Genomic DNA, 53,403 nt, shown 5'->3' on the forward strand with positions numbered 1-53,403 from the left:
TGACCTGCTGGCGCGAGAGGTCCTGGCGCAGGGTCTCGGCCGACCAGGGGACCCACAGCTCGGTGAAGTCCCCCAGCAGGGTGGGCTGTCGGCAGCGCTTGTAGTAGGAGGTCTGGACCCGGATGTAGCTCTCCGGGCTGCCCAGGGGGTAGTGCTTGGTATCCATGGCAGGCAGATAATCTATTTTCGCTTCCTGCCGTTGTTACTTGCCTTTTGCACGGCCTCCTGCCGGATCTCGGAGACGGTTTTCCGGCGTCCCTGCCGGACCCATTCCTCCAGCTCGCTCTTGCGGAAGTAGAGGCGCTTGCCCCGCTTGCTGAAAGGCACCTCCCGGCAGCTGACCTTGGTGTAGAGGGTGGCCACGGAGAGGTGGAGGAAGGCGGCGGCCTGGGAGACGTTGAGGAGCATCTCCTTTTCCACCAGGGGCTGTTGCTCGGTGAGGAGCCGCTCGATGCGGTTTATTTTCTCGTGCAGCAGGCTCAGGGCCTGGGGCAGTTGCTCGAAGGTGAAGTGTTCCATGGCAGCGTGTGTTTTTGTGGATGTTGCTGCAATGGTAGGGGCTTGTTTGGATAGGGTGCAAGAGGGTAGTCTCGCTTCCTGCCTGTTTCCTACGGGATGGTATAGTTTTTTTGGGTGCGCAGGACGGGAAAGACGGCGTAGGTGCCGTCGGCCTGTTTGCGCACGTCCAGGATAGGGGACTGGCAGGGCTTGGCATTGGAGGAGATGAGGGCGGCCAGGTACCCCTGCGGCAGGGTCCGTTGCTGCCTGCGGTAGACGTAGGCGAAGTGCCGGGAGATCCAGGTCTCCAGCTCCCCTTTGAGGCAGCCCACGAGCAGGTTGGATTCGTAGAGTTGCTTGAAGGCATCGGCCAGCTGGTTGCCGTTCCCGTGGAAGAGCAGGGGAGAGGTGACTCCCTGGTTTTCCAGCAGGAGGGGCAGGAGTTGCTGCTGGTCCTCGGGGCTGAAGTAGCCCTTGAGGATCTCGAAGAGCCTCTCCGCTACCCCGTCCACGAAGCGGGGGTAGGCTGCCACCGCTTTGGCAGGGACATCCGAAATCGGCTGTTCCGGGGCGGGAAGCAGCGTTTGCAGGTGCAGGAGGAGGCTGGCCAGCATCGTTTCGCGCAGCTTGACCGACTCGCTCAGGTCATCGACCAGCTCCTCCCGAACGGCTATGCCAGCATCAAGCGGCTGCAGGTTGTGCACCAGGAAAAGGCCTGGCAGCTGGAGCTGGTGCAGGTAAGCAACGGGGTAGGGTACCCCTAAGTCCAGCGCGTTGTTGTGAAAGTGAATCCAGAAGGTCCGGAAGCGTTTTTCGATGTCGTTGAGTTGGTGCAGGACGAGCTGCAGCTGCGGGGGCTGGAGGGGCAGCAGGTCCAGGGCGGCCCTTTGGGAGAGGAGCCGGAGCTTGCTCCTGAAGACAGCGGCCTCATCGTAGTGCGTCTCGTGCCGCAGGTCGTAGATAGCCACTTGCTTATAGCCCAATGGTTCCGCAGGCACATTCCGTCGGACCAGGCGGAGCTCGAAGGTCTGTAGGCGGGTCAGGAACTTCTTCAGGTGCTTCATGGTGTAGGCTTTTTCAGGGTGGCCATCTGTTCGTAACGTCCTGCAGCTACTCCTCCTTCCCGGCTTAGAAGTGAGAAATTCAGGATGTTCTCTTATCAACAAATTTTCTCTTCCTCCTCTTGTCAAGTACTTGGAATAGGACCAGCTGAGGGGAGAGGTGATTGTTTAACTGGTTAATATAAATATCAAAAATCGGAAGTGCAAGCTAAGGAATTACAGAAGGCCGTCGCGTATACGCTTTAGGTGGGAGCGGCGGCCTTCCGGAATTCCTTATTCTCAAAGGTTCAAATGTTTCGTTAAAGAAGACCTGCCGTGCCAGGTTAGCTTAGTGACTATAATGTTAATAGAGCAGGAATAGACGTTAGGCTTTATGCTCTATGATGGGCAATTTGAACGAAGGGAATTCTCCTGTCTGCCTCGTTTACCTTTCAGGTTAGCTTTTCACTAAACCCGTTGCAAAGCAATTACATGAAAATTGATTTTATAAAAGGCATTTTTAAAAAGCAAAATCTTTGTTTCCAGCATGTTTATTATCCCGGAAACTGTTTTCATTTAAACGAAGGATTAAATGAAAACTGTAGACTAATCTCCATTTTTCATTCTTGGATTCAAGATTTATTTCATATGGCATTAGGACCTATTAATAATCTACTTTCCACGATAAAATCTGAAAAGACACTATACCCTTTTTCAATCCTGCTAAGGTATTATATCTTTCTTTGTACATGCAAGGACTTGAAAAACAAACTTCAGCGGAGTTGGAAAACGATCCGGTATCGTCATGGATTTACTCAAAAACAAAAAGAGCAGGGAGCTTATACTCCCTGCTCTAACAAACGCGCTAAACAGTATTCTTATCTGAAGACGTAATCAATGTTTGGCAGCTGCGAAAGGACTGGCGACTCGAGGTCAAGCACTTTGGCTCTTCCGTCTATTTTGGGTGAAACGGTGCCCTTCATTTTCAGGTACTCTTCCATAACGTCGTGCACCGTATAGTCTAGTACTTTAGGATCCTTAGCGTTTGGCATGCGACACAGTACGTGGTCTGGCTCACCGGTTCTGCGGCAGGCAGCCATGGTATATACCTTCCTCAGGTCTAGAGGCTGCCCTCCCACTGTGATAGACTGCACACGCTCTCCTTTAGGGGCATTGGCATTGAAGGTCAGTTCCATACCTGAGAAGCGGATCACCCAGCCACCGAAGCGCTCCAGGGGCTTCTCGGCAAATACGTTGTGCAGTTCCTGCTCCATCCAGTTTTTAATCTGCTGGCCGGTAGCCTTACCTGTTTTCACGTTCTCGTTCACAGGCAGCATGTTCCAGATGTCGCTGTAGGTAATAGGCGCCTTGCCTGAGGCATCCGGTACGATCGGGGTGCCGAATCGGAAACCGTTCGAGATGGCAATGTCAGCACCTGTCTTCCAGCGAACTGCATCGGTAATCATATTGTCCAGTGCATTCTCTACCACCAGGTAACGGTAGAGCGGTTCCGTGGTATAGCCGAGTACCCGATCCATCTGCTTCTTGTAGGGGGCCATTTGCTCGTCCACAATTTTATGCACCACTGGGTCAGCAGGGTATTTCTCAGGGTCTACATCAATCAGTTCGTAGCGCCGGTCCACTATTTCCCCATCTTTAATCTCCAGGTCCAGGCGACCGACAAATGAACCGAATCCGCCCGGTTCTACTACCTGCGCATACTTGCGCCTCAGCGGCTGCCTTATTCTTTCATGGGTATCATTTCCCAATACAAAGTCTACCCCTTCAATCTCAGGCTGATCAGCCAGGTAGATTTGCTTGGAGATCCCCAAGTGCGTTACCTGAAACAGGATATCTACACCATTTTCTTCTTTCAGCTCCCTGATGAGCGGTTGCAGGTTATCCTCAAGACCTTTAAAAATGAGCCCTTTGCTGAATACCGGGTTCTGGCGCACCGGTACTTCCGGGTCATTATAGGAGATGAAGCCCAGTTTTACACCTTTCATTTCTTTGATGATATAAGGCGGGTAGAGCAGCTCAGAGCTGGCTTCGTCATAAATGTTGGCACACACCACCGGCTTGCCGTACGATTCCAGTATGCTGCGCATTTTCTGGCTGCCGAAGATCACCTCCCAGTTACCGGGAATCAGGAAATCATAATCCATCGCTTTGATGACAGGGGCAATGGCGTCTCCCTCCGACATGGCAGCCACGGCGCTTCCCTGTATCAGGTCGCCACCGTCCACAATCACAGTTCCTTCGGGGTTCTCTGCTTTCACCTGTTTGAAGAGCGTCTGGATGTTGGCCACACCACCACGCTCTTTGAATACAAACTCTCCGTTCTCTACGAACATTTCCTGGTGGGGCATCAACTGCCCGTGAATGTCTGCAGTCTGTAGGATGGTGATGGTTTCGACGCCGTCTTCGCTGCCCCGGTTCTCTTCCTGATGGGGTGTCTGGCAGGAGCTCATCCATAGACCTGCAAGCGGAAGAGCAGTAAGTATTGTCTTTTTAAATAGCTTAGTCATTTTCATGTCGTTAAGGTTGGATAACAAGGTATTCTTTCGCCTGTAGCTGGTATAACCGGATATAGCCGTTAGAGATCACACCGGCGGCTTTTGGTAGGTCTTTCTTATTTATGTTGTGCCTATCCAGTGCAATCTGGCAAACTGTTACGCTAAAGGCCCCATCTGATTTTTCCTGGATGAACTTTCCTGACTCCTGTTCCGCAGTAATGCTTTTTACCGCATTCCCGATGGCAACCACTTCGAAATGCTGTACCGGAACGCCAGAGTTTTTAAGTTGCTGGTAGGTCTCCCAGGCACCTTTTATGTGCCTGTCTTCTTTGGCTAAAAAGGCATAGGCTCGGTGGTGTTGCAGGTCAGCCTTTTCTGATGCGGTAAGCGGGGGGAGGCTTTGAGCAAGGCTTGTTCCACTAATCAGCCACATAAGCAAAAGCATCATGGCCGGAAGTGCGGATAGTTGGTTCGACTTCATAATATTTGAGTTGATTAGATAATAGTGTTGTATTGCGAAAAGCCTGCTGTATAGCATCACAATAGAATAATCAAGGATGTGGACGGTTACTACATGGCAAAGCATGGCTTGCAAAGTCCCTCGTTAATACAATTAGCAAAAAGGGAATAGCCTGCTACAGCGGTGAGTCCCCTGTGGGGGCGATGCAGTAGTCCAAAAATGAAGAATCAGCTAAGCCGGGGCGGGTCAGGCTCTAAAAATTTACTGAGAGAGTAGTAGACTACTTGGTTGAACCCGGATTTTTGGTATTCCAGGTATAGGGGCACAAACACAAATGTATCAGCGGCTGCCGTACTAATCAGCTTTACAGAGCAGTGGATTTCAACGGTTCCCTCTTGCTGCTCACTTTGTGAATCAGGCTTTTTCTGCAGCAGCTGTCTGACAGGGCTGCTTTTCTCAGCAGAGGCCACCAATTGCTTTTTGGCTTCTTTTCTAAGGCAAACCTTCTTTATAGACACGCCCGCATGTTCTCCCGGCACAAGGCTGACGGCTGTCAGCGCCGCGAGATGTACACATAACATCATAAGGGCCCATATGTGCAGGTAGTGTCTCAAGTACTTCTTTTCTAGGTGCAGAACGATTAGGTGTGTAGCTCTATTTCACAAAACAAGCAAAACTTCTACTGGCATACGGTGACTTTTGTCACACTGGCTCACTTCATAATGTCTGTACTTGCGAACAGTACAATAATGGAGGCTTAAAAATTCAATAAGAACTATGAGGTGCTGGATAAATACAATCGCCTTTGTGCTGCTCCTTGCCTTTGCCGGCTGTCAGCAGGGTACAGGAAATAGAAAGGTAAACTTGACAGCAACAGAAGTAAAGCAGCTGATCGAGGCTGAAGAGGACCTTGTGATACTGGATGTACGAACGCCATATGAGTTTCAGGAAGGCCATTTGGAGGGCGCTGTTAACATAGACTACACTTCTCCTGATTTTGAGCAGGAAATCGTAAGCTTGGATACAGCGGCCACCTATTTGCTTTACTGTAAATCGGGCAACAGAAGCGGCAGAGCAACCGCTGTCATGAAAAACAACGATTTCAATAACCTTTATAACGCAACGGCAGGGTTTGATGCGCTTAAAGCGGCAGGCATACAAACGAAATAAAACAAGCTATGGGTATTACAAGTAAAAGACTCACTCACCTTGGCGTTTTCTGGCTGGTGCTGCTGCTTATTGTGGTAACTGAGTTCATCAGTGCCCCAATCGCTTTGTTTACGGGTATACTTTTAGGTCTTACCTTCGGAAATCCTTATCCGGCAAAGCTTGGCAAAGTCACCAAGTACTCTCTTCAGGCTTCGGTTGTTGGCTTGGGCTTTGGCATTAACCTGTATCAGGTGGCTGAGACCGGCCTGAAAGGATTTCTCTATACTGGCTTGTCCCTGATAGTTACAATTGTGGTTGGGCTACTCCTGGCGAAGTTACTGGGAGTAGGGAAGAAGCTGAATCACCTTATATCGGCGGGTACTGCCATCTGTGGGGGTAGCGCCATTGCTGCTGTGGCCCCGGCTATCAAGGCGTCTGAAAAAGAAATATCGGTGGCGCTTGGCGTCGTGTTCATCTTGAATGCGATGGCCTTGTTTATCTTCCCTTTCATCGGAAATCAACTGCAACTGTCGCAAGAGCAGTTCGGGATATGGGCAGCCATTGCCATACACGACACCAGCTCTGTAGTTGGGGCCGCAACGCATTTCGGTGAAAAGGCCCTTGAAATAGCCACCACGCTTAAGCTCACCCGTGCCCTGTGGATACTGCCGATAGTGCTCATCACCGGGTTTCTATTCAAGTCTGAAGGAAAGGCAAGCTTCCCTAAGTTCATACTGTTCTTTTTGGTGGCATCCCTTTTCAGCACTTTCCTGAGTGGCCTGAGTGACGCGTATAGCTGGCTGACTATGCTGGCCAGAAAAGGTCTTATCATCAGCTTGTTCCTGACCGGTGCAGGCATAAGCCTGCCTTTACTCAGGACTATCAGTATCAAGCCGTTTATGCAAGGTGTGGCGCTTTGGCTGATCATAGCTTCAGGCTCTTTGCTGGCGGTTTACTACGTAGTTTAACAGGATAGTTGGATTATCTGAACCTGCGTAGTATATAAAATCGGATACTTTCTTTTTGCGGTTACACAGCTATGAGACTTAGTTGCGCAGCCGCAACCTGTTCTAGCTCGACCATGAAAAACGAAACTAAGCTTACCATTCTCCAGCTCAACGATACACATGCCTATCTTGAGCCTCACCAGGAAGTATTTCTGGAAAGTGGTTCTACAGTATATCGCATTGCTGGAGGGTTTGCCCGCATAGCAGGTTACCTGAAGCAGCTCCGTCAGGAGCAGCAGGATGCAGTACTGGCATTGGACTGCGGCGACACCTTTCATGGTACCTATCCGGCTGTTGCTTCTAAGGGCGAGGCCATGGTAGCTGTGCTGAATGAACTAGGGCTGGAAGCCATGACAGCCCATTGGGAATTTGCCTACGGCCCGGAGCAGTTCAGAAAGCTGGTTTCCAGTCTCAATTATCCCATGCTGGCTATCAATGTGTATGACAAATACGCCGATAAGCTGGTCTTCGAGCCTTACATGCTGAAAGAGATGAATGGTGTAAAAGTTGGTGTGATCGGCATAGCCTGTAACATCGTGGATAAAACCATGCCGCCCCATTTCAGCGAAGGCATCTATTTTACAATGGGGAATAAGGAGCTTCCGGACTACATTCAAAGGCTAAAGCAAGAAGGAAAGGTTGACCTGATTATCCTAATCTCACATCTGGGCTTTCCGCAGAATATGAACTTGCTTTCCGAGGTGGAAGGCGTAGAGATGTCTGCCTGAGCAGCCACACCCATTACCGTACCTCTAAAGCCGTTCGACAGAGGCAGACAATTGTGATGGAGTCCGGTTGCCTCGGTTCCTTTCTGGGCCGGCTGGATCTGACCCTTGAGAATGGCAGGATTACCGGATATAGTCATGAACTGGTAGAGGTTTCAGATTCACTCCCTGTTGATGCCAGGATGCAGGAGCTGGTACAGCAGGCTGTTCAGCCTTACAGGGAAGAATTTAGTCAGAAGGCAGGGGAGACGGCTACGATCCTTGATCGGAATAACATCCTGGAATCCACGATGGATAATTTCCTGCTTCAGAGTATGCTGCACGCTACAGGGGCAGAGCTGGCTTTCTCGAATGGTTGGCGTTATGGAGCGCCAATAATTGCCGGGCCTGTTACACTCAACGACCTCTACAATATCATCCCTATGAACCCACCTGTTCAAACAGTTCAACTAAAGGGAGAGGAGTTGCTGAACATGCTGGAAGAGAACCTGGAGAAAACCTTCTCGCCGGACCCTTATTCGCAACAGGGAGGGTACGTAAAGCGGTGCATGGGATTAAAGGCCTTCATCAAGATTGAAGCGCCAAAAGGCAACCGCATTCAGAAGCTTTTTGTGAACAGCCAGGAACTGGAGCTACAGCGGACCTATAACGCTGCTTTTGTAACGGAGCAGGGTGTGCCTCAAAAGTATGGAGTTAGCCGGGCTGATGCAGGAGTGAAGGCAATAGAGGCCATGAGGCAGGACCTGGAAAAGCATTCTCCCGTGAGCATAGCCCTATTGGGTACATTCACTGCAGTATGAAACTAAAGCAATCAAACCCTGTTAACTTATGAATTTAAATAAACAACTAGGCGGTCTGTTTCTTCTGGCCCCCATTCTGCTCGCCGGTGCCTGTACAAACCTAAACCAGGAAGCAACGGAGACAAGCGATATGACAGAAAAGAAGCAGAGGTCTCTTTACATCCTGCACACCAATGACATGCATGGCACCTACATGTCCTTCTATACCACAACTGGTAATGCGACAGCACAGACCGGCGACCCGGGGCGTGATACACTCATCACCTTTAACCAGGAGGCCAGGATAGGGGGCTTTGCTTACCTGGCTAGCGCGGTAAAAAAGGCACGAAGCGATAGAGGGGCCAATAGTGTGTTGCTGGTAGACGGCGGCGATACGTTCAGTGATGACCAGCTGGGAAACATCACGAAGGGAGAGGCCATGATCCGCCTGATGAATGCCTTGGACTACGACCTGATGGCGCTCGGCAACCACGACTTTGACTATGGGCTCCAGCGGACCCGCGAGCTGGCGCAACTGGCTAACTTCCCCATGCGTGCAGCCAATATCACGGATGATGCCACGCAGCAGCCTGTGTTCGGCGACCCCTACCTTGTGAAGGAGTTAAATGGGATAAAAGTGGCTGTTCTGACGCTTGGCTATCGCAACACACCCAAAACAGGCAACCCGGATAATGTGAAGGGACTGAGTTTTCATGTAGGGCAGGAGGTGGCGCAAAAGTATGTGCCGGAACTGCGTCAGAAAGCGGACATCGTGGTGGTGCTCTCGCATGAAGGAACGGCTGTAGATTACAAAATGGCCCGCGAAGTCGAAGGTATAGACCTCATCATCGGGGCCCATAGCCACGACATACTGGAGCCGCGGAAGAAAATCGGTAAGACCTATGTGGTGCAGGCGATGTCTGACGCAGCTGTTCTGGGTGAAACAGAGCTGCTCATCGCAGACAATGAACTGGTCGATGTGAAAACGCATTACCACTGGCTTTGGAATGACCGGTTACAGCCAGACCGTGAGGCACAGGCACTCATAGATGAACTGCGCGAGCCATACCTGAGCAGGCTGCAGGAAAAAGTGGTGGAAAGCAAAGACGTGATTGGAAGGCAGTACAAGTCCGAAAGCCCATTCGACAGGCTGGTGGGTAATCTATTGTTGGAAGGGTATACAGGTGATGTAGCCATCATGCCGGGAGTGGGCTACGGTATCTCTATCAAAGCAGGCCCTGTGACAAGTGAAGACGTCTATAAGCTGTTGCCACACCCCTCCAGGATTGTAACCCTGACCATGACGGGTAAGCAACTAAAGCAAACACTGGAGCAGTCAGCTGAGAACCTGAAGCCTGACAACAAGTTGGGAGCCGTCGGGGGACTTATACAGACAACTGGTATGCGCTACGAATTGGACCTGGGCAGACCAATTGGACAGCGTATCACCAATGTCATCATCAAAAACAGGCCTGTAAATGACACCCAGAATTATAGGGTGGTAACACATAATGGCCTGCTTACCGGGCTGCATAACTACGATGAAATAGGCAGGGGGCAAAACATTAACAGAACCGAGCAACTACTTACTGACTTCATACTGCAGAAGCTAAAGGAAATGAAAGAAGTTGCCATGCCTGCCAATATGGGTGAGGTAACCATAAAGCGCTAAGTATAATTGTATATATAAGAAAGCCCCGTGGTTTAGTGACCACAGGGCTTTCTTTTGCCACCTATATGCGGTAGTTGCTTAAAACTTAATGTAGCTCCAGCCTTCTTCCTGCCTGGTCACGATTTCACCGATTCCCATGGGTACGGTAGGCACGTTAGGCAGCAGCTGATTCTTTTCAACTTTAAATCTCTTCATGGTGTTTTCGCAGGCGGCAAACACTACCCCTATGGCCTGCAGCTCTTTTATGGCGTTGGCTTGCGTTGAATTACTGTTAACCAACAGGTTGATTGCATTGCCGTGTACCACCACCTCGATTTGTGCCTCCGGCCAGCCGCGTTTGATGTTGTTTAACTGCCGCATCAAACCGGCGTGCATCGTCGTGTCTGCTACCTTTAAGTCGTAAATAATTTTGTGCTGCGTAGTTTGCTCAGTCTCTTCTGGGTACTTTGCCTGAGCATAGGAAAGCGGCGCTAAAAACGCTACAAACAAAACCATTGGAACTAGTTTCAATTTCATGGTTTTAAGTTGCAAGTTAAACATGATCTGGTGGACTGAGATTGTGAAGCAAGTGCAATACAAAGCTTCATCCGGCCCGAGGCGATCAATTCAGATGAAGCTCCGAATCATTATTCTGAAGCCAGTCTCTGAAGAAACGCTACTACCTCCGGGGTGTTGTAGTCGGCCATGCCTTCCTGCTTTGCCACAATCTTCCCATCCGGCGCGATGATGAAGGTGGTTGGAATAGCGTTGGAATGGAACTCCTGTGGGAACTGGCTGGCCGGCATGTACACCGGGAAAGTATAGCCTTTCCTGTCGATGAACTTCTTCACTTTATCCACCCCGCCTTCGTCTACTGACAGCAACACAAAAGCGATTTTGTCGGAGCCCACTTTCTCGTACAGTTTCTGGATGTTGGGCATCTCGGCGATGCAGGGTGGGCACCAGGTGGCCCAGATATTCAGGAATACCACCTTTCCCTTCAGGCTCTCAAAACGGACTTGCTTGCCTTGCATGTCTACCATCTTTAAGCCAGCGCCGGCCATTTCTGAATTGGCCATTGCCGCCGCATCCACTACTGCTGTAGCATCAGGGTTCCGTAGAGATTCCGGTACATCTGCATTTTTGATGCCTGTGGCCAGCAGCACACGCTGCACCTGCCCAATGGCTTCCGTGTGCAGGCCAGTTAAGTACAGCACCCCAAAAATGGCTAGCATCACAGCCCAGCCTGGTATCTCATATATAGAAAATTTCTGCTTCCTCATAAGGTTGATTTTTGTAATGAAGCTAAGGTAAATGAATCTTTTTAGCTGGTCTGTGACTAAAGTTCCACAGTAGTATATCCTTGTTGCTTCAGGTCAAACATATAGGTAAGGCCATTAGGCGTGACTTCTACACCATCAACCAAATCTGCAGCAGGTATCTTAAATTGCTGTAACGACATACCACATAGCATGTAGGTAACCCCGGCAGCTCTGCCTTTCTCTATCTCTGCAGCCATGGCACCGTCTCTTCTGAAGGCCTCCACGGACTTTCCGCAGGCCATTACCACAAACGATTCGCGGTTATACTTGCTGGATTTGGTAATTGTCTCGGCTGTGTTAACCGCCGCCTTCAGGTGGTTTGGCTGACTGATGAGCACGGCATACTTGGTAAATGCCCTGGCTGTGGCCTCTTGTGTAGTATGCCGTGCACTGGTTGTGGCGCAGGAACCGAGCAGTACCAGGAAGCCGACAGCCAATACTGCTGCATAGCTGCCATTGCGCATTGGAGCCAGGCTTGCTTTCTTTTTCTGCTTCAGCACCTGGTCCAGTCCATAGTGCCTGGCACCATTCACAATGAAGAAGATGAGCATGCCGATAAGTGCCACGTTCTTGAACAATGGTCCATAGTCGCCGCTGCCTACCTGTACGGTCAGTGTGATTGGAACCAGGATAGCCAGCAATCCGGCAGAAGCCAACCTTGTTTTAAAGCCAGCCAGCAGCATAAAGCCACCTATTAGCAGGCCTATACCTGAAAGTATGATCAGTGTTTCTGCCGGTGCTATCCAGGTGGCCAGGTGCGCGAAGGGCGCCTTTTCTAATCTGGCAGCTGCACCAGCTGTTTTCACAAGGTGGCTTATACCAGCCACAATAAAGATCAGGCTGCCCAAGCTGCGCAGTACCAGAAATGATATTTGTTGTTTTGGAGTAGTTTCCATAAAATTCGATTTTCTTAAAATACGTTATTTGATAAAGTCTAAGCATACCTATAGCAACTCGCCTGTTGGGCAAGTACAGGTATGAAGGCACCAGCTGTAACTGCAACCAGTTAAGCTCTTGCCTCCATTGTACAAATTGTATTTAAAGAAAGCCGGGGTGGCTCAGGGTCGTACTCGAGTACAGGAGAAAGGTATTTCCGGATGTGTGGAAGTATAAAATCTCGATTGGCTGTAAAAGAGATAAAAGGCTCTGAATGCTGCTCATTTACGACAGCATAAACCTGCTGGCTACAATCGGAGGCTATACCTGTGTCGTTGTTTTGCTGCTTGGAGTGGGTCTGGTGTTTCAGGCATTTTTTGGCGCATACCTTTTTACCAAGGCGCTTACCGTATTTACAGCCTTGTTTCAGCTCTGGCTGCTGCGCGGAGCTGCGCATACCGCTGCTCTTCGGAATTACGAAGAGCAATAGCGTAAGACATGCAAATAACAGCAGGTAGTATTTCATGTATTTTTATGCGCTATAGTATCTGTTTGAAAAGGAACGTATATAGAAGCCATAGTTGCTTAAACTTACCTTAAGGACTTACGATTAGGTAGCTTTAACAAAGTTAGTGCTACATTTTTTACTATGCCACAGCAGCTTTTTGGTGCAGCACATCCTGTACTCTGACAGCAGTCCAGCGCCGACGGTAAGTACAGCAGTTCCAAGTATAACAGCATTCAGCCCGAAAAGGTCGCCAAACACGCCAGCGGCAACGGCACCAGCAACGTAACCAAAATCGCGCCAGAACCGGAAAATGCCCAGACTCTGTGGTCGTTGGCTCGGGTGTGTGTTCTCGGCCACCACCGACAGGAAATTTGGATATACCAAGGCCGTGCCAGCACCAAGTATAACAAGCGCAGCCACCAGAACAGGATAGGAGCCGGCAAATAAGAGTAAGCCTATCGCCACTCCCTGTACCATCATGCCCATACTCAGTAATTGCTTTTTGCAAAGCACATCGCCAAGCTTGCCGGTTACCAGTTGGCCCAGTCCCCACACTACCGGGTAAATACCGGCGAGAAAACCTGTTTCGGTCAGGGAGTATCCTTTGGTACTTAACAGCACCGGCAGCAGCCCCCACAGGATACCGTCGTTCAGGTTATTGACAAAACCATTTAAGGTTACAGAACCTAAGTTGCCGTGGCGCCAGGTAGTGTCTTTCCAGATGTTGTGCAGCAGCGGTATATTGGTGTGCTTAGTCTCAGTTTGCACATGACTGGTCGTGTCACGCACCAGGAATACTGTCAGCAGCAACCCAATAATCGAGAAAGCAATACCCGGAATAAAAGCATATGTTACTTCGCCGGTTGTGGAAGCGATGTAGCCGGCCAGAAACGCCACCAGCCCAACCGCCAGGTAACCCGCGAACTCATTGATGCCCATGGCCAGGCCACGGTTCTTTTCTCCTACCAGGTCAATCTTCATCACCACAGTGGCCGACCATGCTAAGCCTTGGTTGATGCCCAGGAGCAGGTTGGCAAAGATCACCCACCACCAGGCATCGGCATACAGCAGCAGCCAGGGAACGGGCAGGGCAAACAGCCAACCGATCAGCAGCAGCTGTCGGCGCGTGTACCTCGTGGCCAGCCTGCCCATTGCCAGGTTAGCGACTGACTTGGCCAGACCGAAAGCCACAATAAACGAAAGAAGCGCTGTGTGCCCGTTGATACTGAACACTGATTCGGCGAATTCCGGAATCACGGAACGCTCCAGTCCTACCATAGCGCCCACAAAGCCGTTTACGAGCACCAGCAGCCAGAACTGCTTTGCGTTCTCCCGTAAACCGAGTTTTGTTCCTGTGGGTTGTGCCATGTTGCTTTTATTCTTTTGCCTTACTGCCTTTACACGGTAGAAGGCCACCGGCACTTACGCCGGCGACTTTCAAGTCATACTCTACTTTTTAGCCAAACCTTTTAATGCGGTAATCTGTCTTTTATAGCTCCGTACAGGTAAGTGCCGGCAATGGCACCAACTACCGCTATCAATATCGCCCAGTACTGGTACCCGATGTTTACGAACATGGGGCCCGGGCAAGCCCCAGTCAGCGCCCAGCCTAACCCGAAGATGGTGCCTCCGATCAGGTAACGCGGCACGGACATTTCCTTCGGCGTGAAAATGATCGGGTTGCCTTGGTCGTCACGCAGCTTGTATTTTTTGATAATGTAGGTAATAATCACACCCAGTATAACTGCCGTCCCGATAATACCATACATATGGAACGATTGGAAGCGGAACATCTCCTGGATACGGAACCACGAGATAGCTTCCGATTTACTCATCACGACACCGAAGATCAATCCGGCAATTATAAATTTCAGTCCTCTCACGGTAATAAATTTTTTTTGGTTAATAATAGCTGTATAGAAGCCGCTCTCTTTAGAAGATCAATGGTAACAGGATCCAGGTAGTGGCCAGACCACCGATAAAGAAGCCGATAACGGCGATAAGCGATGGCAACTGCAGGTTAGACAACCCGCTGATGGCGTGACCTGATGTACAGCCGCCTGCATAACGAGCCCCAAATCCGATGGCAAACCCGCCCAGCAGCAGGATCAGGAAGCCTTTGAGCGTGAAGGCTGCCTCCAGGCTAAAGATCTCTTCCGGCTGAATGCCATCCGGAGCTGAAATACCAAGGGCGCTCAGGTCCTGGATCGTTGCCTGGGATATCTGCACGGCCTCGCCGTTTGACAAAAACTCAGCAGCGATGAAGCCGCCGGTGACGGCACCTACCAGAAACAGCAGGTTCCAGGTCTGGGCGCGCCAGTCAAAATCGAAGAATTTGACATTTCTACCCGCACCGCAGGCTGAGCAGATAGTGCGCAGGTTGGCTGACACACCAAATGATTTCCCGAAGAACAGCAGCAGTACCATGACAAAGGCAATGACAATACCCGATGTGTACCACGGCCACGGTTGACTCAAAAATTCTAACATTTCTTACTCGTTTAGTTTGAGTTTGGAAGATAGGGCTGGGCTGGAACAGATAGCAGCCCAGCCTATTTTTATACTTTATTCCCTTGGCCAGGCACCGCTGCCGCCTGCCAGGTTATAGGCTTTGAATCCTTCTTTGCTCATCATATCGCAGGCTGATCCGCTGCGGCTGCCGCTGCGGCAGAACAGGAAATACTCCTTGTCTTTGTCCATGGTCTTCAGCGCCTGCTGAAACTGGGAAGATGTCACGTCCAGGTTTTTAGCGCCTTTGATAGAACCTCCGGCAAACTCACCGGCCGTTCTCACATCCAGCAGCGCTGCTTTTGGAGCGTTCTGATACCTGGCTCTAAAGTTATTTCCGTCCAGGTTATCGTAGTTTTTTGGTTTTGATCCGAATATGTTGAACATAGCTCTTATTCTTCTTAGATGATTACTGTTTTTCCATTACAGTACAAAGGTCGGTATAATAGCAGCCTGTGTCTGTGACTTTGGTCACGCAAGGAATTTTCATTAAAAAATCAGGTGTTTGCCCGCCTTTATACATGCTTAAGCAAGAACCGGGGTAAGCTTTTGCAAACCCCGGCCAATACTAAACATCTAAACTAAAACAAATTATGATTTCAATGTGGAAGGGCAGACGAAAGCCGTTTTAGGAACACTTGTCGCTGCAATAGCCTTGAAGCCACCCTCTACATTCACTAGATTCTCAAATCCTCTCGCTTTCAGAATGGAAGCTGCGATCATGGAGCGGTAGCCTCCGGCGCAGTGCAGGAACATGGTTTCTTCTTTCGGCAGCTCTGCCAAGTACTCGTTCAGGTAATCAAGCGGAGCGCTTTGGGCTGTCTCCACGTGCTCGGCCTGGAACTCGCCCGGTTTGCGCACGTCCACCACCTTGATGGCATTGTCCTGCTCAAAATGATTAGCGAAGGCTTCTGCTGAAATAGAAGTGATGGTATCTACTTCTTTGCCGCCCGCCTTCCAGGCATCCAAGCCGCCATTTAGGTAGCCGATCGTATAGTCGTAGCCTACGCGGGCCAGCCTCGTCACTACCTCCTCCTCACGGCCCTCGTCCGTCACCAGCAGTATCTGCTGCTTGATGTCCGGAATCAAGGTGCCTACCCAGGGAGCAAAGTTGCCATCGATGCCTATGTTGATCGAGTTAGGAATAAAACCGGCTGCAAATGTCTCCGGGCTGCGCGTATCCAGCACCAAGGCACCTTTTTCATTTGCTGCCGCCTCAAAAGCTTCCGGTGATAAGGCCTGCAGGCCTTGTTCCAGTACACTTTCAATGTTGTCGTAGCCTTCCTTGTTCATCTTCACGTTCAGCGGAAAATAACTTGGCGGCGGTGTGAGGCCATCTGTCACTTCTTTGATGAATTCATCCTTGGTCATGTCGGCACGAAGGGCGTAGTTCGTTTTTTTCTGGTTGCCCAGCGTATCGCTTGTCTCCTTGCTCATGTTCTTACCACAAGCGGATCCCGCCCCGTGTGCCGGGAAAATGATTACATCCTCTGCAAAGGTCATAATCTTGTTGCGCAGCGAGTCGTACAGGTGCCCGGCCAGTTGTTCTTGTGTCAGGTCAGATTTTGCGGCCAGGTCCGGACGTCCCACATCTCCTATGAACAACGTATCACCCGAGAACAATGCATAATCTTTACCGTCCTCATCTATGAGCAGATAAGTGGTGGACTCCATGGTATGCCCCGGCGTATGCAGCACTTTTATTCTTACATCACCCACCTTCAGCTCCTCACCATCTTTTGCAATGTAAGCGTCATAGGTCGTCTTGGCATTCGGCCCGAAGACAATGGTGGCGCCGGAAGCCTTAGCCAAATCCACGTGGCCAGATACGAAGTCGGCGTGGAAGTGCGTCTCCAGCACGTACTTTATATGGGCATTGTCTTTCTCTGCCTTTTCCAGGTATGGTCTAACCTCGCGCAGCGGGTCAATGATAGCGGCCTCGCCGTTGCTCTCGATATAGTAAGCGCCTTGTGCTAGGCAACCGGTATAGATCTGTTCTACTTTCATGGTAGCTGATATTTTTAGTTTTCGGTTTTTTAGTTTCTAAGTTTATTGTCACCCCCTTTAACCTTGATGACATTACAAATTTCGGAATAAGAGCAGCCTGTGTCTGTGACTTATATCACGCTACTATGCTTAGGCGAAAAATATCTCTTTGATGATAATATAGATGCCCATAATCAGCACGAACCATCCAAAAGAGATCTTCAATTTTTCGGCATGCACCTTAGTGGAAAGGAAGGTCCCGATGAAAATACCTGCAATGGAGATGATGGAGAATATAGCCAGAAACAGCCAGTCGATCTCGTAGTTATAGATGTCGCCGAGGAAGCCGAAGAGCGACTTGACCGCGATGATCAGCAGGGAGGTCCCCACCGCCATTTTCATGTCCAGCTTGCTGAAGAGCACCAGCGCCGGGATGATCAGAAAACCGCCGCCTGCCCCTACCAGTCCGGTAAGCGTACCGACCACCAACCCTTCGGCCAGGATGCCGCCATAGTTGAACGTTGGCTTTGGGTGCTTTTCAGCTGGGTCTATGCGCTCCACGTCCAGTTCTGTGTCCATATTCTCGTTTACCGTATCAGCTGGTTCTGCCGGTGCCTCTTTTTTGTTTTTGATCATGGAGATGGAGGCAAATACCATCAGGCCGGCAAACAGGAGCATCAGGAGCACCCCCTTGGTAACGATAAAGTCACCTACCGAGAAGATGTTCTCCGGGATGGCCGGCACGATGTAACGGCGTGTGGCATACACGGCTACAATAGATGGAAGGCCAAACACCACAGCCGTTTTAAGGCTCACCAAGCCTTTCTTATAGAACTTCCAGGAGCCAACCAGACTGGTCAGGCCCACGATAAAAAGGGAATAGGCCGTAGAGAGGATCGGGTTCAGGCCGATTAAGTAGACCAGTACCGGTACGGTAAGTATAGAGCCGCCGCCGCCAATCAGGCCCAGTGAAAGACCAATTAGCATCGCTGCAATGTATCCGAGTATTTCCATTTCCTATGTTGCTTTAAGTTAATGCTACAAAGGTATGGCAAGCTAAAAGCCCCCTCAGTGACTGTTGTCACAAAGAAGGGAACGCTTAAAAAATATTTAAATAGAAAGGCGGCTTGTTCCTTTCCAAGCCGCCTTTCTTATTTTTGCCCTTCTGTTTATACCAGGTCCAAATCATGCACCTCGATGTAGTTTCGGTGGAGTGTGACCGCTCCAGTTTGCTCTAGTTTTTTCAATAGCCTGGAGATCACTTCTCTGGAGCTGCTGAGCTCATGGGCAATTTGCTGGTGAGACAGTTTTACTTCCTTCCCGCTTACTTTTAAATGGCGCTTCAGGTAAAAAATCAGCCTTTCGTCTAATCCTTTGAACGCTATGCTATCCAGCGTTTGCAATAGTTCTTCAAACCGCTGCCGGTAAGAGGCAATCACGAAGTTGTGCCAGCTTTTATATTTGGCAAGCCATAGTTCTGAAAGGTGTGATGGTATTAGAATGATATCTGACTCATCCACCGCTTTCACCCTAATCTGGCTCTGTTCATCACGGGCGGTACACATCATGGAAAGCGCACAGGCATTCCCCGGTTCCAGGTAGTACATCAGGAATTCATTGCCTTCTTCATCCTCGCGGTAAACTTTCAGCAGACCTTTAGAAAGCAGCACAGTAGACTTGATGTACTGGCCGGTACGCAGGGCCTCTTCACCTTCTTCCAGTCTTTTGATGGTGCTTTGCGCCAGTATCTCATCCAGCAGGGGCTGCTCTAACTGCGAGAACTTTTGAAGGAGGTCATTTTTATTTTTGCTTTCCATATACTTTCTCTGTACGTTATTTTAAGTAGTAGGTCCGGTAGTACCTTTTATATCCTGTTTATTCTGAGGAACGCTGCAGCCTGAAGGTCCACAACAACCTGAGTTAGTAATAGCCTGAAATAACAGTACAAGGGAGAGAGCACCTACCAGCAGGTCACTTGTCGCTACAGCCTGTACCAGCAGTGCTATTCCCAGCACCAGGCGTATCCAGCGGGCCAGATGCCAGCCTGTGAGGTGTTGATACTTTAATATCTTTATCATGCCTTCTCAGAAAAGCTTAGTGTCGCATCCTGTTCCTGCTCAGTAGCAGTTTCAGACTCCAGCGAAGCAAGGTAGCGTTCCGCATCCAGGGCGGCCATACAGCCTGAACCAGCTGCTGTTACTGCCTGGCGGTACGTAAAGTCCTGCACGTCGCCACAGGCGAAGACGCCGTCTATATTCGTTTTGGATGTTCCCGCTATCGTACGGATATAGCCGTTTCCATCCAGGTTCAGGTAATCGGCAAAAATGTCGGAGTTAGGTTTATGGCCAATGGCTACAAAGAACCCTTTCACTGCTATTGCAAGTGTTTCGTTTGTGATCGTGTTCTTCACTCTAACGCCTTCCACCGTCTGATGGCCCAATATCTCGTCTGTCACTGTGTTCCAAAGGATCTCAATGTTCTGGGTTTTCTTTACCCGCTCCTGCATGATGGTAGAAGCACGCATCTCATCCCGGCGCACGATCATGTATACCTTGTTTGCCAGGTTAGCCAGATAAGTTGCTTCTTCGGCTGCCGTATCGCCGGCACCAACTATAGCCACATCCTGCCCGCGGTAGAAGAAGCCATCGCACACGGCACAAGCCGATACTCCACTACCGTTCAGGCGCGCTTCCGATTCCAGCCCCAGCCATTTAGCAGACGCACCTGTCGAGATGATAACAGCTTCGGCTTCTATTAGCTTTTGGTCGTCTATCATTACTCTGTGCGGCTTGGAAGAGAAATCCACAGCGGTGGCGATGCCGTAGCGCACATCGGTGCCAAAGCGCTCTGCCTGGCGTTTGAAGTCTTCCATCATCTGCGGGCCATTGATGCCATCCGGGTAGCCGGGGTAGTTCTCCACATCGTTTGTGATGGTGAGCTGGCCTCCGGGCTGCAAGCCCTGGTACAGCACCGGATTCAATCCTGCCCTGGACGCATAAATGGCAGCTGTGTAGCCTGCCGGACCGGAACCAATGATCAACACTTTTACCTTTTCTGTTTCCATGTTTATTTCGTACTGTTGCAAGGCGCTCACTGCTCTTTAATTTAAGTCTCAAATATACAGGTGATGACAGCCTGCGAACCCAGGCTGTCATACATTACAAAGGAAAGATTTTATGTTTCAGTCTTCTGTGATTTTTGTCACAAACAAGTCAGGTGAAGGATTGTTGATCGGGTCACCTGGCAACGACCTTTAAAGTAAAAGCTGCCTGCACTAATATGGCACAGGCAGCTTTTAAAGCTCATTTATTTCTTTGCTGCAAATCTTCTGGATAGTATGGCTCCTGCTGCGGTACCATACAGTGTGCTGTTCAGGGGGCTGGAACTGATCATGCAGCTGCCGTCACACCCATAAAAGGCGTAAAACAAATATCCTGAAATGGCCCCTATCAGCATGCTTAGCACCAGTTTAGTGCTGGCATTAAGGGACACATTATTCAGTTTCATAAGGCCAGTTGCCAATGCCGCCGCTCAGGTTATAAAGCTTTGTAAATCCTTGCCCCGCCATATAGTTGCAGGCTTGGGCACTTCTGTTGCCCGACCTACAGTAGAGCACATACGGTTTGTTTTTGTCCAGCGCTTCTACTTTTTGCGGAAACCGGGCATCCATCAGGTCTATTACCTGCGCGCCCGGTATTTTGCCCTGGCTTACTTCCAAAGGCGTGCGAACTTCCACCACAACAGCATCTGGTTGTTCCTCGCGAAGCTTTTTCAGCTCCTCTCCGGATATATCTTTATAGCTCATAATTATTTTAAGTTATGTTAGGCAATAGCCCCTGTTGCGGGGCTATTGCATGTTATTATTGTTGCTTCAGTTCCGTAACTGCTTCGCTCATGTCCAGCACCTTCACATCGGGCAGTGCAGACTCCACAATACTGCTACCTGCGGCGGAGCGGTAACCGCCGGCGCAATGCACCACCACTGGTTTGTCTTTAGGAATCTCGCTTGCCCGCTCTCTCAGTTCCGGTAACGGAATGTTGATGGCGTTCTCAAAGAACTTACCAGCCTTTACTTCTGAGGTGTTGCGGATGTCAACAATGGTGAAGCCATCTCTTTTGGATTCGAACGACTCTCTGTCAAAAACCTCGCTCTCCTCACCGGAGGCCTGGTCATAGATAAATGCACCTTTTATCAGGAGTTCGTAGCCAATTTTAGCAGCCTTGGATATCAGTTCCTTCAACTCCTCCTCGCTTTCAGCCACCAGGTAATAACTCTCCTCCGGGCCAACGATGCTGCCCAGCCAGGTTTCAAACTTGCCGCCGTTCTGGATGTTGATAGCCCCTTTGATGTGACCTTTCTTAAAGGTTTTCTCGGTTCGGGCGTCTACCACCATGGCACCATCCTCCGGCTTAAAGTTGTTTTCAAATCTTACCACTCCCTCTACACTTGGCCTGTGGCCCGGAGCACCCTGCTTGTTGAGAGTCACATCGTAGCCGAAGTATTTTGGAACGAAAGGCTGATCCTCTGTCAACACTTTCACGAACTCCTCCTCGCTCATGGGCTTGAGGGCATAGTTGCCCATCTTCTCGTCCCCGATAGTGCTGCTGTTGGCATCGCTCAGGCCCTTGCCGCACAACGAGCCAGCTCCGTGGGCAGGGTATACCACCACCTCGTCGGCCAGCTTCATCAGCTTTTCGCGTGTGCTGTGGTACATCTGGCGGGCCAGTTCCTCACGCTTGGCCGTGACGTTACCGGCACTCTCACGCAGGTCCGGGCGGCCCACGTCACCAATGAACAAGGTATCGCCCGTGAATACTGCTTTATCCTTTCCTTCGTGCTCGAGCACGATACTGATGCCGTCAGGGGAGTGGCCAGGTGTGTGCAGCGACTTTAATTTGATTTTACCAAGCTGCAGTTCAGCACCTTCGTCAAAGGCCTGGTGCGGGTAATCGGCTCCTACCATGCTGTGCGTGTAAATGGTGGCGCCGGTCTTCTGGTGTATCTCCAGGTGCGAGCTTACAAAGTCAGCGTGTGGATGTGTTTCGATGACACCAATAATTTTGGCATCGTGCTCATTGGCATAGTCATAGTATGGCTGGGGGTCACGCGCCGGGTCAACCAATACTACTTCTTGTGCGCACTCGCTTAAGATCGCGTATGAATAATGGGCTAAGCCATTGTCTTCAAACTGTTTAATTTTCATAGGTTTCTGATATATCTCGGTTTATTAAACTTTCTGACACAAAATTAAAGTATATGCGAGCCTGGTTCAGTGATGTTTGTCACACAACCGATTGTACTGCATTGATCAGGTGCAGCTATGGGGTTGGTGCAGACAACAGTGCCATCAGGATTCGGTCACAGACTAAAAGTTTAGCTGTGTTACAAAATTCAGGTTGTGAAAGTTGGTGTTGTAGTACATTGCTTCGAGCGGCAGGTCAGTACCCGGCGAAGTTTTGCCTACATAAAGCAACCGGAAGTTCAGACCTTTCAGGATAGGTTTTACCGGGCTATAGCTGATGTCAACTAGCCAGCCAATGTAGGGCACAGCTCCGTACTTGTTATGCCTATAGTTACCCAGGGCTGGCATCCACGCTTTGGACGCAGCCACTTCTACAGACAGCCTGTCCGACCATCGCCTCTTTACTTTGGCTACAAGCAAGTCTGATCTACCCGTGCCTTCCATTCTGCCCCTGGAGAGCGTGGCAAAGAACTGCTCACGACCCCATTCCCGAGGAAACAAAAAGCGACCGTTCCCATCTATATGCAGGTAGTTAAACGACATGCTCCAACTCCCTGGCTCGTAAGCCAGCTGACTGCCGACCAGCCATTGTTGCTGATCAGGGAAATAAGCCAGCGCTTCTTCCTGATCGCCCCCGTTGCCTGCCTGCTCCTGGTAAAGTCCTTCTAAACCCGCTTTTACTCGCGGTGCAATCTCTATCGTTGCCCGGCCGTAGCTGGTATTGGACACATTCTCGATCCAGTAGTTCCATACTTCAGCAGTGATGCTATGCTTGGCAAACCCTGTATTTACCTGTAACCCTGTTACGGCAACGCCCCTGGTTTCAGTATGGTGTGCATGACCTGATCGGTTGCCTTGCATATCAACCCCTGTGGGAAATATACCTATAGACTCCCCTGCTTTGAACCATTCCACTGTACTGCGCGGAGAGAAATGATCAAACCAGGCAAGTGTCAACAGTGCTTTGTCTTGTATCGGAAATTTAAGATTTATACCCTGAAAGGAGTAAGGCTTCATGCGGGTATCCTGCGGATTCATCAGGGGAGAAGTAAAGCTGAACCGGCCGGCTTTCGCGTGTAGCCACCCTGCTTTGTATTCCAGGTACAGTTCATCCAGGCGGTCCAGATCGGCTTTGTTTTGCGGGTCTTCCACATCAAAAAGCTCCAATTCAAGCTTAGGGTATTTGCCTGTAACGTGGTCACGGTGAGTCATGCCGGAAGAGAACAGGTTATAGGTAAACAACCCGGCAAAACCCATTCTGAAGCCATGGAACGTTGCTGTTTTGAAGGCTATCTCGGCGCCGATGGCATTGGCATAGTTATCGGAGAGCTGGTGGTGGTTCCAGGTAGCCATAAAGTAATTGCGGACATGCCCGTGCACCGTGCCTTTCGTAAAAAGCTCCTGCACGCTCTTTACCTGTACTGTGTCCGGTTCGTGCGCTTCATGGTGTTTCTGGGCTGAAGCCGTACCCCAACTGAACCCTGTGGCCAGCATAGCCAACAGTATGAATCTGATACGCATTGTATTTGGTGTAAATACTATGTGCAGCCTGAGCTGCACATAGAGGAGAGAGGGCATTAGTTAAGATGATAGGTCATCAAGGGGCGGATGCAGTGGTTTACCAGCGTTTCCGCGATACTGCCGTAGAACAGGTGGCTGATACCTTTACGGCCGTGCGTGCCAATCAGTACCAGGTCCATGGCCGAAACTTCGTTAAAGTTGCGCACACCAGCCGGCACTTTATAGTTATGGTGCAGGTGCAGCTCGTAATGCTGTAAGCCCAATTGCTCCGCAAAACGCTGCATCTTACCCTTCAGTTGTTGGGCCCGACCTTCATCTTCCTCGTTTATAATCTGCAGCAGGTGCAGCTTTGCGTTAAAGAGCTGTTGCAGCATTTTAATGGTTGCGATGCTTTGTTCCGGCTGTTTTTCGGCCTCAAAGTCTGCCACCCATAGCAAGTTCTCAATAGGGGAGATAGCGGCATCTTTATGAATGGTGACGACCGGAATGTCGGTGAACCTTACCACATGCTGCGCCTCGGATCCCGAGACTTTCTCGAGCCAGCCATCGGCACCTGCTGTTCCCATGATGATCAAGTCAATGCGATGTCGGTCAGCGTATGTTGCGAGCGATGTGGTTAATCCGCCGAAAACGACTTCCTTCGCGAAACTGAAGTCCACGTGCTGTTTCAGTGTTGCGAATTTCTGTTCTGCCAGCTGTGCTGCTTGCGTTAGTTCAGCTTTATTGAGTGTGTCTGATGCTGCTATAGAGCCTGCCCATTCAGCTGAGTTCACTTCGATGACATGCACCAGGTGGGTGTTGATGGGCGTCTTATCCATCAGGAAAGCCAGGAATTCAATTGCTCTGTAAGACACCGGAGTGAAATCTACCGGCACCATGACGTTCAGTTTATCTCTCATTTCAGAAATGGCTGCTAGCCTTTAAGTATTTGTTTTTTGCTGTACATATTCTCTTAAACGGCCCCCTGCTTCTGAGCCACCATTCTGGTTACATAGCCTGCTCCGCTGTGGTAAGCCCCTTCGTTCAGCTGTATTTCTACTTCTTCCAGTTGCTGAATTGTTAGGGGGCTGAAGTCAGCCTGCAGCATCCCGGCAGTATAGAGCATGCTTTTGTCTTTGGGGCCGCCGGAACTATAGCCCAACTGATTCGGGTGAAAAGCTTCCAAGATGACTGAGCCGCCGGGTTTGAGCCAGCATACTATGTTGTGGTGAAGCTGCTGGCGCAGCGCGGGGGGGAAATGCGCATAAATAAGTGCCACAGCATCCAGGCTCTCAGGCTCACAGGTGTATTGCGCGGCATCCGTAACCTGATAGGTAATGCTAATGCCACGCTGCTCTGCCAGTGCCAAGGCTTTTTGATGACCTGCGTCGCTGAAATCGAAAGCTGTTACCTGCCATCCTTTCAGGGCCGCATATACCGCATTCCTTCCTTCCCCTTCGGCAGGCAACAAGAGCTTCCCAGGCGTCAGGTGCTGTAGTTGCTCTCTGAAAAATGCATTAGGCTCAGCGCCGTAAACCATCTGCTGCTGGCTATAGCGGTCATTCCAGAAGTCTTCCATAGTGATGTTTTTTAAGTTAACTCATGCAAAGATGTGGCATGGTATTCCTTGGTTCAGTGACATTGGTTACACAAGCCTCTTAAAGTGAACATTAGGCAGTCAGGTAATTAAAAAAGGCTGCACTTTTCAGCACAGCCTTCCTATAATTCACGGTTGATCAATCCTTAGAGATTATTGATCGCAGTTTTAAGCTTTTGGCTTACCTCTTCTGCTAAGGAGGAAAGATTTGGGTTATTAACGGCAGCCATCGTCTCCATTGGGTTGATAGCGGTTACCTCCACTTCTCCATTTTCATGCTCCTGCAGCAACACATTGCAGGGCAGCATCACGCCGATGTTGGCTTCCTGCTGTATGGCCTGGTGTGCCAGCCTAGGGTTGCAGGCACCCAGTATCTTGTAGTTCCTGAAATCTACCTTCAGCTTTTCCTTGAACTTCTCCTTGAGATCTATTTCGCTGATCACGCCGAAACCTTCCTGTTGCAGGGCTTCCTTTACTTTGGTGGTGACGACGTCAAAAGAGCCGTTAATCTTCTTACTTAAGTGATAACTCATAGCTTGTTGTTTTTAGTGCTTAATTGCTTTTGGACTTATAGGGTGTTGATGTCGGCCACATCATAAGCAGGGCAATGTCCTACGGAGCCTGTAAGCGCAAAGATGGTTGCCAGGCCTCCTAAGACAATGGCAGCGGGCCCTTTAACTGACCTGGTGGCAATTAGGGCTGCTGTCCCCGCTGCCAGTGCTGACCTTACAATACGGTCTGTAGCTCCCATGTTCTTTGTCATAGCTTTCTAAGTTAAATGGTCTGATTGTCAACGATAGCAAATTAATTAACGCAGGTCTTTTAAGAGTGTTCCAGATCAATGGAACCTTTACCACTCTGATAAGGGCCTACCGAACTGGCTGCTTTTATACTGTGTGACAACCTAAAGGGGAGCTGAACAATACATTTTACCGCGCGTAGTACAGGAACAAGTATCGTTCCCTATAATTATGTAGATGAACCAGCAGGTAGCGCCACATACCAAACGAAGATCCATGCAGGCGGCGGCACTCGTAGGAGTAGGGGTGATGGCCGCTGTAGATGAGATCATCTTTCACCAGATTCTTGCCTGGCACCACTTCTACGACCGATCTACAACCGAAGTAGGTTTGATGACGGATGGTTTGCTGCACGCAGCCGAGCTGATCGCTGTTGTAGCCGGCTTCTTTATGCTGCTTGACCTGCGAAGGCAGGATGCGTTGGTGACTGGGAGAGCCTGGGCCTGGTTCTTCTTGGGGCTAGGTAGTTTTCAGCTTTTCGATGGCATTGTAGATCATAAGGTGCTGCGTTTACATCAGATACGCTACGTGGAGAACTTGTTGCCCTACGACATCAGCTGGAATGCTGCCGGCCTGCTGTTACTGCTAATCGGGCTTTACCTATGGAGAAAAGCCAAACTTAACGAGATGACCAACACAGGTATTTGATGCTTTAATCATCATGACGCACGATTCTCACCAACTTCATGACTCAACTTTCCCGGATTGGATTCCGCTGCTGCTCCTTGTAGTTGTTGCCGTATTATACTTGCTCGCTTACTACAGTATCCTAAATGAGAAGGGGGGATGGCAAAGATGGAGAGTGATATGCTTTACCGTTGGGTTGGTGTTGCTGGGTATAGCCCTGTTGCCATCGCTGATGCGGTGGGCGCACCAGGATCTGGTGGGGCATATGGTGCAGCACTTGCTTTTAGGGATGTATGGACCTTTGTTTTTGGTGTTGGGCGCACCTGTTATGTTAGCTTTAAAAGCGCTGCCAGTAAATTTAGCCAGGACCATTACTGCTATTCTTAGAAGCAGGGCGTTTTTCATGCTCAGCCACCCGGTAACGGCGCTGTTACTTAACATGGGTGGTATGTACCTGCTCTACCTGACTCCACTCTATGTTAAAAGTCTTACCAACTCTTTCCTGCACTACCTGATACACTTTCACTTTCTGGCGGCAGGCTTTTTGTTCACCTGGTCAATGATTGGGCAGGAACCAGTGGCGAAAAGACCAGCCTTTGGTATTCGGGTTTTTGTGCTGTTTATCAGCATGGCAGCCCATGCGTTCCTGAGCAAGTTTATGTATGCGTACCTGTACCCGCTCAACGCCCCACACAGCGCTGACCAGATAAGGGAGGCGGCAAAGCTGATGTATTACTGGGGCGACCTTTCAGAATTGCTTTTGGCTATAGTGCTATTTGCTAGCTGGTACAGAAAAAGAAGCATCGCTAAAATTCCAGCTCCTTCTGCATAGTAGATTTTCCAAAAAAGGAAGCGCTTCAAGGGCATAGACTTGCTTAGCGGCAACTAGTAATGCTTCCAGGGAATGGCAGGCACTTACCTTTAATTCATGTATAAGTATTTACCTTACCTGTTTGGTGGTCACGAGAATTAAAAAAACATAGTGATTTTACGATCTGACTATATTCAGAGCACCTTCGGGAGTAGTAACGCTGCGTACGTTGTTGAAATCACCGCGCAATGCTTTCAAGGCATACCGTTCTTCTCCTATTTCTTTACGGGTCCTAAGACCAAGCTTTCGCAGCAGCGGCAGCGGCGGACACCACCCCTGCAAGCCATGTTGCAGCAAAAATGTGGTAACTATACCCGGGAGTATGAACCAACGCTTGTCATGAAAAGCACCTAATAGCACACCTGACAATGCTAAGGTAGCTGCATTCGTTTCCAGAGCACGTTCTAAGTCCCATTCCCTGGCTAGTTCTTTTAATCGGGCCTCAATTTGTTCGGGGTCATCATAGCCATAAGCTCTAATGTTGTCTATTGTTTGCTGGTCTATCTCGTTGTTTGCAGCAACTGTAGAACTTCTTCTAACCCGATCTTCTGTTTCCTGACTATCCTTTTCCATAGCGAACAAGCATTATTTGATAAACTATACGACCCGATCAGGAAAATGTATATACTAAAAGCCTGTGTAGCTAAAAGGCAAATTCTAAAAAGCACCCTATCGGCTGTAGCATTGCCCCATGTTAGTTGTACTTCAGATGTACAAATTTTCGCACATTCAAAAAGCGAACTATACCAGAAAAGCCAGGCAGCAATTTGACTATGGACAGGATAGTGTATTTTAGAACTGGATTTCTATCAACAGAAACAGAGAGGCTGCCCGGTGGTACACCACTGCGTGCTCTAAAGACTACAGACCTTGTGATCAAAGCTGACCTTAGGAAATATTTTCCAACACTTGGAAAATTACAGAAATCAATGCTGCTGATTTTTTTTAAAAGGACCATACCGTAAGTTTCCACAAAAGCCAAATCAATATATATTGATTTACAATATGTTAAACAGAGTCCCTCTGAGACTGGCGCACCCTGAAAAACAAATACCAGTAATGCTATGCTTCATTGGTTTAACCTGCGACAGAAAGATGGCTTGACTTGCTCTTAGCACCCTGATGCAGGCTATGGAGCTCACGCACTGTCCAAGGTGAAGAAGCCCAGCACGGGGACTGGCATAAAGCAAGAGCTTTTAGAGCCCTTAATAAACAGGAATCATATTCCCTACCCAGCCTTTCTGTCTACAGCAGATTACTTATGTTCTCTGTTCCGGATAACTATTAGCCCATTCTACAAAAGGGGAAAAAGAGTAGCCAAGTCAATGAGAACAACAGTGGATGTAAAGCAGGGGAATTAGTTTAGTATTTTTCTTCTACTTGTTTAAGCCTTATATTTGCGCAACCGCCTGTTACGCAACTACTCTAGGCGTCACGTTAAGTATTCCTGCAAGGACCGATCAAGAACGTGTATAGCAGACTCCTTAATTTTGACAAAGGAAGAAATACAGAACGGTTCACTACTTGTAAATGAGGTGAAGCAACTCATCGCGCATAGCCGTGAGAAAGTGGCCTCTACAGTCAGTGCTGAAATCACGCAGCTTTACTGGCTGGTAGGCAAACACCTCAATGATGAGATACTAAAAAACAGCCCGGCTGAGTATGGCAAGCAAATAGTAAATGCACTTCCCCAACAGCTGACGCTGGAGTACGGTGCCGGGTGGAGCCGGAAGCAGTTGCTACACTGTATCCGCTGCGCCAGTATTTTCAAAGACGAGCAGATTGTCTCCGCACTGCGGAGACAATTGACATGGACGCACATCAAGACGATCATTTATCTGGACGATGAGTTGAAGCGCTACCAGGTCCCAACTAATGCTAATGGCAAAGGAGCCATTAGCATTAGTTGGGACAAGTTGAAAGTAACAGTACCCGTTGCTGTATAGGCATAGCCAAGTAACATGGTATTTACAAAGCCACTCCGACATCTGTTGGAGTGGCTTTAGATTTATAGGTGAACCTGAGTATAGGCATATAGGTATACCTGAACAAGAAGCAGTCTTGCCTACTTGAAGAAATTTCAAAAGCATAGGATTATACTCTAAAACTAAAATAATGGAAAAGGGAAATTATAAGAAGTTTTCGTTAATGCTCGGAGTGTCGTTTATAATCATGTACGGGGTGATGTATTTGAATGCCGATAAGTTTGATCATGTCTACCTGAACCTGAACCGCCTGTACATGGCCCTGTTAATGGTGTCGCCTATGGCACTGGTTATGTTAGGTTTTATGTCGGGGATGTATCAAAACAAAAAATTGAACAGTATCATTGTAGCTGTTAGTATAGTAGTTTTTGCCGGTACACTATTTATGCTAAGGAAACAGAGCATAGTTAATGATAAACAGTTTTTAAAGTCCATGATCCCGCATCACTCCTCAGCTATTTTGGTAAGTCAGGAAGCAAACATAAAAGACCCCGAAGTGAAGAAACTAACGGAGCAGATCATAGAATCTCAGGAAAAAGAAATAGCAGAAATGAAGGCAATTTTGGCCAGAATGAGGTAAATCCTATACTGTAACTAAGGCCACATCTTATTCTTGGTGATACATGTATAAGAACGAAGCTGGTCCTTTACTGGGAAGCGGCAAGGCTGTAATTTAAACTGTGTAGCCGTTGCACAATCTGGTGCTAACGGTTCCGTTCATATGAAGTAAAAGCGCGTGTTACTATGGAAATAATCAAGTTTAAAACTAACATAGATAATGAGGAATCCTTGTCCAGGGTAGCACCTTATCTGGATAAAGAAGAAAGTATCAGCAGGTGGAAACTAGATACTGGAAGCATAGAAAACATCTTAAGTGTCTCCGGCACAGATCTTGATCCCCAAAGGATTGAAAACGTGGTGAAGCAAGCAGGATTCAAGGCTGAAATCATCCGGGTTATAGGCATAGGTGGCAAGGACTTGTAAACCAATAGCAGAAGCTGTTAGGAGTTTTAGGCTTGCTCCAAATTAGGAGTGCCTGCCATTTAAAGCCAGGCAGACACCAAATGGATTTTACTAAAACCCCAGCTGATAAAGGTAGAAGCCAGCGCCAAGCAAATCCGAGAACTTAAATCTAGCTAAGCAGAGATAGATAATATGAAATAGTCAAGACTTGATCTGACGGTTGATTTAAATTTTTATTAACTTCAATCAAACAGATTAAGCCATGAGTATCGACGAAAAGATCATCAAACCTAAGCTTGGCCTGTTAGAGCTGGCCAGGCAGCTAGGCAATGTCAGTCAAGCCTGCAAGATCATGGGCTATAGCCGTGACAGCTTCTACCGCTTCAAGGAGTTGTATGAAACAGGAGGAGAAGCAGCTCTCCGAGATATGAGTCGCAGCAAGCCCTTACCTGCTAATCGTGTATCTGCTCAAGTAGAAGAGGTTGTGGTGGCCATCGCAACAGAGCAACCTGCCTATGGGCAGCTTCGAGTGAGCAATGAGCTAAAGAAGCGGGGCCTGTTCATCTCACCTGGTGGAGTAAGGAGTGTTTAGCTCCGGCATAACCTGGAGACGTTCAAAAAGCGCCTCAAAGCACTGGAGGCTAAAGTAGCTCAGGAAGGTTCAGTGCTAACAGAAGCACAGTTGGTGGCTTTGGAGAAGGCAAAGCAGGAGAAAGAAGCACACGGTGAGATTGAAACTTACCACCCTGGCTACCTGGGCGCACAGGACACCTATTATGTAGGCACCATCAAAGGGGTAGGCAGAATTTATCAGCAGACTTTTATTGACACCTACTCCAGGGTGGCCTTTGCTAAGCTCTATGACAGCAAGAATGCGTTGGTAGCCGCTGACACGCTCAATGACAAAGTGCTTCCTTTTTACCAGCAGCATGACATCCCGCTCTTGCGTATCCTCACTGACCGTGGCACCGAGTACTGCGGAGCCAGAGAGCACCACGAGTACCAGCTTTACCTGGCTATAGAGGATATAGACCACTCCAAAACAAAAGCCAGGAGCCCGCAAACCAACGGCATCTGTGAACGCTTCCACAAAACCATCCAGGAAGAGTTTTATGCGGTGGCTTTCCGCAAGAAAGTGTATGGCTCGATAGAGCAGCTGCAGAAAGACCTGGATGCGTGGCTGGTAGAATACAACCTGAGCAGGCCCCATTCTGGCAGGTACTGCTACGGGAAAACTCCCTGCCAGACCTGGCTGGATTCGCTGCACCTGGCAAGAATGAAGTTATTAGGTGCTGCGACAACAAGTATAATTACTTCTGAAGCCTATTCCTCTTAGATACCACTTCATGCCGAAAGGAGATGTTGTCAAGGGCGGCGAGGTACGAGCCGTTTATTTACCCTTGACAACTTCGAGTGTAGGCATATCTTGGCATGTAAGAGAAATAGGCTGGACCAGGCGTCTGAACAATGCCCGAAATCTCTAAACTGTCAGTTCAAGTTCTGACTACTACAGGTTTGTCTTTTATGATCACCTCTACTGTTCTGGTTACGGCTGAACCGGCAGAAAGTGCTTTTTCCGTGGAAGTAAATCTTGCCTGAAACAGTAACTCCGGTTTTTTAGGTTCTATCTTGCGCCTGGTACACCTCATGCCAAGACCAACCGTCTGCTTCCAGCAGTGCTGAAAGTAGCTTTCGCCGTTCCTGTATGCTCTTATTTAAAGTTCCTCTTGTTATTTCCTCTTGATTTTTCAGAGGGATTCCTGCTTCATACAGCTGTTGAAGATCAGGAGTCGGGGCCTTTATTTGTGGAGAAGCGTTTGTTACAAACTCGCCTCTTATCACTTCCAAGTATGAATCTAAGGTAGTCTGAAGCATGTTCATTTTAAGAACATCCAATTCTGTCTTATCCGATACCGCCTGTTTTAGCAGTAGGCATGTTTCATGCAGCAGTACGATAGCCGGAGCAATGGACTGCTTTAGCGTATTATTGTGAAAGTAGTGGATCACTGGATAGGAGTGGTGGTTCATAGAATGTTGCAGCAACATCTGGCACAGGTCAGATGTGTTATCGAAAAAAGAGGAAAAGCCTTTGCCGTTCCAGCTGTTAATAAGCATCAGTTGCGGGGTTCTGCCCATACTGTTGATATAGAGGCTCAGCTTGCTTTGCAGACCCACGGCAGAGAGTACTGGTAAAAAATAAGTGACGGAGGCGGTGATAAAAGCTAAGCCTGAAAAGGCTGCGATACTGGTTATTATGCGCCAAGTGTCGGTAGTTGCTTTGTAGTCGCCTACGCCAAGCGTGGAGAGGGAAAACCCCGCGTAATACAGTTTTTCTGAGACGCTGGCTCTTGCTAAAGTGCTACTGCTTACAATAGAGTCTGGATTGGATAACAACACTAGTAACAATCCCATCCAAAGCCCCAGGATCCATATAAGAAGAGTTGCTATCAAAACAGTCGGTCCTGCATAACCAGTAGCTTAGACCTTCCTTTCTTACCCGCAGCTACAAAGAAAATATTCCACACTGCCTTCGTCACAAAGTCTGCGATTTTCCCGCCTCCGTTGGAAGACAAAGTGGTCTTGATGATGTCCAGTGCGGTGATGACAAACAAAAAGATTCCAAAAAGTAAGTACAGGGCATGCATAATTGTCTGTTGTAATTTTAGTCCTGTCTGCTAAACGTAATTGTCTTGGGTGAGTTAAAAATCCATTTAACAGAGGGTTCAGGAGATATGCCTGCGGTATCCCGATATCGGTTGTTACAGATCCTAATCACGTTTATTGGCTTCTAACATAAGGCCCTTCCTACAAAAATGTATAAAAATTAACATTAAATATATAAAACAAAGGGAGAGGGGAGGGGTATAACCCAAAACATGTATCACATAAAACTAAAATATCATGAACAAAGACTTGATAAGAACACTAGCTGAATGTGCTGCGGCTTGTAACAGCTGCGCCGTTTCCTGTTTGCAAGAAGATGACATTAAGATGATGGTACCTTGCATACGATTGGATTTAGATTGCGCGGCCATTTGCAAAGCTGCCCTGGACTATGTATCCCGTGACTCCCGTTATGCAGGCGAGATTCTGCAGCAATGCGCTAAAATCTGCAGAGATTGTGGTGAGGAATGCAATAGACATGAGGCAGAGCACTGCAAAGCATGTGCAGAGTCTTGCTTCAGATGCGCAGAAGCCTGTGAGCAGTATCAACGTGTTTAACTGATTTTTATGTTGATACAAGAACCGGTTTATGCAAGGCATAAACCGGTTCTTGTATTTAATTCCAAGGGCAATGCTAACTAGCAAAACTATTACACTGCTTAATGCGCTGATTTTTTAGCGAGTCCTGGTTTACTAAAGTCGATGCTATTTCCTTAAAGGAAGCTTCTCTACATAAAGGCAGATGAAGCAAAGAGATAAAAACTAAAATAAACAAGTTACCTACGGAAGTATAGGACTGGGCTTTTAAGCAAAGTATCAATAAATGGAGCTACAAAGTTTTATTCAAAAGTTTATCTCCCATGCAAGGGAGTCCGAGCAGATAACCATTTTCAATAAGGCGGTGCTGCTTCATGAGTTGGCTTCCTTCTTAGAGCAGCACCTGCAGGAGGGCGATTACGATGTTCAAATTTCCAGGCAAGCCGAGCAAGTGGTTATGGGTGCAAAGGGCAAGGACTTTGCAAAAGAGACTATTGATTTGTACGTCTACCAAATAACTGGCAAAGGGCAATATGCGATTCAGCTATGTGTAATGGATGGTGAAGAAAATAGTCCTGCGGCCGCTGCACCTAAGGACGAGCTTTATTTTCTGAAGTCGCTGAAACATCATGGATTCAGGCAGGCGCACCTGCTGCTGATACGTAGTGAAAAAGTGGACGAAGCAAAGATAGTACTTCCCAAGACCTATTCTGTGGAGTGGCAGGAACTACAACGGCTGTCTCAAGGCGGCAACGGCATGTGGGTATGTGCGGTACTAACGGTGTAGTTATCCCTATTATAGTGAGTTAACCAAAACCAGGCAGCGCTGCTGTATGAGTTTGATTTCTCCGCATCAAACTCATACTAGACCAAGCGGCCTCTGTTGTATACGGAACTTGCGAAGGGGGGAATTTATGTGGATTATATAAATAATATATTGTTATGGAAGTAATGAACTTTAAAACAAATGTGGAAAGCCAGGAGGCTTTATCCAAGGTAGCGCCTTATTTAGATAAGGAAGAAAGTATAAGTAAGTGGAGCATTGATACAGAAAGCACCGATAAAATACTTAGTGTGTCCGGTACTAATTTAGACCCTCAGACAATTGAAAAAGTAATAGAGCAGGCAGGGTTTAGAGCTGAGATAAAAAGGGTAATCGGACTCAGCGGCGGAGACCTGTAAAGGTGCCCAAAATTTAAAACGAGTCCACTGGAATTAAAAGTGTGTAAGCGTGCATGGACTGTACTTTTTGCTGCTGTAGGCTTCCGCTAGTAACGCGAATGTAATGGATTCATAATTAAAATGTCATGAAGCTGATAGCAACTACCTGAGTAATATCCCTTTGTGGCTACTGCTCATGAATTATCAAGAACTAAATAAACTTAAAATCTATACCAACTTAAAATGTACAAGTTATTGTTACTAGTGCTACTTAGCTTTGGACAGCTTGCAATTGCACAGCACGAAAATCACAATATGCCTGCACAGCAGCAACCTGTTATCTACACTTGCCCCATGCACCCCGAAGTTCAAAGCACCAAGCCTGGTAATTGTCCGAAGTGTGGAATGACACTGGTAAAGCAAAAGCCTAAAGCAACTCCAAAACCGCAGGCCGCTCCCGTAAAGAAAACGGTAAAACCCAAGCCTGCCGCTCCCCCTAAAAAACCTGTGCCACAAAAGCGCGCACCGTCTGCTCCTGAAAAGACCGAAACGCCCATTATGAACCCAGAGGTGAAAGATGAGCCTGTTCATAAAGCAGGTCACAAGCCCGAAAGCCCCGGACCAACTTACATTCCCCGGAAAATCCGGTATGACCTTTATGTAAAAGATACCATCGTCAACTTTACCGGAAACCCAAAAAGAGCAATAGCCATCAATGGCAGCATTCCGGCACCTGCTCTAACCTTTACACAAGGCGACACAGCCGAGATTTATGTCCATAACCAGATGGATGTCGAAACCTCTATTCACTGGCACGGTGTATTTCTGCCTAACAGGTTCGATGGGGTACCCTATCTCACCCAAATGCCTATTAAGCCGCACACCACTTACATCTATAAATTTCCAATACTCCAGAACGGCACCTACTGGTACCATAGCCACAGCGGATTTCAGGAACAAAGCGGGATGTATGGCGCCCTGATTTTTAATAAAGTGAACGAACCTGATATACCTGCCATACCAATTGTATTGAGCGACTGGACCGACATGAAGCCAAAAGAGGTTTATCGCTCCTTACGCAGCGCGAACGACTGGTTTGCAATCCGGAAAGGTGCCACCCAGGGATATGCAGAAGCCATAAAGAAAGGCTACTTTGGGGTTAAACTTAAAAATGAGTGGAAGCGGATGACCGCCATGGATGTAAGCGATGTAGCCTATGAGAAATTCCTGACCAACGGACAGGCTATACATGAGCAGACTCATTTTACAGCAGGCGATGTGGTAAAGCTGCGGGTTGTAAACGGTGGCGCTTCCTCTTACTTCTGGCTAACCTATTCCGGCAGCAAAATTACGGTGGTAGCCAACGATGGCAACGACGTAGCGCCTGTAGAAGTTGACCGGCTTATAATTGCACCATCCGAGACATACGACCTGCTGGTAACCATTCCGGAAGATATGCAATATGAGTTTTTAGCTACGGCCGAAGACCGCACCAACACCACTTCCCTGTTATTAGGCCGGGGTATGCGTATGCCCGCAGCGCGTTTAGGCAGGCTGAACTATTTTGAAGGCATGAGGATGATGAACGACATGATGAAAATGAACGGGGATATGGAGCCGATGGGCATGAACATGAGCAATCAGCAAATGGACATGAACAGCGTGATGTATCCCGAGGTTAAGGGCGGAGGACATGAGGGGCATCAGCAGGATGCTCCCGCACCAACCGGAGAAAAGGAAACAAATGTGCAGCCGCAGCCAGATAGCACTATGACAGACCATGCTATGGAAGGTCATGAAATGCATGGCATGCAAATGAATACTGAAAATGCAGAGCTGGTAACGCTAAACTACGAAATGTTACGGGCTCCTGAAAAAACCGTGCTGAAGCCGGGCCCGGAAAAAGTGCTGCACTTTGAGCTTACCGGCAACATGAACCGCTATGTTTGGACGCTGGATAACAAGACAGTTTCAGAGACTGACCGCATCCTTATCAAAAAGGGGGAGAATGTGAAGATCGTCATGTTTAACAATTCGATGATGCGGCATCCGATGCACCTGCACGGGCATGACTTCCGGGTTCTCAACAAGCACGGCGAATATGCACCTATGAAGAATGTAGTCGATATATTGCCTATGGAGACAGATACCCTGGAGTTTGCGGCATCCGAAAGCGGAGACTGGTTTTTCCATTGCCATATCCTGTACCACATGATGGCTGGCATGGGCCGCGTGTTTACGTACCAGAATTCTCCTCCTAATCCTGATATCCCGGACCCGAAACACGCGCTTAAAATGTTTAACCATGAAGACAGGATGTTTCTTCCGTCTGCGCAGATCGGCCTGGAGACGAACGGCAGCGATGGAGAATTTGTGCTGGGCAGTTCCCGCTACCAGCTCTCTACCGAGTGGAGAATAGGGTTTAAGAAGGAATACGGAGTGGAGAGCGAAACCTATTTCGGGCGGTATATTGGCAAAATGCAGTGGCTGTTCCCATTCGTTGGCTTCGATTACCATCGGAATAGTGTAGAGAATGAACCAGAAAAAACCTTATTAGGGCAAATAAGCAATCAAAACAACAGGAAAGCTTTCGTGGCCGGGGTGCAATATATCTTACCCATGTTGGTCGTGGCAGAAGCAAGAGCCGATAGCAAAGGAAAGCTTCGTTTCCAGTTGCGGCGCGAAGATATTCCGCTGACCAGCCGGTTAAGGTTAAACCTCATGGGAAATACGGATAAGGAATACATGGCCGGTTTCAGATACGTGGTTTCGAAGTACGTGTCGCTATCAACACATTATGACAGCGATATGAAATATGGAGCCGGTGTCACCTTTGTGTATTAACCTGTTACATAAAGGGATGCTGCTCTCTCCATGGAGCGGCATCCCTTTATGTTGTTTGGTGCTGTCAACTTCTAAGCAAAACTTCCAGTACACTGCAAGAGCTACTTTTGGTTCTGTTGCTGCCAGGCTTCCAGCTCTTTTATTTCCTTTGTCTGTGAATCAATTGTTTTCTGAGCCAACTGTTTCATCTCCTGTGTTTTGCCTACTTTTAGAAATTCTTTAGACATTTCATTACCCATTTGGTGGTGGTGTATCATCATCTGGGCAAAACTTTGGTCAGTGTTCATGCTGCTCATGTCTCTTTGGTGCATTTCACCCATCATAGCATGCATGGGGTGCATCATTTTCATGGTTGTGGCAGTGTCTCCTGAGGTAGGCTTGTGTTTACCCGTGAAGTCCTGAAGCTTTTGTATGTCGGTTTGGTTTGAAGCTTTGATTTTCTGAGCCACCTCCTTCATTTTGCTGTCAGTACCATTATTTATTTCCTCATCGGCCATACGGATAGCTCCCTGGTGATGGTGCGTCATCATCTGTGCAAAGTCATAGTCAGGGTCACCTGTCATTTTCGTCTTCATGTTGGTCATCTCATCCATGTTCCTGTGCATGTGACCCATCATACCGCTGCCGTCCATGCCGGTATTCATTGGAGCCTCGGCGTCAACATCCGTGGTTGTCTCTTCTGTAGTTACTGCCGTTGTTTCTTCGGTCGTGCTTTCCTGACCGCCACATGCCATCATGAGAAGGGCTGTTCCAGCAAACAAAGTTGCTGATTGCATGTGCTTTACAATTTTTTTCATAGTTTTTAGTCTTTTTTATTTATTTCCCATACGATGAGTTGTATACGGACTGACTTCTAGTCTGTTGTAATAAGGACCGCACCTCCCTATTGTTGTATTTTTACTTGATCTGCCTTTTCAGTAACTGTGCATTAATAGCGACAATAACAGTACTCAAACTCATGAGAGCTGCCCCAACAGCAGGAGAAATCATAATCCCCTGGTTGTAGAGCACCCCTGCCGCCAGCGGCAGCGCGATTATGTTATATCCGGTCGCCCAAATCAGGTTCTGTATCATTTTTCGGTAGGTGGCCTTGCCAAAAAGGATGAGAGAGGCAATGTCCTGCGGGTTGCTGTTCACCAGGATAATATCGGCCGTCTCGGCGGCGACATCCGTGCCGGAGCCTACAGCGATACCCACATCAGCCTGCGCCAAGGCTGGGGCATCGTTCACGCCATCACCTGTCATGGCTACAAACTCCCCCTGTGCCTGCAGTTCCTTTATCTTCTCCTGCTTCTGGTGTGGCAGCACATTAGCCAGATAGCCGTCCATGCCCAGCTTGTCGCTCACACTTTTAGCCACACGCTCATTGTCTCCTGTCAGCAACAGGTTTTTAATGCCTTGTTCCTTAAGCACCTGTATGGCTCCAGCGGACTCAGGGCGGATTTGATCCCGAAGGGTAATGTAGCCTGCCACTTGCCCGTCTATTAGCACATACACTGCCGTCTCCACGCCTTCCTCTGCCTGGCTTTGGGGTACCTGCACGTTAAATTCCCTAATGTAGTTTGGTCCTACCACCTTCACATCATGCCCCTCTACTATTCCCTCCAGCCCTTTTCCAGGTAGATAATTAAACTGGTCAGACGGAGGAACCGTAAGGCCTTCCGCCTTTGCTCTCTTCAAAATTCCCTGAGAAATATAATGCTCTGAATTCTGCTCCACGCCAGCGGCTAGCCTCAACAGCTCCTGCTTGCTGTAAGACTGCTGAAAGACCTCTACCTGTGCTACTTCATGGGAGCCTTGCGTTAAGGTGCCTGTCTTGTCGAAGATAATGGTGGTGATATTGCGGGAGCTTTCAAAAGCTGTTCTGTTGCGTATCAGCAGGCCGTTGTTGGCGGAAACTGCCGTAGAGATAGCCACCACCAGCGGTATAGCCAAACCTAAAGCATGGGGGCAGGAAATAACCATAACTGTCACCATGCGCTCCAAGGCAAAATCCAGCTCTGCACCGGCAACTAACCAGGCTGCTAGCGTGCCGAATCCAGCAACCAACGCCACGTAGGCAAGCCATTTGGCAGCCTTATCAGCAAGACGCTGCGTCTCTGACTTCGTTTTTTGCGCTTCCTGTACCAGGTTAATTACCTTATTTAGGTAGCTGTCTTTGCCCGTGCTTACCACACGCACCTGTAGTGATCCGTTACCATTGATAGAGCCCCCAATCACCCTGTCGTCTTTCTTTTTCTCTACAGGCTTACTCTCCCCAGTTAGCATGCTCTCGTTCAGGTAACTTGCTCCCTGCCCCACCACACCATCGGCAGGCACTTTCTCGCCAGGCCTGACCAGGATGATGTCTCCAGGCTGTAGCTGATCTACCTTAACTGTCACTGTTTGCCCGTCCCTAACTACCTGTGCCTCGGCAGGCATCATACTCACTAGTAGCTCCAGAGCCCTGGAAGCGCCTAGCACCGACTTCATTTCAATCCAGTGCCCCAGCAGCATCACCACGATTAGCGTTGCCAGTTCCCAGAAGAAGTCCATGCCCTCCAGCCCGAAGGTAACAGCGGTGCTGTAGAGGTATGCTACGGTTATGGCCACCCCAATGAGTGTCATCATGCCTGGAGAGCTTTTCTTAACCTCCTCCCAAAGCCCTGTCAGGAAGGGCCAGCCACCGTAGAAATAGATGACAGAGGAGAGCAAAAATGCGACATACATACTGTAGGGGATATCCAGTGAAAAGCCAAGGATATGCTGTACCATGGGACTCAGCACAATTACAGGTATTGACAGAGCAAGAGAAATCCAGAACCTCTTGCGGAAGTCATCTATCATCATGCGGTGGTGATCGTGGCCGTGTTCACCGTGAGGCGGATGACCGCTGGTGTCCTTGTGCATCGCATGGCTGTGGCCGTGGAGCGTTTTCTCTTCTAGCCGCTCTTCAACTCCTTCTACGCGTTTGTTAGCTTGTGCTTTTGTGCTGTGGTGGCTATGATCGTTGTCCATAGGTATTAACTTTATACTTCTTAACCGATTTTTAGCTTGTACGCCATTTCAGACGTAACGGAATCAGCATAAGTCCCATACGCATCTACCAGTACACCTTTCATTCCCCTGTCAGAGGAGATAGCATACACAACAGAGCTATCATCAGGGCTGCTGGCATCTTCAAACCGATGCACCTCGTCAATTTTAAACTCCCTTGCCCCTAGCTCAAGCTGTAATTGCGGACATTCCAGACAATAGGGACGTAAGCTAAAGCCCTCCGTATAACCTCGCTTTCTTAAGTCATCGAGAGCCTCTACTACCGTGTCATAGTTGTACTTACTCATCTTTTTGGCTTTAGTCAATTTCTTTCCACATCGTGTCGTGTATCCTTTAAATGATAAGGCGCAGCTATGGGTCTGCGCCTTATCATGCTTAATGGTGGTGGCCTGTCTCCAGATATTTACCCTGGGGACCCACTCCCTCTATGTGTACGAGTTGCGCGCCATAGTGGCCTGCCATGGATACACAGTAGGCCGCAGCAGAAAGAACCAAGGCAACAACTACTATGCTCCAACGCCTACCTTTAAACAGGAACTGGTTCAGCAATTGGGATGCCAGGCCTATTCCACCAAGATAGATGGTCCAGTCGGCATAAAGATCATGCTGGTCTAGTACCAACTTGGCGTGCTCTGTAAGGCCGCTGGTGTGAGGATGTGCAAACTTTGTAACGTAATAGGCTGTACCGAAGCTTATTATGGTAGCTACAGTGGTAACCCAATCTAACTCCTTACGCAGGAACAGGATATTGCATAACTGCACGGCAGCAGCCACCAACAACAGTACGATGGGGAAGTGAACGAACAATGGGTGCTTATTAGGGAAATCGTCTGGCCTGGCATGTGCCGAAGCGGGTTCTTGTATGTGTACTGCATGTTCTTCGGGTACTGCACTTTGTACAGCAGGAGTGTCAGGTTTCTCCTGGTTCTCTTCCATTTTTTTGGCGGCCTTGCCATGCTTTTCGCCTCCATGTGCGTACAACAGCTGAATATTGGGTAAATGCAAAAGCAGCATTAACAGCGCTGCAATATAAATTTTATTCATTCTTTTAAAGTTTTAAATAAGTTGGCGGTAATGTTGAGGCGGTATGTTTTTGTGGTACCTACTAAAGCCCAACTATAAAACTGTTAGCACACGTGCTGCCCACGACTTTGCAAAGCAAGCCGGGGTTTGCCCACATAGGCACACTTTCAGTACTTGGCTAAGACTAAAGCAGTTTTATAGATTTATTGAGCAGGATTACATATCTATGGAACACACAATAAATGCTAATACAGGTTGTCAATTGGAAGGCGGCCTCCATTGTCCTGCCTCTTGTACATGTTAAGTGTCGTACCGGTAACTTCTTTGAACTGCCTCGATAGATGTTGCAGGCTCTTATAACCCAGTTTGGTTGCGATAACGCTCAGTGGTAACTCATCATAAGTTAGCAACTCTTTTATGTGTTCTACCTTCTGCAGTACAATGTACCGGCTTAGAGCTATCCCTTCCGATGCTTTGAAGGCAGTACTGATCGTAGAGTAATCTTTACCAAGCGCCTCTGCCAGATAGGTGGACAGATTAGTAGCAAGGGTTGAGACTTTACCACTGTATATCACATCAATAACAGCCACTTTGACAGCCTCTACAAGCTCTTCCCGTTTGTCGTGGAGCAGTTCGAACCCTTTGCGAGCCAGAGACGCTTCTATAGCGGTTTCGGCTACCTTATCGCTTTCATTGACGACAGCTTTTCCTAACTCCACCTCCAGCACTTGCAGGCCAAGGCTTTCAAGTTCATCTCGCACAACCATGATGCAGCGGGGACAAACCATGTTTTTAATTCGGAGCACCTTACAATGCAAACTCTCATTACTCATTTTACAAATAGCATGTGAAGTGGAGCCACTGTCTAAAGAGCGGCCCCCATTCCATTTAACTTACAAACTCGTTTGGCAGCTGGATCCCTACTGCAGCTAGGGAGAAACAATGCAGATTAGGAGGCACAGCGAACTGCCTGCACTAGCACTGGAAAGGCACAGCAATTCCAGCACTGCCACTTTACAGTAGCAGTTTGTACATCAAATAGTAAGAGAGTGCAGAAATATCCTTATATCAGATATTTTAGGAACAGGTGGATCAGGGGGGGCATGGGACACCGCTGTAATACGGCACTTGTATAGCAAGCTCAGAAGTGTTTGACACAGGCTTTCTATGAAAGAAAGCGGTGTCTTTGCAAGCGAAGGGGCCTCAAGGGACGTAGAAGATTTGACAAAAGGGCCGTATGCTTGATCTGAGCAGCAGTCAGTACTCTTATTAGACGGTGTGGGATGCTCATCATGATGGTGCTCGTGCCCTTTGTCATGGTGATCTGGAGAAGAGGTTTTCCCGTGGGTGTGGCTTTCCCCTTTATGCCCTGTACTGTGATGATGTGCCGGGGTGGAAGCAACAGGTTGAAGCCGTTGCGCTAGGTGCGGCAGGTTACAAACCAGCTGAACAAGGTACAGGTTCACAAAGACTGTCAGGAGGAACAGTCCTATAAAACGTATTTTCTTGTTATGTCTGGTTCTTTTCATGAAGTAAAGCCACTGTATTACAGTGTCTTATCTTAAGTGTAGCACAAATATATAAAAAAAATAATAAAGTACCGGTTTATCCTATAGTTTAGGAAGAACAGGCCTCAGGTGAGGCTGAACAACCGTGGGACAACATCCCTTACCCTATCCCCACATAGCTGACTAACATCACAGTTAGGCAAGGGTGAGCAAGCCGATAGATGAATTATTGCTTTAGGACTATACCATTAGGCATCCTGCCGACTGCAACTTCCTTTACCTTCGTGTAGGTTGCAGCATCCAGCACTGTTACCGTGTGAGCACCCTGATTGCTGACATAGGCCAGGCTTCTGTCTTGGCTAAAGGCAATGGCATGAGCATCGTTGCCGGTGGGCACCTCCGCCTTCTTAATCCAGGCACCGCCGTTACGCTGATAAATAACTACTTTACCGTTTGTCGCATCGCTCACCCACAGCTCACCCGATTTGTCTTGAAAGGCAACATAGCCTGGTTTAAAGCCAAGTGTAAGCGTCTCTGTTACTGTAGCACTGGACACATCTATAACGCTTACAGTCTGCGACGTCTCGTTGTCCACGTACATCTTACCGTTTGTGGCAGGCCATGCTCCTACTGGATCTTCCCCTACAGATAAGGTCGCTGTCACAGATTTTGTAGTGGGATCTATGACCGAAACCGTCGCTGCACCTGTGTTGGCCACAAAAGTCACCGCACCATCTACAGAGAAGGTGACCTCTGAGGGACTTTTACCTACAGCGATGGTGTTTTTTACTGACCAATCCGCAGTATTATAGACAACTACTGTCCCAGAGTTATCATCCGATTGTCCAATCCACAATTCAGTCCCATTCGCGTTGAAGGCGGCATTGTGAGGCATCTTCGGTAAATCTATTGTTTTAACCGCCGAGCCTGTTACAGCATCAACGATGATAACTTTAAAACTGCTGTTAGCTCCATGTCCCACACCGTGTCCACCGCTCAAGTCTGTAGAGGTGATAGCCACAGCCAGTTTCGTCTTGTCTGGGCTGAGCGAAATATGATGGGGCGCAACAGCATCCTTGAGCTTTATGGTCTCAATGACCTGATTATCGGGCAGCTTGACAACAGATATACTGTTGTCCTGCCCGTTCACCACAAAAGCCGCCGGGTAGTTTATGTTCAGGGGCATTTCCATCTCATCATGGTCCATCTCCTTGTTGCAGGCCCCGAGTCCGGCAACAAGTGCCAAACCCCAAATTATTGATTTATGCTTTTTCATAAGGATTTTGGTCTCTAGGGCTATATTTAGTTTATTGATTCTTCTGTGCTGCCGCACTTGAGCATCTGCTCGCCAAAATAGGGGTTTCGAATCTCCTGATTGGAGCTCAGCCAGTAAGCACCCTGGTTATTGTTGGCCATTGGGCAGTGCTGGTAGTAGAGCTTCTGATCGGTGGCACCAAAAGCTTTTGTAAGAGAGAACGTTGCCTCTGACAATAGTTCCAAACCTTCACGCTGTGCACCTATATCATTTGCCGCTGCGATTCTGGAGGCACTCTGCTTTACCTCTCCCAGTTTCTCCTGCGCAAATTCTTTCTGGTCGCCTTCCAGCGCAGCAAGGTCTATTTTTTCGGCTGCTGCTAGTACAGCTTCAGCCTCAGCCTTCGCTGTTTTCGCGCTGGAAGCAACCAGCGCATCTTTCAGCCTCAGGTAACTGTCTACCAAAGCTGCTACCTGGGCTTTCACAGGCTCCGCTACCGAGGTATAATCGGGTGTCTCTACCACTACCTTGGCAGCCATCTCACTGTGATTCATGCCGCTGTGGTCCATTTCTTCATGTTGGTCCTGAGCTGTGCCGGAAGCTTCCTGCTGTTTCTCAGCACAGGCCGTGAAGGAAAAGGTAACCAGTACGGCTCCGGCGAATGTCATTTTTCTAATTGGTGATAGCTTCATTTTAAAAGTAATTTAAGGTTAATAATTCATTTGGTTTACTGTTTCAAAGGCAACTAAAGCGCCTACGATAAGATAGATCGCCCACCTGAGCCACTTCTTATAAGGTTGTTTGTCCGGTTCCTCCGGCTCTGTCCTGCAGCAGTCTTTCATTGGTGTCAGTGGTTATGGCCTGCCATCGGGTCGCCTCCCTTCTTGAGCACAAACTCACTGTAGAGCAGGTAAGCTCCCGAGGTCACCACTTTGTCGTTTTCCCTGATCCCTGTAAGTATGGCTACGTTGTTAAAGCCTTCCTCCCCGAGCGTTACCATGCGTGCCTGAAAGGTCCCTTTTCCTGTCTGCACCCACACATGGCTGCCACTTTTATCACGGATAACGGCATCGGTGGGAACAGTCAGGATGGAATCTGTCTTACCCGAAAGTGTCACATTCGCCTGCATGCCCGGCAGGAACCGGCCCTCTGCATTTGGCAGCTCGGCACGCAGCACCGCCACCTGGCTTCCGGCCCTGAGCTCAGGGCTCAAGAACGTGACCTTGGCGGAAACAGGATCCTGGGAAAAGCCTTGTACCGACACTTGGACAGGGTCCCCTACCTGCACTTGGGCCACTTCCTGCGGATAGAGTTCGGCCTCCACCCAGATACCGCCCAGCTTACCCAACCTGTACAGAACGCTGCCTTCGGCTACATACTGTCCCTCGGCGGCGGCTACCTCCGTTATCACGCCTGAGCTTGGGGCCACGAAGGTCACGCGTGCATCCAGTTGCTGGGTACTGGCTAAGTTTCGGACCTGTGCCTCCGTCTGGCCATAGAGCAGGAGCTTCTTTTTGGCCGCTTCCAGGAAAGAGGCAAAGCGCGGATTCTCTTTTCCGAGCTCCTGATTTTGCTTCAGGGCCAGCAGGTACTCACGTTGCAGTGTCAGGATCTCCTCTGAATACAGCTCGTACAGCGGCTGACCTTTTCTGATGCTTTGCCCGGTCTCCTTGATGTAGAGCCGTTCGATACGGCCCGCGGCACGACTGCTGACGACATCTGTCTGTGTCTCGTCTAGCACGAGTTGCCCCGTTAAGATGGTGCTGCTGCCCACGTCGCCGTACTTCACGCGTTTCACCGCAATATTACCCAGCGCAATCTGGCTGTCGCTCAGCATCAGTTCCCCTTCATTCTTTCCAGACTGCGACACCGGCACCAGGTCCATGCCACAAATGGGGCAGGTGCCCGGCTCATTCTGCACGATCTGCGGGTGCATCGGACAGGTGTAAGTGATAGCCTCACCGTCAGCATGTGCCGCTTCCTCGTGACTGCAGGCTCCCAAAGTAATCACCAGGAAAGCCAGCAAGTAAAGGATATAGCTTCTTGTTTTTTTCATGGTGTATTTCTATTTATGTACTTTAATAAAACTTTCACTGTCCACCAGGAACTGCGCGTTGGCGGCAACAACATTCCCCTCCTGCAGCCCCTCCACTACCTGCACCTCTTTTCCTTCCGTGGTGCCGACGGTAACCGCCACAGGCTCGAACACGCCCTTTACTTTTCTGAAGGCCACAGACCTGGTGCCGATGTCCAGTACTGCGGTTTTAGGTACCCACAGGGCGGGAGGGGTGGTGTAGCTGGCACGGGCTGTTACCAACTGCCCCACCATCGCTAACTTCTGTTGCCCTGGCAGGTAAACCCGCACCTTGGCAAAGCTCTCGCCTTCCTCGTAGAAGGGCTGAAAGAAGTCCACCTTTGCCTCCAGGCGTTCATCTGGCAACTGTGGAAAAGTAATCTGCACTGGGGCTCCTTTTGCCAGCGCGCTCACCTCACCTGCAGGAACGTTGAACTCTGCCCACAATTGGTTAGGGTTGGCTACCCGCAGGAGCGGCTGCCCAGTGCTCACATACATGCCTTCTCTTAATTGGACGCCTTCAGTACCTGTAGTTGGCGTAGGAGAAGAACCAGCTGTTGCACCTGCACCACTGCCGCCCCCCATACTTCCCATGCCACCGCCTGTACTCGCCGCGGCTACACCCGCCAAGCTTGGTGTAGCTGTCGGGGCCGCTGTGTTCAGCCCGATTACGTAGCCATCATAAGGGCTGTAGAGAGCAAAAGTGTAACTCTCCTCTCCGGTACGGATGAGACGGTTAATCTGCGCATCGGTGGCACCCAGCAGGCGCAGCTTCTGCTTTGAACCTTCAATCAGTTGCTTGTCCTCCGGAGCCGACTCTACCAGGTACAGCAGTTCCTTCTGAGCCGTAATCAGCTCCGGACTGTAAATCTCCATTAGTTTCTGTCCTTTGCGAATGGGCTGAAAATTATACTTTACAAACAACTTTTCGATACGGCCGCCCACGCGGGCGGGAACGGTATACACCCGACGGGGATCATAGGTGATGATCCCCGCCATTTCCACAGTAGCCTGCACTGTTTTCTCCTGTGCTTTTGTAGTGGCCACCGAGGATACAACGGTAGTGTTTGTGGGCCTTAGCAGAAACGCCAGCTCCTCCGTTATTTCAACCTCTGTACCATGCCCTGACTTCGGTACCAGGTCCATGCCACAGATGGGGCAGGTGCCCGGCTCGTTCTGCACGATCTGCGGGTGCATCGGACAGGTATATTCTGTATCCCCTGCAGTATGCTCCGCCTCATCGTGACTGCAAGCCCCTAAGGTGAAAAGCATCAGGAGAGCCAACAGGCACAGGATGTTATTTCTCAATTTCTTTCTCATAATTTACAACCATTAAGTACAGTTCCTGCAGCCGGTTAAGGTATTCCATCTGCGCCATATTCAGCGCCTCCCAAGCATCGATCACCTCGGGTAGCTGCGCGCTGTTCTGCTCATAGGCCAGCATGGTCACATCGTAGTTTTTTTTCAGGGCGGGAATAATCTTGCTCCTATAACTTTCCGTCTGCTCCCGCATTGTATTCAGTTCCAGGGCCATATTTCGCACCATCCCCTGCGCCTCGTTTATGATAGATTCCCGCTCCCGCTGCATAGCCTCAATCTCCAGGTTCATTGCCTTCGTATTGGCTTTGTACATTTTAGAGGACCACGGCGCAATGGGAATGGACACCATGCCCATGGCTGTGAACTGCTGCGGCATCATGTTGTCGCGCGGGTACATGTGCTCAAAGCGAACACGGAAATCCGGCTTACGCTCCAGCTGCTCCAGTTCTACATTAAGCCGCATGGATTGAATGGTCCTGTCCAGCTGCCGCAGGTCGCTGCGGGCCGTTACCAGGCTGGTCGTATCCACAGCCAGCAGGGCAGGCTCGGGCATTAACACGGCAGTGTCAATGCGAAAACGCTGCTCTTTTGGTTGGTTCATCAGGATGTTGAGCTGCACGTTCTGCTGCTCAATCTGGCTGGCTGTCATCAGTTGCATATTTTCCACCTCGTGCAGCCTTGCCTCTGCTTTATAGATACTGCCCAGGCTTCCCTGGCTGTAGGGATAACGAACACGGGCTAGCTTGAGCATGTACTCCATGATACGCTTGCTGTCCTGCAGCACGTCCATCTTTCTTTCCAGCACTACCCAGCTGTAGTAGGCGGCTTTTGCCTGCGCGCGCAGCTGGTTAAACGTTACGTCCCTGCCGGCGTTCTCGATGGCCGCCCTGGATCTCATATAACTTTCTTTGGCGCGCTGCTTGGCAGGGTTCGGTATATCCTGCTCTGCCGACAGCATCAGCATGCCTTTGTCACGTCCTTCCATCACCTCTGTGCCCGGGTAAGGGTACATGAAAACGCCTCCTCCTACCATGGGTGCCATCCAGCTTTTAGCACCTTCGGCATAGGCATCCATGGCCCTGGCGCGGTAATTATATTCCTGCAGCATGGGGTTGGTACTGCTTATTCTTTGCAGTACGCTGTCAAGGTTCATGGTCTGTTGCTGGGCCAGTGCCGAAGCACTGGCCAGCAGCATCACAAACAACCAACTTAAATTCTTGTATTTCTTAATGCTTAACATCGTAGATTTCCAGTTTGCCGTGTTTCTTTAACTCATGTTCTTTCGTCATCTCAAAAACCACCGGCGTTACCAGCAGGATATGGATGGAAGAGGTGAACACTCCTCCGATCAGCGGGAGCACAATGGGCAGCATGATGTCCGAGCCCACACCCGTGGCCCAAAGCACAGGAACGAGGCCGAACAAGGATACTGACACCGTCATGATCTTCGGGCGAAGGCGTTTGGCGGCTCCCATGAATACATAATCCCGAATGTCCTGTTTGGTAATGGTGTCGGAAGAGTTGCCTTTGGTGGCCACCAGCTGTTGCATCGCCTCGTTGAGATACACGATCATCAGCATGCTAGTCTCCATTGCCAGGCCAAACAGGGCGATAAAGCCCACAGCTACGGCCACCGACAGGTTCACGCCGTAGAAGTATACGATGTACACGCCTCCAATCAGGGCAAAAGGGATGGTGCCCAGATTGATGAGAGCCTCCTTCATGGAATTAAAAGAGAAGTAGAGAATTACCAGAATAATGACCAGCACCAGCGGAATGATGATCTTTAGGGTATTGTTGGCACGCACCTGGTTCTCCCACTGTCCGCTCCACTCCAAATAGTAGCCCTCTGGTATGCCCGTTACCTCATTGTTTATTTTTTCGATGGCCTCCTCTACAGTACTTCCCAGGTCACGGTCGCGCACATTAAAGAGCACGGCCCCACGCAGCTGCGCATTCTCCGAATTGATCATCGGAGGTCCGTCTGTAAAGCGAATGTTTGCCACCGAAGACAAAGGAATGGTGCCGGCTGAAGAGGTTTGTATCGGGATGCGCTTGATGCGCTCCACACTGTTACGATACTCCTGCGCCAGGCGGACATTAATGGCGAAACGCTCGCGGCCCTCAATTGTGTTGCCGATAGGCGTGCCTCCCAGGGCTGACTCTACGATCATGTTTACATCGTCCACCGTCAGTCCATAACGGCCTAAGGCATCCCGGTTAATATCAATCTCAAGGTATTTACCACCTGTGATTGGCTCCACGTAGAGGTCTTTCACACCCGGCACCCCATTCAACGCCGTTCTCACCCGCTCGGATACTGCTGCAATAGAGTCCAGGTTTTGGCCGTACACTTTCACGCCTACGTCCGTGCGGATACCCGTGGCCAGCATGTTGATGCGATTGATGATAGGCTGGGTCCAGCCGTTTACCACGCCCGGTATCTGCAGCTTGGCATCCAGTTCCTGGATGATGTCCTGCTTGGTGATACCCTCGCGCCATTCCGACTCCGGCTTTAGCATAATGATTGTTTCGATCATGCTGATCGGCGAGTTATCAGTGGCGGTGGTGGCACGCCCAGCCTTGCCCAGCACACTTTCCACCTCGGGCACCGATTTGATGATCTTATCCTGTACCTGCAGGATGCGCTTGGCCTCTGCATTGGAAATATCCGGCAGCGTGACAGGCATGAAAAGAATGGAGCCCTCATCCAGCGGCGGCATGAACTCTGTACCCAGGCTCAGCAGCATGGGTATAGAGACAGCCAAGGCCAGAATGTTGACGCCTAGTGTCGTTTTACGCCACTTCAGGCACCACTTCAATATGGGGCCATAGACCTTCTCCAGTCCTCTGTTGATCGGATTAGCGCTCTCCTCCTTAAACTTTCCCTTAAGGAAAAAAGAGATGAGGACGGGCGTAAGTGTGATGGCCACCACGGCATCTACTATCAATATAAAGGTTTTTGTCCAGGCCAGCGGTCCGAAGAGCTTGCCTTCCTGCCCGGTAAGCAGGAAAACAGGCAGGAAAGAAGTGATGATAATCACAGTGCTCCAGAACACGCTGGGGCCTACCTGCCTACTGGACTTTTCTATTATCTTGATTCTACCTTCTTCTGTCAATTTCATCTTTATTCATTTAATGAATTTACTCTTCCTCTATCCACTGTTTGCCTTTCTGTGCATCGGCCAGGTGCCGGTAGGCGTTCTCCACCATCACGATGGCATCATCCACAATCACACCGATGGACAGGGCAATGCCAGTTAGCGACATGATGTTGGAGGAGATTCCGAAGGCGTTGAGCAGGATAAAGCCAATGGCAACGGACAGCGGCAACTGAATCATGATGACTAGGGCGCTGCGCCAGTGAAAGAGGAAAAGAAGCACTACTACGGAGGCCACAATCATCTCCTCAATCAAGGTGTTTCTAACAGAGTCTACACTTTCGTTGATGAGCCCACTACGGTCGTAGACGATGCTGAACTTCACACCTTCGGGTAACCCCTTGGCTACCTCCTCCATCTTCACCTTCACGTTTTCAATGACCTCGGCAGCGTTCTCGCCGTAGCGCATCACCACAATGCCACCGACCGCCTCACCTGTTCCGTTCACATCGAATATACCCAGGCGGCTCTCGCCTGTCATCTGCACGGTGGCCACATCCTTCACCCGAACGGGTATGGTGTTGTTGGTAGCAACTGGAATGTTCTCTATCTCTTCAGCAGATTCTAGATATCCGGTTGTTTTAATGATGTAGCCAATATCGGAGAGTTCGAACTTGCGGCCACCCGCCTCGTTGTTGTTGGCCCGCACTGCCTGAATCACCTGCGGGACGGAGAGTTTGTAATAAGTAAGTTTGTTGGGGTCAAGCGTGAGCTGGTACTGCTTTTGAAAACCTCCGAATGAGGCCACCTCACTCACGCCATTCACATTCTGCAGCGCGAACTTCACATACCAGTCCTGCACAGCGCGCTGCTCACCTAAGTCCATGCCGGGGGCATCCAGCGTGTACCAGAGGATGTGGCCGACACCCGTGCCGTCAGGGCCGAGGGTAGGCGTTGCATCTTCAGGCAGCATGTTGCCGACAGAGTTTAGGCGCTCCAGTACCCGCGTGCGTGCCCAGTACACGTCCGTCTCATCCTCAAAGATGATGTAGATAAAGCTCATGCCGAACATGGAGGTGCCACGTACATACTTCACCTCGGGCAGGCCCTGCAGGTTGGTGACGAGGGGGTAGGTGATCTGGTCTTCCACGAGCTGCGGGCTTCGGCCCATCCACTCGGTAAAGACGATGACCTGGTTTTCAGACAAATCAGGAATGGCATCCACCTTATTTGTCTGCACGGAATAAACGCCCCAGCCAAACAATGCCGCCGCTATGAGCAGCACCATCACACGGTTGCGGAGCGAAAAGGAGATTAACTTCTCGATCATGGGAATAAATGAATAACCTTAGGGAATAACTGTCAGCCATGGGAATGGCTAATACGGAAACAGTGCCGGATAAAAAGGCGGCATACGGCCAACGCAGTGTAACAGGTTCATACACCTGCAACACATTTAAAGCGGCACCTGACAGCCAGTAAGGTTATATAAGAAAGGACTGCACCAGAACAGGTATGTCCCGTGCAATAGGAGGGGAAGTGTAAAGCGCATAAGCAGGCTTGAGTCCTTCCTGCACTGCAAAAAGCTGCAGTATTACCACTTTCACAGCGGCAATGAATTTAACATCCAGTGTTTTGCTGAGTGCAAGCGCCTTTGTGTCAGTGGCTACATCCAGGCGCTCAACTACCAGTTTGTGATCTTCACAGCAACTGCCTTGAGGAGATTTTTCTTTCCCTGGAGCATGGCAGGGAGGCAGTGCCTCTTTCTTCTGCTCCATCGAACACTCACTTGCCTCTCCATAAAAGCTCACATCGCTTATTTCCCCGGCACAAGCATGCACCCCCACTGAGACGCCTGTCGAGGAGACAAACACCAGCAGCGTAAGGGTTAGCAATATGATCCGGCGGAAAAGTTTCACGTCTTGAGATATTTACGAATACAAAGGTACAACGGGAGAAGCAAGGTCTATTACATAATTAATGAAAACTTTTATATATTTTTTGTGCAGGTCTACTAGTAGGACAATTCTGCTGCACGCAAAGCCTGGTATTCCATAAGCCTGAAAGGAGGTGTCAGCCTGCCTTGAACATTAGCAAACGATTTGCAGTCCTGTTTTGTTAAGACAATAAGACAAAAGACGTTGTCATAGTTCATGTAAGGCCGTTATGGCATAAAGGAAAGTTGTTTTTGATATCTAATTTCATTAGTGTCCAAACGTTGCTTTTTAAAATCGCCTTAAGTTGCTGTATTTAAGATAGTTAAATACTG

General features: G+C 49.1%; 57 protein-coding genes and 1 pseudogene. 17 read left to right on the forward strand and 41 right to left on the reverse strand.

What is annotated here, in order from left to right; genetic code table 11:
• Window positions 1-180: 180 nt before the first annotated feature.
• Both FVR03_RS11565 and FVR03_RS11570 read right to left on the reverse strand, forming a co-directional pair.
• The gene (locus tag FVR03_RS11565; RefSeq protein WP_147921913.1) at window positions 181-519 is read right to left on the reverse strand and encodes a helix-turn-helix domain-containing protein; all 339 of its coding nucleotides are present in this window, start codon (window positions 517-519) and stop codon (window positions 181-183) included.
• A gap of 89 nt (window positions 520-608) precedes the next feature.
• Window positions 609-1,112 carry a hypothetical protein gene (locus tag FVR03_RS11570; RefSeq protein WP_147921914.1) on the reverse strand — a complete coding sequence of 168 codons (504 nt, stop codon included), beginning with the start codon at window positions 1,110-1,112 and terminating at the stop codon, window positions 609-611.
• On the opposite strand from FVR03_RS11570, the gene FVR03_RS24390 reads away from it, so the two are divergent.
• Window positions 1,089-1,262 (forward strand): hypothetical protein, encoded by a 174-nt coding sequence (locus FVR03_RS24390; protein WP_187270133.1) that lies wholly within the window; start codon window positions 1,089-1,091, stop codon window positions 1,260-1,262. The genes FVR03_RS11570 and FVR03_RS24390 overlap by 24 nt on opposite strands.
• A gap of 15 nt (window positions 1,263-1,277) precedes the next feature.
• The gene (locus FVR03_RS11575) at window positions 1,278-1,532 is read left to right on the forward strand and encodes a hypothetical protein (protein WP_147921915.1); all 255 of its coding nucleotides are present in this window, start codon (window positions 1,278-1,280) and stop codon (window positions 1,530-1,532) included.
• A gap of 884 nt (window positions 1,533-2,416) precedes the next feature.
• On the opposite strand, the gene FVR03_RS11580 is transcribed toward FVR03_RS11575, so the two are convergent.
• The 3 genes from FVR03_RS11580 to FVR03_RS11590 form a co-directional block, all read right to left on the reverse strand.
• Complete coding sequence (locus tag FVR03_RS11580) at window positions 2,417-4,066, reverse strand: bifunctional metallophosphatase/5'-nucleotidase (RefSeq protein WP_255474182.1); 1,650 nt, start codon at window positions 4,064-4,066, stop codon at window positions 2,417-2,419.
• A gap of 10 nt (window positions 4,067-4,076) precedes the next feature.
• Entirely contained in the window at window positions 4,077-4,535 is a 459-nt protein-coding gene (locus tag FVR03_RS11585; protein ID WP_187270134.1) for a DsrE family protein, read from the reverse strand.
• Between the two features lie 206 nt (window positions 4,536-4,741).
• Entirely contained in the window at window positions 4,742-5,128 is a 387-nt protein-coding gene (locus FVR03_RS11590) for a hypothetical protein (RefSeq protein ID WP_147921918.1), read from the reverse strand.
• A gap of 163 nt (window positions 5,129-5,291) precedes the next feature.
• On the opposite strand from FVR03_RS11590, the gene FVR03_RS11595 reads away from it, so the two are divergent.
• The 5 genes from FVR03_RS11595 (at window position 5,292) to FVR03_RS11610 (ending at window position 9,846) form a co-directional block, all read left to right on the forward strand.
• Window positions 5,292-5,684: a rhodanese-like domain-containing protein gene (locus FVR03_RS11595; protein ID WP_147921919.1), complete on the forward strand. Its 393-nt coding sequence runs from the start codon at window positions 5,292-5,294 to the stop codon at window positions 5,682-5,684.
• An 8-nt stretch (window positions 5,685-5,692) separates the two neighbouring features.
• Window positions 5,693-6,631 (forward strand): YeiH family protein, encoded by a 939-nt coding sequence (locus tag FVR03_RS11600; protein WP_147921920.1) that lies wholly within the window; start codon window positions 5,693-5,695, stop codon window positions 6,629-6,631.
• Window positions 6,632-6,744: 113 nt separating this feature from the next.
• Window positions 6,745-7,398 carry a metallophosphoesterase family protein gene (locus FVR03_RS24725; RefSeq protein ID WP_222707215.1) on the forward strand — a complete coding sequence of 218 codons (654 nt, stop codon included), beginning with the start codon at window positions 6,745-6,747 and terminating at the stop codon, window positions 7,396-7,398.
• Window positions 7,399-7,454: 56 nt separating this feature from the next.
• Entirely contained in the window at window positions 7,455-8,195 is a 741-nt protein-coding gene (locus FVR03_RS24730) for a 5'-nucleotidase C-terminal domain-containing protein (protein ID WP_222707216.1), read from the forward strand.
• A 28-nt stretch (window positions 8,196-8,223) separates the two neighbouring features.
• On the forward strand, window positions 8,224-9,846 hold the full coding sequence (locus tag FVR03_RS11610; protein WP_147921921.1) for a bifunctional metallophosphatase/5'-nucleotidase: 1,623 nt from the start codon (window positions 8,224-8,226) through the stop codon (window positions 9,844-9,846).
• Between the two features lie 78 nt (window positions 9,847-9,924).
• Here FVR03_RS11610 and FVR03_RS11615 read toward each other — a convergent pair whose 3' ends face one another.
• The 21 genes from FVR03_RS11615 to FVR03_RS11715 all read right to left on the reverse strand — a co-directional run bounded on the left by FVR03_RS11615 (window position 9,925) and on the right by FVR03_RS11715 (window position 26,128).
• On the reverse strand, window positions 9,925-10,362 hold the full coding sequence (locus tag FVR03_RS11615) for a DsrE family protein (protein WP_147921922.1): 438 nt from the start codon (window positions 10,360-10,362) through the stop codon (window positions 9,925-9,927).
• A gap of 110 nt (window positions 10,363-10,472) precedes the next feature.
• Entirely contained in the window at window positions 10,473-11,108 is a 636-nt protein-coding gene (locus FVR03_RS11620) for a TlpA family protein disulfide reductase (protein ID WP_147921923.1), read from the reverse strand.
• Window positions 11,109-11,164: 56 nt separating this feature from the next.
• Window positions 11,165-12,043 (reverse strand): DoxX family membrane protein, encoded by an 879-nt coding sequence (locus tag FVR03_RS11625; RefSeq protein ID WP_147921924.1) that lies wholly within the window; start codon window positions 12,041-12,043, stop codon window positions 11,165-11,167.
• 110 nt (window positions 12,044-12,153) lie between these two features.
• Window positions 12,154-12,549 carry a hypothetical protein gene (locus tag FVR03_RS11630; protein ID WP_147921925.1) on the reverse strand — a complete coding sequence of 132 codons (396 nt, stop codon included), beginning with the start codon at window positions 12,547-12,549 and terminating at the stop codon, window positions 12,154-12,156.
• Between the two features lie 84 nt (window positions 12,550-12,633).
• Window positions 12,634-13,899: an MFS transporter gene (locus tag FVR03_RS11635; RefSeq protein WP_147921926.1), complete on the reverse strand. Its 1,266-nt coding sequence runs from the start codon at window positions 13,897-13,899 to the stop codon at window positions 12,634-12,636.
• 101 nt (window positions 13,900-14,000) lie between these two features.
• Window positions 14,001-14,414: a YeeE/YedE family protein gene (locus tag FVR03_RS11640; protein ID WP_147921927.1), complete on the reverse strand. Its 414-nt coding sequence runs from the start codon at window positions 14,412-14,414 to the stop codon at window positions 14,001-14,003.
• Between the two features lie 49 nt (window positions 14,415-14,463).
• Window positions 14,464-15,021, reverse strand: coding sequence for a YeeE/YedE family protein (locus tag FVR03_RS11645; RefSeq protein ID WP_187270135.1), 558 nt, complete (start codon window positions 15,019-15,021; stop codon window positions 14,464-14,466).
• A 75-nt stretch (window positions 15,022-15,096) separates the two neighbouring features.
• Window positions 15,097-15,426, reverse strand: a complete 330-nt coding sequence (locus tag FVR03_RS11650; protein WP_147921928.1) for a rhodanese-like domain-containing protein — start codon at window positions 15,424-15,426, stop codon at window positions 15,097-15,099.
• Window positions 15,427-15,630: 204 nt separating this feature from the next.
• On the reverse strand, window positions 15,631-17,046 hold the full coding sequence (locus FVR03_RS11655; protein ID WP_147921929.1) for an MBL fold metallo-hydrolase: 1,416 nt from the start codon (window positions 17,044-17,046) through the stop codon (window positions 15,631-15,633).
• A 129-nt stretch (window positions 17,047-17,175) separates the two neighbouring features.
• Window positions 17,176-18,039 carry a sulfite exporter TauE/SafE family protein gene (locus FVR03_RS11660; RefSeq protein WP_147921930.1) on the reverse strand — a complete coding sequence of 288 codons (864 nt, stop codon included), beginning with the start codon at window positions 18,037-18,039 and terminating at the stop codon, window positions 17,176-17,178.
• Between the two features lie 155 nt (window positions 18,040-18,194).
• A complete protein-coding gene (locus FVR03_RS11665) occupies window positions 18,195-18,842 on the reverse strand; it encodes a Crp/Fnr family transcriptional regulator (protein WP_147921931.1) in 648 nt (215 codons plus the stop codon).
• A 21-nt stretch (window positions 18,843-18,863) separates the two neighbouring features.
• Window positions 18,864-19,103, reverse strand: a complete 240-nt coding sequence (locus FVR03_RS11670) for a hypothetical protein (protein WP_147921932.1) — start codon at window positions 19,101-19,103, stop codon at window positions 18,864-18,866.
• Entirely contained in the window at window positions 19,100-20,089 is a 990-nt protein-coding gene (trxB, locus tag FVR03_RS11675) for a thioredoxin-disulfide reductase (protein ID WP_147921933.1), read from the reverse strand. The genes FVR03_RS11670 and trxB overlap by 4 nt, the downstream gene beginning before the upstream one ends.
• A 242-nt stretch (window positions 20,090-20,331) precedes the next feature.
• Complete coding sequence (locus FVR03_RS11680; RefSeq protein WP_147921934.1) at window positions 20,332-20,532, reverse strand: hypothetical protein; 201 nt, start codon at window positions 20,530-20,532, stop codon at window positions 20,332-20,334.
• Window positions 20,519-20,830: a rhodanese-like domain-containing protein gene (locus FVR03_RS11685; protein ID WP_147921935.1), complete on the reverse strand. Its 312-nt coding sequence runs from the start codon at window positions 20,828-20,830 to the stop codon at window positions 20,519-20,521. The genes FVR03_RS11680 and FVR03_RS11685 overlap by 14 nt, the downstream gene beginning before the upstream one ends.
• Window positions 20,831-20,885: 55 nt before the next feature.
• Window positions 20,886-22,229 carry an MBL fold metallo-hydrolase gene (locus FVR03_RS11690; protein ID WP_147921936.1) on the reverse strand — a complete coding sequence of 448 codons (1,344 nt, stop codon included), beginning with the start codon at window positions 22,227-22,229 and terminating at the stop codon, window positions 20,886-20,888.
• Window positions 22,230-22,391: 162 nt separating this feature from the next.
• Window positions 22,392-23,789 carry a porin gene (locus tag FVR03_RS11695; protein WP_147921937.1) on the reverse strand — a complete coding sequence of 466 codons (1,398 nt, stop codon included), beginning with the start codon at window positions 23,787-23,789 and terminating at the stop codon, window positions 22,392-22,394.
• Window positions 23,790-23,845: 56 nt separating this feature from the next.
• On the reverse strand, window positions 23,846-24,688 hold the full coding sequence (locus FVR03_RS11700; protein WP_147921938.1) for a universal stress protein: 843 nt from the start codon (window positions 24,686-24,688) through the stop codon (window positions 23,846-23,848).
• A gap of 53 nt (window positions 24,689-24,741) precedes the next feature.
• On the reverse strand, window positions 24,742-25,347 hold the full coding sequence (locus tag FVR03_RS11705) for a class I SAM-dependent methyltransferase (protein WP_187270136.1): 606 nt from the start codon (window positions 25,345-25,347) through the stop codon (window positions 24,742-24,744).
• Between the two features lie 164 nt (window positions 25,348-25,511).
• Window positions 25,512-25,898, reverse strand: coding sequence for a DUF302 domain-containing protein (locus FVR03_RS11710; RefSeq protein ID WP_147921940.1), 387 nt, complete (start codon window positions 25,896-25,898; stop codon window positions 25,512-25,514).
• A 35-nt stretch (window positions 25,899-25,933) separates the two neighbouring features.
• On the reverse strand, window positions 25,934-26,128 hold the full coding sequence (locus tag FVR03_RS11715) for a YgaP family membrane protein (protein ID WP_147921941.1): 195 nt from the start codon (window positions 26,126-26,128) through the stop codon (window positions 25,934-25,936).
• 214 nt (window positions 26,129-26,342) lie between these two features.
• On the opposite strand from FVR03_RS11715, the gene FVR03_RS11720 reads away from it, so the two are divergent.
• Window positions 26,343-26,813 carry a DUF2243 domain-containing protein gene (locus tag FVR03_RS11720; RefSeq protein WP_147921942.1) on the forward strand — a complete coding sequence of 157 codons (471 nt, stop codon included), beginning with the start codon at window positions 26,343-26,345 and terminating at the stop codon, window positions 26,811-26,813.
• 13 nt (window positions 26,814-26,826) lie between these two features.
• The gene (locus FVR03_RS11725; RefSeq protein ID WP_147921943.1) at window positions 26,827-27,624 is read left to right on the forward strand and encodes a cytochrome c oxidase assembly protein; all 798 of its coding nucleotides are present in this window, start codon (window positions 26,827-26,829) and stop codon (window positions 27,622-27,624) included.
• Between the two features lie 156 nt (window positions 27,625-27,780).
• Here FVR03_RS11725 and FVR03_RS11730 read toward each other — a convergent pair whose 3' ends face one another.
• On the reverse strand, window positions 27,781-28,236 hold the full coding sequence (locus FVR03_RS11730; RefSeq protein WP_147921944.1) for a DUF2892 domain-containing protein: 456 nt from the start codon (window positions 28,234-28,236) through the stop codon (window positions 27,781-27,783).
• A gap of 917 nt (window positions 28,237-29,153) precedes the next feature.
• Here FVR03_RS11730 and FVR03_RS11735 point away from each other — a divergent pair.
• The 4 genes and pseudogenes from FVR03_RS11735 to FVR03_RS11750 all read left to right on the forward strand — a co-directional run bounded on the left by FVR03_RS11735 (window position 29,154) and on the right by FVR03_RS11750 (window position 31,947).
• Complete coding sequence (locus FVR03_RS11735; RefSeq protein ID WP_187270137.1) at window positions 29,154-29,609, forward strand: DUF1016 N-terminal domain-containing protein; 456 nt, start codon at window positions 29,154-29,156, stop codon at window positions 29,607-29,609.
• Window positions 29,610-29,778: 169 nt separating this feature from the next.
• Window positions 29,779-30,228 carry a DUF305 domain-containing protein gene (locus FVR03_RS11740; protein WP_147921946.1) on the forward strand — a complete coding sequence of 150 codons (450 nt, stop codon included), beginning with the start codon at window positions 29,779-29,781 and terminating at the stop codon, window positions 30,226-30,228.
• Between the two features lie 164 nt (window positions 30,229-30,392).
• Entirely contained in the window at window positions 30,393-30,632 is a 240-nt protein-coding gene (locus FVR03_RS11745; protein ID WP_147921947.1) for a copper chaperone, read from the forward strand.
• Window positions 30,633-30,873: 241 nt separating this feature from the next.
• A pseudogene (locus FVR03_RS11750) lies at window positions 30,874-31,947 on the forward strand (IS481 family transposase).
• A 281-nt stretch (window positions 31,948-32,228) separates the two neighbouring features.
• On the opposite strand, the gene FVR03_RS11755 reads toward FVR03_RS11750, so the two are convergent.
• Complete coding sequence (locus tag FVR03_RS11755; protein WP_222707217.1) at window positions 32,229-33,062, reverse strand: potassium channel family protein; 834 nt, start codon at window positions 33,060-33,062, stop codon at window positions 32,229-32,231.
• A 450-nt stretch (window positions 33,063-33,512) separates the two neighbouring features.
• Between FVR03_RS11755 and FVR03_RS11760 the strand changes: the two genes are divergently transcribed.
• From FVR03_RS11760 to FVR03_RS11775, 4 genes are all read left to right on the forward strand, one after another.
• The gene (locus FVR03_RS11760) at window positions 33,513-33,833 is read left to right on the forward strand and encodes a four-helix bundle copper-binding protein (RefSeq protein WP_147921948.1); all 321 of its coding nucleotides are present in this window, start codon (window positions 33,513-33,515) and stop codon (window positions 33,831-33,833) included.
• A 265-nt stretch (window positions 33,834-34,098) separates the two neighbouring features.
• Entirely contained in the window at window positions 34,099-34,599 is a 501-nt protein-coding gene (locus FVR03_RS11765) for a hypothetical protein (protein WP_147921949.1), read from the forward strand.
• A gap of 155 nt (window positions 34,600-34,754) precedes the next feature.
• Window positions 34,755-34,994: a copper chaperone gene (locus FVR03_RS11770; RefSeq protein WP_147921950.1), complete on the forward strand. Its 240-nt coding sequence runs from the start codon at window positions 34,755-34,757 to the stop codon at window positions 34,992-34,994.
• Window positions 34,995-35,288: 294 nt separating this feature from the next.
• Window positions 35,289-37,817: a multicopper oxidase domain-containing protein gene (locus FVR03_RS11775; RefSeq protein ID WP_255474184.1), complete on the forward strand. Its 2,529-nt coding sequence runs from the start codon at window positions 35,289-35,291 to the stop codon at window positions 37,815-37,817.
• 101 nt (window positions 37,818-37,918) lie between these two features.
• Here the strand turns inward: FVR03_RS11775 and FVR03_RS11780 are convergent, their stop codons facing one another.
• From FVR03_RS11780 to FVR03_RS11840, 13 genes are all read right to left on the reverse strand, one after another.
• On the reverse strand, window positions 37,919-38,614 hold the full coding sequence (locus FVR03_RS11780; protein WP_147921951.1) for a DUF305 domain-containing protein: 696 nt from the start codon (window positions 38,612-38,614) through the stop codon (window positions 37,919-37,921).
• 100 nt (window positions 38,615-38,714) lie between these two features.
• Window positions 38,715-40,814 carry a copper-translocating P-type ATPase gene (locus FVR03_RS11785; protein ID WP_147921952.1) on the reverse strand — a complete coding sequence of 700 codons (2,100 nt, stop codon included), beginning with the start codon at window positions 40,812-40,814 and terminating at the stop codon, window positions 38,715-38,717.
• A 20-nt stretch (window positions 40,815-40,834) separates the two neighbouring features.
• Window positions 40,835-41,140 (reverse strand): phosphoribosylpyrophosphate synthetase, encoded by a 306-nt coding sequence (locus FVR03_RS11790; protein WP_147921953.1) that lies wholly within the window; start codon window positions 41,138-41,140, stop codon window positions 40,835-40,837.
• An 88-nt stretch (window positions 41,141-41,228) separates the two neighbouring features.
• Window positions 41,229-41,897: a DUF2231 domain-containing protein gene (locus FVR03_RS11795; protein WP_255474185.1), complete on the reverse strand. Its 669-nt coding sequence runs from the start codon at window positions 41,895-41,897 to the stop codon at window positions 41,229-41,231.
• Window positions 41,898-42,121: 224 nt separating this feature from the next.
• Complete coding sequence (locus FVR03_RS11800; RefSeq protein WP_255474186.1) at window positions 42,122-42,664, reverse strand: helix-turn-helix domain-containing protein; 543 nt, start codon at window positions 42,662-42,664, stop codon at window positions 42,122-42,124.
• A gap of 946 nt (window positions 42,665-43,610) precedes the next feature.
• Complete coding sequence (locus FVR03_RS11805) at window positions 43,611-44,660, reverse strand: YncE family protein (protein ID WP_147921955.1); 1,050 nt, start codon at window positions 44,658-44,660, stop codon at window positions 43,611-43,613.
• Between the two features lie 26 nt (window positions 44,661-44,686).
• Window positions 44,687-45,307: a DUF3347 domain-containing protein gene (locus FVR03_RS11810; RefSeq protein ID WP_147921956.1), complete on the reverse strand. Its 621-nt coding sequence runs from the start codon at window positions 45,305-45,307 to the stop codon at window positions 44,687-44,689.
• A 179-nt stretch (window positions 45,308-45,486) separates the two neighbouring features.
• Window positions 45,487-46,695, reverse strand: a complete 1,209-nt coding sequence (locus FVR03_RS11815) for an efflux RND transporter periplasmic adaptor subunit (RefSeq protein WP_147921957.1) — start codon at window positions 46,693-46,695, stop codon at window positions 45,487-45,489.
• Between the two features lie 9 nt (window positions 46,696-46,704).
• Window positions 46,705-48,033 carry a heavy metal-binding domain-containing protein gene (locus FVR03_RS11820; RefSeq protein ID WP_147921958.1) on the reverse strand — a complete coding sequence of 443 codons (1,329 nt, stop codon included), beginning with the start codon at window positions 48,031-48,033 and terminating at the stop codon, window positions 46,705-46,707.
• Window positions 48,011-49,273: a TolC family protein gene (locus FVR03_RS11825; protein ID WP_147921959.1), complete on the reverse strand. Its 1,263-nt coding sequence runs from the start codon at window positions 49,271-49,273 to the stop codon at window positions 48,011-48,013. The genes FVR03_RS11820 and FVR03_RS11825 overlap by 23 nt, the downstream gene beginning before the upstream one ends.
• A complete protein-coding gene (locus FVR03_RS11830; protein WP_147921960.1) occupies window positions 49,260-51,158 on the reverse strand; it encodes an efflux RND transporter permease subunit in 1,899 nt (632 codons plus the stop codon). Before FVR03_RS11830 ends, FVR03_RS11825 begins: the two co-directional genes overlap by 14 nt.
• A gap of 19 nt (window positions 51,159-51,177) precedes the next feature.
• Entirely contained in the window at window positions 51,178-52,464 is a 1,287-nt protein-coding gene (locus FVR03_RS11835) for an efflux RND transporter permease subunit (protein WP_147921961.1), read from the reverse strand.
• A 154-nt stretch (window positions 52,465-52,618) separates the two neighbouring features.
• Window positions 52,619-53,053 carry an HYC_CC_PP family protein gene (locus FVR03_RS11840; protein WP_147921962.1) on the reverse strand — a complete coding sequence of 145 codons (435 nt, stop codon included), beginning with the start codon at window positions 53,051-53,053 and terminating at the stop codon, window positions 52,619-52,621.
• Window positions 53,054-53,403 lie beyond the last annotated feature (350 nt).

Origin of the sequence: Pontibacter qinzhouensis (assembly GCF_008017455.1) — a bacterium.
Classification (GTDB): Bacteria; Bacteroidota; Bacteroidia; order Cytophagales; family Hymenobacteraceae; genus Pontibacter; species Pontibacter qinzhouensis.

Excerpts from the sequence above, each read along its gene's own strand:
- FVR03_RS11800 (WP_255474186.1), bottom strand. The coding sequence starts at position 42,664 with ATGGTTTGTCCCCGCTGCATCATGGTTGTGCGAGATGAACTTGAAAGC.
- FVR03_RS11620 (WP_147921923.1), bottom strand. The coding sequence starts at position 11,108 with ATGAGGAAGCAGAAATTTTCTATATATGAGATACCAGGCTGGGCTGTG.
- FVR03_RS11600 (WP_147921920.1), top strand. The coding sequence starts at position 5,693 with ATGGGTATTACAAGTAAAAGACTCACTCACCTTGGCGTTTTCTGGCTG.
- FVR03_RS11775 (WP_255474184.1), top strand. The coding sequence starts at position 35,289 with ATGCCTGCACAGCAGCAACCTGTTATCTACACTTGCCCCATGCACCCC.
- FVR03_RS11720 (WP_147921942.1), top strand. The coding sequence starts at position 26,343 with ATGAACCAGCAGGTAGCGCCACATACCAAACGAAGATCCATGCAGGCG.
- FVR03_RS11770 (WP_147921950.1), top strand. The coding sequence starts at position 34,755 with ATGGAAGTAATGAACTTTAAAACAAATGTGGAAAGCCAGGAGGCTTTA.
- FVR03_RS11795 (WP_255474185.1), bottom strand. The coding sequence starts at position 41,897 with ATGAATAAAATTTATATTGCAGCGCTGTTAATGCTGCTTTTGCATTTA.
- FVR03_RS11785 (WP_147921952.1), bottom strand. The coding sequence starts at position 40,814 with ATGGACAACGATCATAGCCACCACAGCACAAAAGCACAAGCTAACAAA.
- FVR03_RS11645 (WP_187270135.1), bottom strand. The coding sequence starts at position 15,021 with ATGTTAGAATTTTTGAGTCAACCGTGGCCGTGGTACACATCGGGTATT.
- FVR03_RS11835 (WP_147921961.1), bottom strand. The coding sequence starts at position 52,464 with ATGATCGAGAAGTTAATCTCCTTTTCGCTCCGCAACCGTGTGATGGTG.
- FVR03_RS11595 (WP_147921919.1), top strand. The coding sequence starts at position 5,292 with ATGAGGTGCTGGATAAATACAATCGCCTTTGTGCTGCTCCTTGCCTTT.
- FVR03_RS11635 (WP_147921926.1), bottom strand. The coding sequence starts at position 13,899 with ATGGCACAACCCACAGGAACAAAACTCGGTTTACGGGAGAACGCAAAG.
- FVR03_RS11765 (WP_147921949.1), top strand. The coding sequence starts at position 34,099 with ATGGAGCTACAAAGTTTTATTCAAAAGTTTATCTCCCATGCAAGGGAG.
- FVR03_RS11700 (WP_147921938.1), bottom strand. The coding sequence starts at position 24,688 with ATGAGAGATAAACTGAACGTCATGGTGCCGGTAGATTTCACTCCGGTG.
- FVR03_RS11780 (WP_147921951.1), bottom strand. The coding sequence starts at position 38,614 with ATGAAAAAAATTGTAAAGCACATGCAATCAGCAACTTTGTTTGCTGGA.
- FVR03_RS11725 (WP_147921943.1), top strand. The coding sequence starts at position 26,827 with ATGACGCACGATTCTCACCAACTTCATGACTCAACTTTCCCGGATTGG.
- FVR03_RS11630 (WP_147921925.1), bottom strand. The coding sequence starts at position 12,549 with ATGAAATACTACCTGCTGTTATTTGCATGTCTTACGCTATTGCTCTTC.
- FVR03_RS11740 (WP_147921946.1), top strand. The coding sequence starts at position 29,779 with ATGGAAAAGGGAAATTATAAGAAGTTTTCGTTAATGCTCGGAGTGTCG.
- FVR03_RS11815 (WP_147921957.1), bottom strand. The coding sequence starts at position 46,695 with ATGAAAAAAACAAGAAGCTATATCCTTTACTTGCTGGCTTTCCTGGTG.
- FVR03_RS11730 (WP_147921944.1), bottom strand. The coding sequence starts at position 28,236 with ATGGAAAAGGATAGTCAGGAAACAGAAGATCGGGTTAGAAGAAGTTCT.
- FVR03_RS11680 (WP_147921934.1), bottom strand. The coding sequence starts at position 20,532 with ATGAAACTGAATAATGTGTCCCTTAATGCCAGCACTAAACTGGTGCTA.
- FVR03_RS24725 (WP_222707215.1), top strand. The coding sequence starts at position 6,745 with ATGAAAAACGAAACTAAGCTTACCATTCTCCAGCTCAACGATACACAT.
- FVR03_RS11705 (WP_187270136.1), bottom strand. The coding sequence starts at position 25,347 with ATGGAAGACTTCTGGAATGACCGCTATAGCCAGCAGCAGATGGTTTAC.
- FVR03_RS11615 (WP_147921922.1), bottom strand. The coding sequence starts at position 10,362 with ATGAAATTGAAACTAGTTCCAATGGTTTTGTTTGTAGCGTTTTTAGCG.
- FVR03_RS11710 (WP_147921940.1), bottom strand. The coding sequence starts at position 25,898 with ATGAGTTATCACTTAAGTAAGAAGATTAACGGCTCTTTTGACGTCGTC.
- FVR03_RS11685 (WP_147921935.1), bottom strand. The coding sequence starts at position 20,830 with ATGAGCTATAAAGATATATCCGGAGAGGAGCTGAAAAAGCTTCGCGAG.
- FVR03_RS11660 (WP_147921930.1), bottom strand. The coding sequence starts at position 18,039 with ATGGAAATACTCGGATACATTGCAGCGATGCTAATTGGTCTTTCACTG.
- FVR03_RS11665 (WP_147921931.1), bottom strand. The coding sequence starts at position 18,842 with ATGGAAAGCAAAAATAAAAATGACCTCCTTCAAAAGTTCTCGCAGTTA.
- FVR03_RS11655 (WP_147921929.1), bottom strand. The coding sequence starts at position 17,046 with ATGAAAGTAGAACAGATCTATACCGGTTGCCTAGCACAAGGCGCTTAC.
- FVR03_RS11690 (WP_147921936.1), bottom strand. The coding sequence starts at position 22,229 with ATGAAAATTAAACAGTTTGAAGACAATGGCTTAGCCCATTATTCATAC.
- FVR03_RS11805 (WP_147921955.1), bottom strand. The coding sequence starts at position 44,660 with ATGAAAAAGCATAAATCAATAATTTGGGGTTTGGCACTTGTTGCCGGA.
- FVR03_RS11695 (WP_147921937.1), bottom strand. The coding sequence starts at position 23,789 with ATGCGTATCAGATTCATACTGTTGGCTATGCTGGCCACAGGGTTCAGT.
- FVR03_RS11625 (WP_147921924.1), bottom strand. The coding sequence starts at position 12,043 with ATGGAAACTACTCCAAAACAACAAATATCATTTCTGGTACTGCGCAGC.
- FVR03_RS11830 (WP_147921960.1), bottom strand. The coding sequence starts at position 51,158 with ATGAAATTGACAGAAGAAGGTAGAATCAAGATAATAGAAAAGTCCAGT.
- FVR03_RS11610 (WP_147921921.1), top strand. The coding sequence starts at position 8,224 with ATGAATTTAAATAAACAACTAGGCGGTCTGTTTCTTCTGGCCCCCATT.
- FVR03_RS11570 (WP_147921914.1), bottom strand. The coding sequence starts at position 1,112 with ATGCTGGCCAGCCTCCTCCTGCACCTGCAAACGCTGCTTCCCGCCCCG.
- FVR03_RS11580 (WP_255474182.1), bottom strand. The coding sequence starts at position 4,066 with ATGACTAAGCTATTTAAAAAGACAATACTTACTGCTCTTCCGCTTGCA.
- trxB (WP_147921933.1), bottom strand. The coding sequence starts at position 20,089 with ATGGAAACAGAAAAGGTAAAAGTGTTGATCATTGGTTCCGGTCCGGCA.
- FVR03_RS11745 (WP_147921947.1), top strand. The coding sequence starts at position 30,393 with ATGGAAATAATCAAGTTTAAAACTAACATAGATAATGAGGAATCCTTG.
- FVR03_RS11820 (WP_147921958.1), bottom strand. The coding sequence starts at position 48,033 with ATGAGAAAGAAATTGAGAAATAACATCCTGTGCCTGTTGGCTCTCCTG.
- FVR03_RS11760 (WP_147921948.1), top strand. The coding sequence starts at position 33,513 with ATGAACAAAGACTTGATAAGAACACTAGCTGAATGTGCTGCGGCTTGT.
- FVR03_RS11715 (WP_147921941.1), bottom strand. The coding sequence starts at position 26,128 with ATGACAAAGAACATGGGAGCTACAGACCGTATTGTAAGGTCAGCACTG.
- FVR03_RS11650 (WP_147921928.1), bottom strand. The coding sequence starts at position 15,426 with ATGTTCAACATATTCGGATCAAAACCAAAAAACTACGATAACCTGGAC.
- FVR03_RS11585 (WP_187270134.1), bottom strand. The coding sequence starts at position 4,535 with ATGAAGTCGAACCAACTATCCGCACTTCCGGCCATGATGCTTTTGCTT.
- FVR03_RS11670 (WP_147921932.1), bottom strand. The coding sequence starts at position 19,103 with ATGATAAAGATATTAAAGTATCAACACCTCACAGGCTGGCATCTGGCC.
- FVR03_RS11790 (WP_147921953.1), bottom strand. The coding sequence starts at position 41,140 with ATGAGTAAGTACAACTATGACACGGTAGTAGAGGCTCTCGATGACTTA.
- FVR03_RS24730 (WP_222707216.1), top strand. The coding sequence starts at position 7,455 with ATGGAGTCCGGTTGCCTCGGTTCCTTTCTGGGCCGGCTGGATCTGACC.
- FVR03_RS11565 (WP_147921913.1), bottom strand. The coding sequence starts at position 519 with ATGGAACACTTCACCTTCGAGCAACTGCCCCAGGCCCTGAGCCTGCTG.
- FVR03_RS11810 (WP_147921956.1), bottom strand. The coding sequence starts at position 45,307 with ATGACATTCGCCGGAGCCGTACTGGTTACCTTTTCCTTCACGGCCTGT.
- FVR03_RS11825 (WP_147921959.1), bottom strand. The coding sequence starts at position 49,273 with ATGTTAAGCATTAAGAAATACAAGAATTTAAGTTGGTTGTTTGTGATG.